This is a genomic window from Pseudoxanthobacter soli DSM 19599 (genome assembly GCF_900148505.1).
GTDB lineage: Bacteria > Pseudomonadota > Alphaproteobacteria > Rhizobiales > Segnochrobactraceae > Pseudoxanthobacter > Pseudoxanthobacter soli.
This window is the reverse complement of the sequence record NZ_FRXO01000001.1, coordinates 286,551-342,784: the sequence shown is the minus strand read 5'-3', so window position 1 is coordinate 342,784 and position 56,234 is coordinate 286,551. Positions and strand designations below refer to the sequence as shown.

At 68.6% G+C, this 56,234-nt stretch carries 54 protein-coding genes (2 of these 54 cut by a window edge); 26 read left to right on the top strand and 28 right to left on the bottom strand.

The genetic code is table 11. The annotated features are described in order from the left end of the window. Window positions 1–285: the beginning of an ABC transporter permease subunit gene (locus BUF17_RS01460; protein ID WP_073625428.1), read on the bottom strand. 639 nt of this gene lie to the left of the window's left edge; 285 of the gene's 924 nt are visible here — the first part of the coding sequence; its start codon is at window positions 283–285; the stop codon falls past the left edge of the window. A gap of 25 nt (window positions 286–310) precedes the next feature. Further along, entirely contained in the window at window positions 311–463 is a 153-nt protein-coding gene (locus BUF17_RS22815; protein WP_175563583.1) for a hypothetical protein, read from the bottom strand. Window positions 464–952: 489 nt separating this feature from the next. On the opposite strand from BUF17_RS22815, the gene BUF17_RS01455 reads away from it, so the two are divergent. Next, window positions 953–1,843, top strand: coding sequence for an SMP-30/gluconolactonase/LRE family protein (locus BUF17_RS01455; protein WP_073625427.1), 891 nt, complete (start codon window positions 953–955; stop codon window positions 1,841–1,843). A gap of 180 nt (window positions 1,844–2,023) precedes the next feature. Beyond that, window positions 2,024–3,511 (top strand): amino acid permease, encoded by a 1,488-nt coding sequence (locus tag BUF17_RS01450; protein WP_073625426.1) that lies wholly within the window; start codon window positions 2,024–2,026, stop codon window positions 3,509–3,511. 81 nt (window positions 3,512–3,592) lie between these two features. On the opposite strand, the gene BUF17_RS01445 is transcribed toward BUF17_RS01450, so the two are convergent. Next, window positions 3,593–4,870 carry an L-fuconate dehydratase gene (locus tag BUF17_RS01445; protein WP_073625425.1) on the bottom strand — a complete coding sequence of 426 codons (1,278 nt, stop codon included), beginning with the start codon at window positions 4,868–4,870 and terminating at the stop codon, window positions 3,593–3,595. Window positions 4,871–5,106: 236 nt separating this feature from the next. Between BUF17_RS01445 and BUF17_RS01440 the strand changes: the two genes are divergently transcribed. Continuing rightward, entirely contained in the window at window positions 5,107–5,877 is a 771-nt protein-coding gene (locus BUF17_RS01440) for an IclR family transcriptional regulator (protein ID WP_073625424.1), read from the top strand. A gap of 11 nt (window positions 5,878–5,888) precedes the next feature. Here BUF17_RS01440 and BUF17_RS01435 read toward each other — a convergent pair whose 3' ends face one another. Beyond that, on the bottom strand, window positions 5,889–7,001 hold the full coding sequence (locus BUF17_RS01435; RefSeq protein ID WP_073625423.1) for a PLP-dependent cysteine synthase family protein: 1,113 nt from the start codon (window positions 6,999–7,001) through the stop codon (window positions 5,889–5,891). Window positions 7,002–7,191: 190 nt separating this feature from the next. On the opposite strand from BUF17_RS01435, the gene BUF17_RS01430 reads away from it, so the two are divergent. Then, window positions 7,192–7,518, top strand: coding sequence for a DMT family transporter (locus BUF17_RS01430; RefSeq protein WP_073625422.1), 327 nt, complete (start codon window positions 7,192–7,194; stop codon window positions 7,516–7,518). A gap of 190 nt (window positions 7,519–7,708) precedes the next feature. Here BUF17_RS01430 and BUF17_RS01425 read toward each other — a convergent pair whose 3' ends face one another. The 9 genes from BUF17_RS01425 to BUF17_RS01385 form a co-directional block, all read right to left on the bottom strand. After that, entirely contained in the window at window positions 7,709–9,046 is a 1,338-nt protein-coding gene (locus BUF17_RS01425) for a S41 family peptidase (protein ID WP_073625421.1), read from the bottom strand. Beyond that, window positions 9,043–10,476, bottom strand: a complete 1,434-nt coding sequence (locus tag BUF17_RS01420; protein WP_244530727.1) for a murein hydrolase activator EnvC family protein — start codon at window positions 10,474–10,476, stop codon at window positions 9,043–9,045. Before BUF17_RS01420 ends, BUF17_RS01425 begins: the two co-directional genes overlap by 4 nt. A gap of 243 nt (window positions 10,477–10,719) precedes the next feature. Then, window positions 10,720–11,205 carry a 23S rRNA (pseudouridine(1915)-N(3))-methyltransferase RlmH gene (gene rlmH, locus BUF17_RS01415; RefSeq protein ID WP_073625420.1) on the bottom strand — a complete coding sequence of 162 codons (486 nt, stop codon included), beginning with the start codon at window positions 11,203–11,205 and terminating at the stop codon, window positions 10,720–10,722. A gap of 24 nt (window positions 11,206–11,229) precedes the next feature. After that, a complete protein-coding gene (gene rsfS / locus BUF17_RS01410) occupies window positions 11,230–11,640 on the bottom strand; it encodes a ribosome silencing factor (protein WP_342185476.1) in 411 nt (136 codons plus the stop codon). A 330-nt stretch (window positions 11,641–11,970) separates the two neighbouring features. Further along, window positions 11,971–12,711 (bottom strand): (5-formylfuran-3-yl)methyl phosphate synthase, encoded by a 741-nt coding sequence (locus BUF17_RS01405; RefSeq protein ID WP_073625419.1) that lies wholly within the window; start codon window positions 12,709–12,711, stop codon window positions 11,971–11,973. Between the two features lie 261 nt (window positions 12,712–12,972). Continuing rightward, window positions 12,973–13,446 (bottom strand): 2-amino-4-hydroxy-6-hydroxymethyldihydropteridine diphosphokinase, encoded by a 474-nt coding sequence (gene folK / locus BUF17_RS01400; protein ID WP_073625418.1) that lies wholly within the window; start codon window positions 13,444–13,446, stop codon window positions 12,973–12,975. Between the two features lie 31 nt (window positions 13,447–13,477). Next, entirely contained in the window at window positions 13,478–13,843 is a 366-nt protein-coding gene (gene folB, locus BUF17_RS01395; protein WP_073625417.1) for a dihydroneopterin aldolase, read from the bottom strand. Beyond that, entirely contained in the window at window positions 13,836–14,681 is an 846-nt protein-coding gene (gene folP, locus BUF17_RS01390) for a dihydropteroate synthase (RefSeq protein ID WP_073625416.1), read from the bottom strand. Before folP ends, folB begins: the two co-directional genes overlap by 8 nt. A gap of 175 nt (window positions 14,682–14,856) precedes the next feature. After that, window positions 14,857–15,237 carry a 4a-hydroxytetrahydrobiopterin dehydratase gene (locus BUF17_RS01385; protein WP_073625415.1) on the bottom strand — a complete coding sequence of 127 codons (381 nt, stop codon included), beginning with the start codon at window positions 15,235–15,237 and terminating at the stop codon, window positions 14,857–14,859. A 246-nt stretch (window positions 15,238–15,483) separates the two neighbouring features. Between BUF17_RS01385 and BUF17_RS01380 the strand changes: the two genes are divergently transcribed. Continuing rightward, entirely contained in the window at window positions 15,484–16,326 is an 843-nt protein-coding gene (locus BUF17_RS01380; protein WP_073625414.1) for a triphosphoribosyl-dephospho-CoA synthase, read from the top strand. 189 nt (window positions 16,327–16,515) lie between these two features. Then, window positions 16,516–16,965 (top strand): VOC family protein, encoded by a 450-nt coding sequence (locus tag BUF17_RS01375; RefSeq protein WP_084563763.1) that lies wholly within the window; start codon window positions 16,516–16,518, stop codon window positions 16,963–16,965. A 44-nt stretch (window positions 16,966–17,009) separates the two neighbouring features. Here BUF17_RS01375 and BUF17_RS01370 read toward each other — a convergent pair whose 3' ends face one another. From BUF17_RS01370 to BUF17_RS01360, 3 genes are all read right to left on the bottom strand, one after another. Further along, window positions 17,010–17,711, bottom strand: a complete 702-nt coding sequence (locus BUF17_RS01370) for a VIT1/CCC1 transporter family protein (RefSeq protein ID WP_073625413.1) — start codon at window positions 17,709–17,711, stop codon at window positions 17,010–17,012. Further along, complete coding sequence (locus BUF17_RS01365; RefSeq protein ID WP_073625412.1) at window positions 17,708–19,630, bottom strand: heavy metal translocating P-type ATPase; 1,923 nt, start codon at window positions 19,628–19,630, stop codon at window positions 17,708–17,710. The genes BUF17_RS01370 and BUF17_RS01365 overlap by 4 nt, the downstream gene beginning before the upstream one ends. Before the next feature lie 82 nt (window positions 19,631–19,712). Further along, complete coding sequence (locus BUF17_RS01360; protein WP_073625411.1) at window positions 19,713–20,588, bottom strand: LysR family transcriptional regulator; 876 nt, start codon at window positions 20,586–20,588, stop codon at window positions 19,713–19,715. 384 nt (window positions 20,589–20,972) lie between these two features. Between BUF17_RS01360 and BUF17_RS01355 the strand changes: the two genes are divergently transcribed. The 3 genes from BUF17_RS01355 to BUF17_RS01345 all read left to right on the top strand — a co-directional run bounded on the left by BUF17_RS01355 (window position 20,973) and on the right by BUF17_RS01345 (window position 23,767). Next, window positions 20,973–21,809, top strand: coding sequence for an alpha/beta fold hydrolase (locus BUF17_RS01355; protein ID WP_342185765.1), 837 nt, complete (start codon window positions 20,973–20,975; stop codon window positions 21,807–21,809). Window positions 21,810–22,071: 262 nt separating this feature from the next. Continuing rightward, the gene (locus tag BUF17_RS01350; protein WP_073625410.1) at window positions 22,072–22,935 is read left to right on the top strand and encodes an alpha/beta fold hydrolase; all 864 of its coding nucleotides are present in this window, start codon (window positions 22,072–22,074) and stop codon (window positions 22,933–22,935) included. A 127-nt stretch (window positions 22,936–23,062) separates the two neighbouring features. Then, window positions 23,063–23,767, top strand: coding sequence for an alpha/beta fold hydrolase (locus tag BUF17_RS01345; protein ID WP_084563762.1), 705 nt, complete (start codon window positions 23,063–23,065; stop codon window positions 23,765–23,767). A 47-nt stretch (window positions 23,768–23,814) separates the two neighbouring features. Here the strand turns inward: BUF17_RS01345 and BUF17_RS01340 are convergent, their stop codons facing one another. Then, a complete protein-coding gene (locus BUF17_RS01340; RefSeq protein ID WP_073625408.1) occupies window positions 23,815–24,447 on the bottom strand; it encodes a LysE/ArgO family amino acid transporter in 633 nt (210 codons plus the stop codon). A gap of 73 nt (window positions 24,448–24,520) precedes the next feature. Between BUF17_RS01340 and BUF17_RS01335 the strand changes: the two genes are divergently transcribed. From BUF17_RS01335 to BUF17_RS01320, 4 genes are all read left to right on the top strand, one after another. Next, entirely contained in the window at window positions 24,521–25,420 is a 900-nt protein-coding gene (locus tag BUF17_RS01335; RefSeq protein WP_073625407.1) for a LysR family transcriptional regulator ArgP, read from the top strand. Window positions 25,421–25,608: 188 nt separating this feature from the next. After that, window positions 25,609–26,286, top strand: a complete 678-nt coding sequence (locus BUF17_RS01330; protein WP_073625406.1) for a dienelactone hydrolase family protein — start codon at window positions 25,609–25,611, stop codon at window positions 26,284–26,286. A gap of 271 nt (window positions 26,287–26,557) precedes the next feature. After that, on the top strand, window positions 26,558–27,817 hold the full coding sequence (locus BUF17_RS01325; protein ID WP_073625405.1) for an MFS transporter: 1,260 nt from the start codon (window positions 26,558–26,560) through the stop codon (window positions 27,815–27,817). A gap of 63 nt (window positions 27,818–27,880) precedes the next feature. Next, a complete protein-coding gene (locus BUF17_RS01320) occupies window positions 27,881–28,489 on the top strand; it encodes an SCO family protein (RefSeq protein WP_073625404.1) in 609 nt (202 codons plus the stop codon). 28 nt (window positions 28,490–28,517) lie between these two features. Here BUF17_RS01320 and aroC read toward each other — a convergent pair whose 3' ends face one another. After that, window positions 28,518–29,603 carry a chorismate synthase gene (gene aroC / locus BUF17_RS01315; RefSeq protein ID WP_073625403.1) on the bottom strand — a complete coding sequence of 362 codons (1,086 nt, stop codon included), beginning with the start codon at window positions 29,601–29,603 and terminating at the stop codon, window positions 28,518–28,520. Between the two features lie 380 nt (window positions 29,604–29,983). Here aroC and BUF17_RS01310 point away from each other — a divergent pair, with 380 nt between their 5' ends. Then, window positions 29,984–30,805, top strand: a complete 822-nt coding sequence (locus tag BUF17_RS01310; protein ID WP_073625402.1) for a dienelactone hydrolase family protein — start codon at window positions 29,984–29,986, stop codon at window positions 30,803–30,805. A gap of 148 nt (window positions 30,806–30,953) precedes the next feature. Here the strand turns inward: BUF17_RS01310 and BUF17_RS01305 are convergent, their stop codons facing one another. Beyond that, window positions 30,954–31,706: an alpha/beta fold hydrolase gene (locus BUF17_RS01305; RefSeq protein ID WP_084563760.1), complete on the bottom strand. Its 753-nt coding sequence runs from the start codon at window positions 31,704–31,706 to the stop codon at window positions 30,954–30,956. Between the two features lie 159 nt (window positions 31,707–31,865). Beyond that, window positions 31,866–33,371, bottom strand: a complete 1,506-nt coding sequence (locus BUF17_RS01300; protein ID WP_073625400.1) for an MFS transporter — start codon at window positions 33,369–33,371, stop codon at window positions 31,866–31,868. 322 nt (window positions 33,372–33,693) lie between these two features. On the opposite strand from BUF17_RS01300, the gene BUF17_RS01295 reads away from it, so the two are divergent. The 4 genes from BUF17_RS01295 to gpt all read left to right on the top strand — a co-directional run bounded on the left by BUF17_RS01295 (window position 33,694) and on the right by gpt (window position 36,569). Further along, window positions 33,694–33,942: a zinc-finger domain-containing protein gene (locus BUF17_RS01295; protein WP_073625399.1), complete on the top strand. Its 249-nt coding sequence runs from the start codon at window positions 33,694–33,696 to the stop codon at window positions 33,940–33,942. 9 nt (window positions 33,943–33,951) lie between these two features. Further along, entirely contained in the window at window positions 33,952–35,178 is a 1,227-nt protein-coding gene (locus BUF17_RS01290) for an FAD-dependent monooxygenase (protein WP_073625398.1), read from the top strand. A gap of 101 nt (window positions 35,179–35,279) precedes the next feature. Next, window positions 35,280–36,041, top strand: a complete 762-nt coding sequence (locus BUF17_RS01285) for a competence/damage-inducible protein A (RefSeq protein ID WP_073625397.1) — start codon at window positions 35,280–35,282, stop codon at window positions 36,039–36,041. 21 nt (window positions 36,042–36,062) lie between these two features. Beyond that, window positions 36,063–36,569, top strand: a complete 507-nt coding sequence (gene gpt / locus BUF17_RS01280; protein ID WP_073625396.1) for a xanthine phosphoribosyltransferase — start codon at window positions 36,063–36,065, stop codon at window positions 36,567–36,569. Window positions 36,570–36,661: 92 nt separating this feature from the next. On the opposite strand, the gene BUF17_RS01275 is transcribed toward gpt, so the two are convergent. Beyond that, a complete protein-coding gene (locus tag BUF17_RS01275; protein ID WP_342185461.1) occupies window positions 36,662–37,627 on the bottom strand; it encodes a DMT family transporter in 966 nt (321 codons plus the stop codon). 371 nt (window positions 37,628–37,998) lie between these two features. Here BUF17_RS01275 and BUF17_RS01270 point away from each other — a divergent pair, with 371 nt between their 5' ends. From BUF17_RS01270 to BUF17_RS01255, 3 genes are all read left to right on the top strand, one after another. Then, on the top strand, window positions 37,999–40,239 hold the full coding sequence (locus BUF17_RS01270; RefSeq protein ID WP_073625395.1) for a fibronectin type III domain-containing protein: 2,241 nt from the start codon (window positions 37,999–38,001) through the stop codon (window positions 40,237–40,239). A 436-nt stretch (window positions 40,240–40,675) separates the two neighbouring features. Continuing rightward, the gene (locus BUF17_RS01260; protein ID WP_073625393.1) at window positions 40,676–42,382 is read left to right on the top strand and encodes a type I secretion system permease/ATPase; all 1,707 of its coding nucleotides are present in this window, start codon (window positions 40,676–40,678) and stop codon (window positions 42,380–42,382) included. Continuing rightward, window positions 42,379–44,079 carry an HlyD family type I secretion periplasmic adaptor subunit gene (locus BUF17_RS01255; protein ID WP_084563758.1) on the top strand — a complete coding sequence of 567 codons (1,701 nt, stop codon included), beginning with the start codon at window positions 42,379–42,381 and terminating at the stop codon, window positions 44,077–44,079. The genes BUF17_RS01260 and BUF17_RS01255 overlap by 4 nt, the downstream gene beginning before the upstream one ends. A 91-nt stretch (window positions 44,080–44,170) precedes the next feature. Here the strand turns inward: BUF17_RS01255 and argC are convergent, their stop codons facing one another. Together argC and speB are read right to left on the bottom strand one after the other, a co-directional pair. Further along, entirely contained in the window at window positions 44,171–45,223 is a 1,053-nt protein-coding gene (argC, locus tag BUF17_RS01250) for an N-acetyl-gamma-glutamyl-phosphate reductase (protein WP_073625392.1), read from the bottom strand. A gap of 183 nt (window positions 45,224–45,406) precedes the next feature. Then, on the bottom strand, window positions 45,407–46,360 hold the full coding sequence (gene speB, locus BUF17_RS01245; protein WP_073625391.1) for an agmatinase: 954 nt from the start codon (window positions 46,358–46,360) through the stop codon (window positions 45,407–45,409). A 271-nt stretch (window positions 46,361–46,631) separates the two neighbouring features. Between speB and BUF17_RS01240 the strand changes: the two genes are divergently transcribed. Beyond that, window positions 46,632–48,023 carry an ethanolamine ammonia-lyase subunit EutB gene (locus BUF17_RS01240; protein ID WP_073625390.1) on the top strand — a complete coding sequence of 464 codons (1,392 nt, stop codon included), beginning with the start codon at window positions 46,632–46,634 and terminating at the stop codon, window positions 48,021–48,023. A gap of 8 nt (window positions 48,024–48,031) precedes the next feature. Then, the gene (eutC, locus tag BUF17_RS01235) at window positions 48,032–48,871 is read left to right on the top strand and encodes an ethanolamine ammonia-lyase subunit EutC (protein ID WP_084563756.1); all 840 of its coding nucleotides are present in this window, start codon (window positions 48,032–48,034) and stop codon (window positions 48,869–48,871) included. Window positions 48,872–48,884: 13 nt separating this feature from the next. Here eutC and BUF17_RS01230 read toward each other — a convergent pair whose 3' ends face one another. Next, on the bottom strand, window positions 48,885–49,883 hold the full coding sequence (locus BUF17_RS01230) for a hypothetical protein (protein ID WP_073625389.1): 999 nt from the start codon (window positions 49,881–49,883) through the stop codon (window positions 48,885–48,887). Between the two features lie 429 nt (window positions 49,884–50,312). Here BUF17_RS01230 and fumC point away from each other — a divergent pair, with 429 nt between their 5' ends. From fumC to BUF17_RS21985, 3 genes are all read left to right on the top strand, one after another. Then, window positions 50,313–51,728: a class II fumarate hydratase gene (gene fumC / locus BUF17_RS01225; protein ID WP_073625388.1), complete on the top strand. Its 1,416-nt coding sequence runs from the start codon at window positions 50,313–50,315 to the stop codon at window positions 51,726–51,728. A 156-nt stretch (window positions 51,729–51,884) separates the two neighbouring features. Further along, on the top strand, window positions 51,885–52,751 hold the full coding sequence (locus BUF17_RS01220) for an aldo/keto reductase (protein ID WP_139282364.1): 867 nt from the start codon (window positions 51,885–51,887) through the stop codon (window positions 52,749–52,751). Window positions 52,752–52,764: 13 nt separating this feature from the next. Further along, the gene (locus tag BUF17_RS21985) at window positions 52,765–53,310 is read left to right on the top strand and encodes a hypothetical protein (RefSeq protein ID WP_084563754.1); all 546 of its coding nucleotides are present in this window, start codon (window positions 52,765–52,767) and stop codon (window positions 53,308–53,310) included. Between the two features lie 50 nt (window positions 53,311–53,360). Here BUF17_RS21985 and BUF17_RS01210 read toward each other — a convergent pair whose 3' ends face one another. From BUF17_RS01210 to plsX, 4 genes are all read right to left on the bottom strand, one after another. Continuing rightward, the gene (locus tag BUF17_RS01210) at window positions 53,361–54,059 is read right to left on the bottom strand and encodes a MerR family transcriptional regulator (protein ID WP_073625387.1); all 699 of its coding nucleotides are present in this window, start codon (window positions 54,057–54,059) and stop codon (window positions 53,361–53,363) included. Window positions 54,060–54,238: 179 nt separating this feature from the next. Beyond that, complete coding sequence (locus tag BUF17_RS01205) at window positions 54,239–54,547, bottom strand: integration host factor subunit alpha (RefSeq protein WP_073625386.1); 309 nt, start codon at window positions 54,545–54,547, stop codon at window positions 54,239–54,241. Between the two features lie 182 nt (window positions 54,548–54,729). Further along, window positions 54,730–55,707: a beta-ketoacyl-ACP synthase III gene (locus tag BUF17_RS01200; protein ID WP_073625385.1), complete on the bottom strand. Its 978-nt coding sequence runs from the start codon at window positions 55,705–55,707 to the stop codon at window positions 54,730–54,732. After that, window positions 55,704–56,234: the final stretch of a phosphate acyltransferase PlsX gene (gene plsX / locus BUF17_RS01195; protein WP_073625384.1), read on the bottom strand. 549 nt of this gene lie beyond the right edge of the window; only the last 531 of its 1,080 coding nucleotides appear in the window; its start codon lies off the right edge, out of view — the gene reads right to left on this strand; its stop codon occupies window positions 55,704–55,706. Before plsX ends, BUF17_RS01200 begins: the two co-directional genes overlap by 4 nt.

Below are 56,234 nucleotides of genomic sequence, written 5' to 3'. Positions count from 1 at the left end.
GTAGGCGATGCGCTCAACCGTCCAGCCCCAGACCGAGGTCAACACCATCGCGATCACCAGGACCAGCGCCAGTGCCAGCACGAGCACGCCGATACCGCTCGCGGCGGTCAGCCCCAGACCGACGATGATAATCAGAGCGATGAACGAACCGACCATGAAAATATCGCCATGCGCGAAGTTGATCATGCCGATGATGCCATAGACCATCGTATAACCAATGGCGATCAGACCATAAATCGATCCGAGAGCAACGCCGTTGATGAGCTGCTGCAGGAAATAATCCATGAGAAACTGCTAACCTCTGGAGGCGTCAGGGCAGACAGCCCTGCGGCTGGTTGAGCATTTCGTTGTTTGTCTTCGTATAGACATATTCGGCGAAACCGCAACTCCCAAGAGTGGAGGTGGCCGTGGATGAAACCGTCCCCATCCGCAACGCCACCGGCCGCCGGTCGGCCATCGCCATGCAAATCCCCTGCCGGAACCGGCTGGGACCGCCGCGACGCAGGACACGCCCATCTCGGACCGGGCGTCGGAAGGCCTCGGCCAGCCACGATACTGGAAAAGGGAGGAGCGAAGCGGTGACGACTGCGGCCCCGCCGGGGACAACCGGCGAGTTGGGAAGCATATGGAGGGGGAAGGCGCTTCCCGGCAAACGGGTCTCCGCTGCAATCGTCTGTCGCCACGCAGGAATGCGAGGTCGCCTGTTCGCAATCGAACGATCAGCCCAAATCCTCCCCCCGTCGGCGTCGTTCGTCAACGGCGTCAGCGACACTCTTTTGCCAAAATGCGACAACCGTGGATCACGAGTGCCACAATCCGCCCATGCTGGCGCCGTCATCGCCCTCTTGACCTCGCCACCGGCTCAGCCCACCGTCTGACCGCGATGCGGGCATTTAAGTCCCATAAAACAGAGGCTTCCGGGCCAGGCGGCCACGGTGAGAAGGAACACAGGATGGCGATCGACAAATCCGTGGTCTGCGTTGTGCCGACGGGCGACCGCTGCGGAGAGGGGGCCGTCTGGTCCGCCGACGAGCGGGCGCTCTACTGGACGGACATCAACCGCTTCCTCATCCACCGGCTGAGGCCTGCGGACAACTCCGTTCACACCTGGATGTTCGACGAGCCGGTGGTGGCCCTCGCGCTCACCTCGCAGCCGGGCACGATGCTGGTGGCGCTCGGCTCCCGAATCATTCTCTGGCGGCCGGCAGGCGATGAACGCCGCGATCACGGCTTTACCCTGCCCGGCAGCCCTGCGGTGCGGCTCAACGACGGCCGTCCCGATCCCGCCGGCCTATTCTGGGTCGGCTCCATGCGCAACAATGTCGGACCGAATGGCGAGGACCTGCCCGCCGGCGGCACGGACGGGGTGCTCTACCGCATCGCGCGCAACGGCGAGGCGACGGTATGGCGGCGCGACCTCGGCATCGCCAACACTCTGTGCTGGAGCCCGGATCGGCGCACCTTCTATTTCGCAGACACCCTCGCCAACGAAATCCGCGCCTACGACTACGACCCGGACTCCTCCGAGATCGCCAACGAGCGCCCGTTCTTTTCCGGCTTCGAGCGCGGTTCCCCCGATGGCTCGGCCATCGACTCGCGCGGCTATGTCTGGAACTGCCGCTATGGCGGGCAGTGCATCGTGCGGATCGCGCCTGACGGGCAGATCGACCGCATCATCGAGATGCCGGTGCGCAACATCACCACCTGCACGTTCGGCGGGCCGGACCTGAAGACACTCTACATCACGACCGCGTCGGATCCCGGCGACCGGCTCGGCGGCAGCCTTTTCTCGCTCGCCGTCGACGTACCGGGCCTGCCGGAGCACCGCGTCCTTCTCGGCTGATCCCGGGCGATTTCATTTGCACACGAGTGGCCCACCGATTGCATGGCTCACCTTGCCGTGATCGGGAGGGCTGCTTCGCTCCCCTCGCGGTGACCGGATATCGGCTCGTGGCCGCGACGGCAGGCGTGTTCTTCGCTGCGCACCGTCCGCCGCCGCATTTTCTCAGGGGACGTGGGCAAGATGGATACACAACCGACGGGCATCACCTATGAACGGGTGGATGTCGCCTATTTCGAGAAGCGGGGGCTGAAGCGCTACGCCGGGGTGGCATCGCTTTGGGCGCTCGGGGTGGGCGCCGTGATCTCGGGCCACTTCTCGGGCTGGAACCTGGGCCTCGCGTCCGGCGGCTGGGGAGGCATGTTCATCGCCGCGGTCCTGATCGCGGTCATGTATCTCGGCCTCACCTTCTCGATCGCCGAAATGTCGCCCGCCCTGCCCCACACCGGGGCGGCCTATTCGTTCGCCCGCACCGCCATGGGCCCCTGGGGCGGCTTCATCACCGGTCTCTGCGAGAACGTCGAATATGTCATCACCCCGGCCGTGGTGGTGTTCTTCATCGGCTCCTATCTCGGCTCGATCTTCGAGACCCCGGTCGAGTTCCAGCCGGTCTACTGGATCTTCGGCTATGTCGTGTTCGTCGGCCTCAACGTCGTCGGCGTGGAGCTGTCGTTCAAGGTCACGCTGGTCGTCACCTTGCTTGCGCTCGCCTGCCTCGTTGCCTTCTGGGTCAGTGCCTTTCCTGTGGTCGATTTCTCCCGCTGGGCGCTCAACGTGGCGGCTGACGGCACGGAGCTGCCGAACGGTGGGGGACCGTTCCTGCCTCACGGCATCGGCGGCGCGCTCGCGGCGATGCCGTTCGCGGTGTGGCTCTTCCTCGCCATCGAGCAGCTTCCGCTCGCCGCCGAGGAATCCGTCGATCCCAAGCGCGACATGCCGCGCGGCATCATCCTCGGCATCCTGACGCTGATCATCTCGGCTTTCATGATCCTGTGGCTGAATTCCTCGGTGCCGAACGGTACGTTCGCGCTCGCCACCTCCGGCGAACCGCTACTCGACGGCTTCCGTGCCATCTACGGCGACGGCCTCGCCAAGGTGCTGGCGCTCGTCGCCGTCATCGGCCTCATCGCCAGCTTCCACACCATCATCTATGCCCAGGGCCGGCAGATCTATTCGCTGTCGCGCGCGGGCTACTTCCCGCGCTGGCTCTCCATCACCCACGGCACGCGCAAGACGCCGCATGTGGCGATGCTCGCCGGCGCACTGGTCGCGCTGGTTCTGATGTTCGCGGTGTGGTTCTCGGTCGGCGCGGCGGAAGGCTCCGCCATCATCGGCGGCACGCTCCTCAACATGGCGGTGTTCGGCGCCATGCTGTCCTACATCATGCAGGCGCTGTCCTACATCATCCTGAAGCGCACGCATCCCCACATCGAGCGGCCCTACAAGAGCCCGTTCGGCGTGGTGGGCGCCGGGCTGACGATCATCATCGCCATCGTCACCCTCGGCTTCCAACTCTCCGATCCGACGTATCGGGCCGGCGTCATCGGCGTCGCCATCTGGTTCGCGCTCGGCATCGTCTATTTCGCCATTGCCGGCCGCCACAAGCTGGTGCTGTCGCCGGAGGAAGAGTTCGCGCTCTCCAAGGGCGAGGCGGAATACAAGACCTATTGACGAAAACGGCGCCGGACGGGTTCCGTCCGGCGCCACCAACATTTGTTCCGGGCCGCCGCGCGGCCGGAGTCGCGCTGAAGCTCAGCCCGCGAAGACGTGCTTGAGGATCGAGGCCGGCTTCATCTCGATGGAGAAGCCCGGCCGCTTCGGCGGCATGTAGGCCGCATTTTCGATCACGCACGGCTCGACGAAGTGCTCGTGCAGATGGTCGACGAACTCGATCACCCGGCCTTCCTTGGTGCCCGAGACGCACAGATAATCGATCATCGACAGGTGCTGCACATATTCGCACAGGCCGACGCCGCCGGCGTGCGGCCACACCGGCAGCCCGTGCTTGGCCGCCATCAGCAGCACCGCGAACACCTCGTTCAGCCCGCCCAGCCGGCAGGAATCGATCTGAACGACGTCGATCGCCCCTTCCATGATGAACTGCTTGAACATGATGCGGTTCTGGCACATCTCGCCGGTCGCCACCTTCACCGGCGAAACGGCCTGGCGGATGCGGCGATGGCCGGCGACATCGTCGGGGCTCGTCGGCTCCTCGATGAAGAACGGCTTGGCGAAGGCCAGATCGGCCATCCAGTCGATCGCCTGGCCGACTTCCCAGACCTGGTTGGCATCGATCATCAGGTAGCGGTCGGGACCCAACACCTCGCGGGCGATGGCAAGGCGGCGGATATCGTCGGCCCGGTCGCGGCCGACCTTGAGCTTGATGTGATCGAAGCCGGCATCCACCGCCTCCTGCGCGAGCCGGCGCAGCTTCTCGTCGGAATAGCCGAGCCAGCCGGCCGAGGTGGTGTAGCAGGGATAGCCCTCGGCCTTGAGCGTCGCGATCCGTTCTGCCTTGCCGGCGTGCCGGGCGCGCAGAAGCTCCAGCGCCTCGTCGGGCGTGATGCAGTCGGTGATGTAGCGGAAGTCGACGATCTTGACGAGCTGCTCGGGCTCCATGTCGGCCACAAACTGCCACACCGGCTTGCCGGCCCGCTTCGCCATCAGGTCCCAGACGGCATTGACGACGGCACCGGTCGCAAGGTGGATGGCACCCTTGTCGGGGCCGATCCAGCGCAGCTGGCTGTCGCTCGTCACATGCCGCCAGAACCGGCCGGGATCCGCCTCGACCCAGTCGAGATCGAGGCCCACGACGAGATGGCGCATCGCGCGGATGGCATCGCAGCAGATGTCATTGCCCCGGCCGATGGTGAAGGTCAGGCCGTGGCCTTCCAGCCCGTCTTCGCCCGTCGAGAGCACGACATAGGCGGCCGAATAGTCCGGATCGGGGTTCATCGCGTCCGAGCCGTCGAGCGACAGCGAGGTCGGGAAGCGCAGGTCGAACACCCGCATGTCTTTGATGACGGTCATGGGTCTTCCTTCGAACGGCCGCCGCGCGGCCTTGCGGGGTTGTCCGGACCGACGTCGCCGGCCGGTCCGACGTTCATGAGCGCGCGACGATGGATCGCCGCCGCAGACAGGGCCGCGGAACCGCTTGCGGCATCGTCTCATATTTGAAACTATTATTCGCAGGTAATCCGATCCGTCGGCGACGGTCAACGCCGCAGGAGGTGTGTCGCGATGTTTTTTTCCTGTAAAGGCCCGACATGAGCGGTGAGGAGGCGGAACGCTACCGCGCGCCGGCGCTCGACAAGGGGCTGGACATCCTGGAACTGCTCGCGGGGACCGAGGAGGGGCTGACCCAGGCGGAAATCGCCAAGGCTCTCGGCCGCACGCCGAACGAGATCTACCGCATGCTCGACCGGCTGGTGCGGCGCGGCTATGTCTCCCGCTCCTCCGGCGACCTCTATGAGCTGAGCCTCAAGCTGTTCGCCCTCGCCCACCGGCACGAGCCGATGCGTCGGCTGGTCTCCCATGCCATGCCGGTGATGCGCCGCTTCGCCCGCGAGGCCGGGCAGGCCTGCCATCTCGCGGTCTATGACCGTGGCGCGGTCATCGTCGTCGCGCAGGTGGATTCACCGGAATACTGGAGCCTCGGCGTTCGGGTCGGCGCCCATCTCGGCCTGCTCGGCACCGGCTCAGGCCAGGCGCTCCTCGCCTTTTCGACGCCACGCGAACGGGCTTTCATGCTCGAGGAATACGAGCGCCTGCCGCACGACCATGCGCCGGTGGATCTTGACCGTCGCCTCGACGCCTTGCGCCGCGACGGCTACGCCGCCACCGACAGCCAGCAGATCGAGGGCGTGCGCAATCTCTCGATCCCGATCCTCGGTCCGCAGGGCACGGCCATCGCGGCCCTCACCTGCCCTTATCTGAGGCGCATCGACGTCGCCGGCGAGGCGGATCGCGACCGCGTGCTGAAGCTGCTCGCGGAAACGGGACGGGAGATCGCCCGCTCCGCCGGCACCGCATCGTGATCGGCGCCGTCTTACTCGGACAGCGGCACGCCCTTCAGCAGGAAATCGTCGATCTCGGCTCTGGCCGCCGCTAGATCGAGGCCCTGCGTGGCGATCCAGGTCTCGTCATAATAGGTCGAGCGGTAGCGGTCGCCGGAATCGCACAGGAGCGTCACCACCGAGCCGGTCTCGCCCCGCGCCATCATCCGCGAGATGATGCGCGCGGTCGCCCAGATGTTGGTCCCGGTCGAGCCGCCGCACGGCTTGCGGATGACGTCGCTGATGGCGCGCATCGCGGCAAGGCTCGCGGCATTCGGCACCGCGATCATGCAGTCCACCAGTTCCGGCAGGAACGAGGGTTCCACGCGCGGACGGCCGATCCCCTCGATGCCCGGCCCCGGACAATCGAGTTCCATCACCGAGGGATCGACGAAGTGGCGGTGAAACACCGAGCTTTCGGGATCGGCGACACAGAGCCGCGTGTCGAAGCGGCGATAGCGGATATAGCGGCCGAGGGTGGCCGAGGTGCCCCCCGTGCCGGCGCTGCAGACGAGCCAGCTCGGCACAGGCGCGGGTTCGGCCGACATCTGGCGGAACAGCGATTCGGCGATGTTGTTGTTGCCGCGCCAGTCCGTCGCCCGCTCGGCGAACGTGAACTGGTCGAGATAGTAGCCGCCGGTCTCGGCGGCGAGCCGCTCCGCCGCGCCGTAGACCTCCTTGGGGCCGTCGACGAAGAACACCTCGCCGCCCTGGTCCTCGATCATCCGCACCTTTTCCGACGATGTCGAGCGCGGCACCACGGCGATGAACCGGCTGCCGATCAGCCGGGCGAAATAGGCCTCCGACACCGCCGTCGAACCGCTGGAAGCTTCGATCAGCGTGGTGCGCGGGCCGACGCGGCCGTTGCAGAGCGCATAGAGCATCAGCGAGCGCGCGAGCCGATGCTTCAGCGAGCCGGTGGGATGGCTCGACTCATCCTTGAGATAGAGGTGGATGCCGGGGATCGGCAGGTCGACCTTGATGAGATGGGTATCCGCCGAGCGGTTGTAGTCGGCCTCGATGCGGGCGATCGCCTGATGGATCCAGGCCCGATCGGCATCCCGCACGTCGGCGTTTTCGGAACCGGAAGGCGCCAGGAAACACATCAAACACACTCCGAAAACCATCACGCCCGGTCGAACCGGGATGGGATTCCCAAATAGCGTGCTTTCGGGGACTTGTCGTCCGGCGATCGCCATCGGTGGGGACTCTTCGCTCCCTGCTTGGGCTTTCACGCCGCCGTGAAGCAGGCCACACTCTCCGGCCTCGCCTCAAGCCGGTTCCAGGAACAGTCCCATGCCCTATGTCTATCTCGGAATTGCCATCGTCGCCGAGGTGATCGCAACAAGCGCGCTGAAGGCCTCGGAGGAGTTCACCCGGCTCTGGCCGTCGCTTTTGGTGGTCGCGGGCTACGGCATCGCCTTCTACATGCTGACGCTGTCGCTGCGCACCATCCCTGTCGGCGTCGCCTATGCGATGTGGTCCGGACTCGGCATCGTCCTCGTGGCCGGTGTCGGCGTCATCCTCTACGGCCAGAAGCTCGATCTTGCGGCCGTTGCCGGCTTCGCGCTGATCGTCGCCGGCTGCCTCGTGCTCAACCTCCTGTCGAATGTCGGCCACTGATCCGGATTGCTTAGAGTGCTTTCCGATCTGATGGAATCATCAGATCGACAAGAAATCGCTCCAGATTTATAAGCTTGAGCACATCCTGATCGTTCAGATCGGCTCGATTTGAACGGGATATGCCCCGGCCGGAAACGCAAACGGCCGCGGGACTGCCCCGCGGCCGCGCATCCTTTCTCGGAAAGCCGGTTCAGTTCGGAACCGGCGTCTCCGGATTCGGCGGGAAGTTCTTGTTGGCCTGCACGCCGCGCAGAAGGTCGAGCGCGGTGTTGAGCTGCTTGTCCTTCTTCGGGTCCTCCGGCACGTAGGCCTGAGAGGGCGAGAGCGTTTCCTTGCCGTCCTCGGCCTGAAGATGGCCCGGCCGGGTGGCCTCGCCCTTGACCTCGACCTTGTCCTTCAGCTCGTCCGGAACGTCCTGCAGCACCTCGATGTCGGGCTCGATGCCCTTCGCCTGGATCGAGCGGCCCGAGGGCGTGTAGTAGCGCGCGGTCGTCAGGCGGATCGCGCCGTTCGAGCCGAGCGGGATGATGGTCTGCACAGAGCCCTTGCCGAACGAGCGGGTGCCGAGGATCGTCGCGCGGCGGTGATCCTGCAGCGCACCGGCCACGATCTCGGACGCCGAGGCCGAGCCGCCGTTGACGAGCACGATCACCGGCTTGCCGCTGGCGAGGTCGCCCGGACGCGCATTGAAGCGCTGGGTGTTCTCGGCGCCGCGGCCGCGCGTGGAGACGATCTCGCCCTTGTCGAGGAAGTCGTCGGCCACCGTGATGGACTGCGTCAGCAGGCCGCCGGGATTGTTGCGCAGGTCGACGATGTAGCCCTTCAGCTTGTCGGCCGGGATCTTCTTGTTGATGTCGGCGATGGCCTTCTCCAGGCCGTCGCCGGTGTTCTCGGTGAACTCGTTGATCTTGATGTAGCCGACGTCGTCCTCGGTCCGCCAGTGCACCGACGGAATCACGATCCGGTCGCGCACGATCTTGAACTCGAGCGGCTTCTCCTGGTTGGTTCGCTTGATCTCAAGCGTCACCGGCGTCTTCACCGGTCCGCGCAGCTTGTCCACCGCCTCGTCCAGGGTCACGCCCTCGAGCGACTTGCCGTCGACGGAGAGAATCACGTCGCCGGAGAGCACGCCGGCCTTCTGCGCCGGGGTGCCCTCGATCGGAGACACGACCTTCACCTCACCGTTCTCCATCAGCACCTGGATGCCGAGGCCGCCGAACTCGCCGCTGGTCTTGACATTCATGTCCCGCTGCTTGTCCGGCGGCAGGTACTCGGAATGCGGATCGAGGGACGTGAGCATCGCCTTGATGGCCGCCTCGACCAGCTTGGCGTCATCGGGCTCCTCGACATAATCGGCGCGAATCCGCTCGAACACGTCACCGAACAGGTTGAGCTGCCGGTAGACATCCGAGGACGATGAGGCCGCATACGCGATACCGGCCGGCTGGAAACGCGGCACCGTCGCCACCAGCGTCAGTCCCGCGCCGAGCACGATGCCCGCGCCGATGAGAGTGAGCCTGCCAGTCATCCGCGTACCTCTTGCTCGCCCGCCGCCGCCCACCAGGGGGCGGGATCGATCGGAGCGCTGTCCTTCCGAAGCTCGACATATAGTGACGATTGCGGCTGAGCCTTGGCCGCCGCAGCCGCGTTCGCGAAAATCTGACCGGCCACGGTCCCGACCGGCTCGCCCGCGAGCACGAACTGGCCAAGGTCCACGTCGATGCGGTCCATCCCCGCCAACAGCATATGATATCCGTCGCCAAGGTTCAGGATCAAGATCTTGCCGTAGGAACGGAAGGGTCCGGCATAGACGACCCATCCGTCGGCCGGCGCGGAGACCTGCGCGCCCGGTGCGGCGCCGATGACGATGCCCTGACGCTGGCCGCCATAGCCGTCGTCATCGCCGAATTTCGACTCGATGGGGCCCGCCGCCGGATAGGGCAGGTGACCGCGCGTCGAGGCAAAGGCGACCGCGGGTGCAAGCCGCGAGGGATCGCCCGCGCTCGGCCGCGCGCCCGACGAGGCGGCGCGGGCATCGTCGGCCGCCTTGCGAGCCGTCGAGAGGTCGCGCTCCAGCGTGCCGATCAGGCCTTGCAGCGACGTCGCCCTGGAGGCGAGTTCCTCAGCGGCGGCCCGCTCGGCGTTCAGTTGCTCCGCGGACGTGTCGCGTGCCTTGCGCTTCTCCTCGACGAGCAGGCTCAGGCGTTCCCGCTCCTCGGCGAGCTTCTCGGCATCCTTGGCAAGGCGCGCGCGCTCGGTGCGCGCATCGCGGCCGAGGCGGGCGATCTCCTGGAGATCGGCGGCGAGGCCGTCGGCCTGGATGCGGATTTCCGGCAGCACCGCACCGAGCAGCATGGCGCTGCGCACCGCGCTGCGGGCGTCGGCCGCATCGACGGCGATCGCCGGCGGCGGCTGCCGGCCGATGCGCTCCAGCGTGGCGATGATCTCGGCCAGCGTCGCCCGGCGGGCATTGAACGACGCGCGCACGCTGTCGGCCTGCGTTTCGATCTCGGCGATGCGCGATTCGGTCGCCGCCATGGTCTTCTCGAGTTTCGAGCGCCGCTCGCCGACATCGAGAATCGCCTGGTTGAGACGCGTCCGGTCCTGGTCGAGAGCGGCGATCTCGTGGGCGAGTTCGGCCTGCCGTTCGGCATTGACGCGAATGGTCTGGTTGAGCGCCGACAGTTCGCGAACGCGCTTCTGGCGCTCCTGCACCGGATCGAGCGGCGCGGCGGGCTGTGACGCAGCGCCCGCGCTTGCCGCCGGGGCGTCGGTCGGGTTCGCCGCGGTCGGCGGGATCGCCGGATCCTCTTCCGTCGCCCACCCCGGATGCAGCGGCGCCAGCACACAAAGACAGAAGGCGCCGACGGCGACGATGCTCCGTCGGGCGGTCCGGAGCTCCCTGCCCGCCCGCTTCGGCAGCCGATCGATCGCTTGGACGGCAGCCTCTGGGATCAAGACATGCTTTCCATCTTCAGGAGCGCCGCCTGGGGTTGAGCGGCGATCGACGGGAAGATCCGCGGGATACAAAACCCTGAAATCTGCGTCGCGTCCGGCTGCCCTGGGGTGGGCCTGCCCGGCAGCATCCGGACGGGGCGCGCCGGAAGACCCGTCGGGCATCCATCGCGATCTCTCTCGTCGATACGACCGCCACGGTAAACGGTTCGTTACCGCCGCGCGAAACCGCCGGGGAATAGGCCCTCAACCGCCGCGATGATAGGGATGGCCGGAAATCAGCGTCACGGCGCGGTAGAGCTGTTCGGCCGCCATGATGCGCACGAGCTGATGCGGCCAGGTCATCGCGCCGAAGGCGAGCAGCAGGTCGGCTCGCTTGCGCAGCGCCTCGCCATGGCCGTCGGGTCCACCGATGATCAGCGCCAGGGTTCCGCGACCGCCGTCGCGAAATTTCGCGACGCGCTCCGCGAAGGCTTCGCTTGCAAGCGTCCCGCCCCGTTCGTCCAGCACCACCACGGCGGCACCGGCCGGCAGATGGCCGGCAAGCGCGGCCGCCTCTTCGTCGCGCCGGGCATCGGCCCGCGCGGCGCGGCTTTCCGCAAGCTCGATCACGTCGAACCCGGTCAGGCCGATCGCCGGCCCGGCCTTGGCGGCACGGTCGAGATAGCGCTCTGCAAGATCGCGCTCGGGGCCGGCCTTAAGCCGGCCGACCACGCACAACAGCACCCGCACGGAAGCCGCCTGCCCGAACCGGCGTCAGCCGGTGACCCGCGGAGCAGCGGGAGCGTCGGCCGACCACATCTTTTCGATGTTGTAGAACTGGCGCACCTCGGGGCGGAAGACGTGGATGATCACGTCGCCGGCATCGAGCAGCACCCAGTCGCACTGCGGCAGGCCCTCGACCCGCGGGGAGCCGAAACCGGCTTCCTTGAGATCCTTGATGATGTGGTCGGCGATGGCGCCGACATGACGATGGGACCGGCCCGACGCCACCACCATGTGGTCGGCAAGCGAGGTCTTTCCGGCGATGTCGATGGAGACCACGTCTTCCGCCTTGGAATCGTCGAGGCTCGCAAGGACGGCTTCGATCGAGGTCGTCGCATCGGCGAGGCTGCGTGTGGTCGCCTTGCCGGCGGACAGCGGATCGAGCGTTTCGGAAACGCTCACGTCTTCGGCGTTGAATGCCATATTCAGCGGACTAGTCCTTTTGCCCGAATCCAACCGGGATTTCCTCCACGTTCCTCGCGAGCGCGACATGGCGCCGGCGATGGATGGCGCCGGTCGGCACCGGCGATGCCCGGGTCTCAACCCGGACTGCCTTCCGCGGGCGGAACAGACACCGCACGGGCGGAAGTGTCTTACCCTGCCGGTCGATGCCGCTTCGGCGCCGACCATTCTGATACACCAGTTGCAACATAGGGTGCCGACCGTGTCGCTTTCAAGACTTAAGGTCGGCATATTCCGCTTTGCAGGTCGGGTTTGCGCGGCCGGAACACATCAGGCCACGTTCCCACGCATCGCCGCGGCCCTGTCGATGACGGTTCTGAGGTCGTGGATGCGCGTTGCCGATAGCCGGCCGTTTCGGGTCGGCCCCTCGCAAGCCGCGCCGCGGAAGCCGAGCAGGCTGACGCCGGCGTGCACGAGCGACGGGATATCGGTCAGCCGGAGCGAACCGCCGACGCCGAGGAAAAGGCCGTTCCGCCGGCAGGCTTCGGCGAGGGCCGCGAGCCTCTCCGCCGAGGCATGGTCGAGAAGTCGCCCGCTCCCATGCTCCGACACTTCGAGCATGACGCCGGCAAAGCCGGCGGAGGCAAGAACAGGCAGCAGCCCGGCCTCCGCATCGCCTTCGGCGAACAGCACCGCAACCGGATGTGCTCCCCCGAGCGGAGCGGTGCCGATGGCCGCGATCACCGCTTCCAGTTCCATCCGCGGGGCCGATGCCGGCAGCCGGACCCGCACGTGATTGGCCCCGGCGGAGGCGAGCGCCGTTGCCGACAGGGCGAAGGCCGCGGCGTCCGTCGTCGGCAGATCGGCGACGGACGCGCTGACGATGCGGCGGCCCACCAGGAGGTGTGCGACATCGGTGACGAACGAGAGGTCGACGTCCCCCGCCCGGCCGGTCGAGGACCTTTCGAGGTTGATGATGTCAGCGCCCGAGGACAGGGCGAGCCTCGCCTCGGCGACGTCTCGAACGCTGACGAGCAACCCCGAACGCGCGGGAAAGATCGGTTCCGTCATGGTCGCCTCCCAGGTCCCTCCAACTCAACCACACCGTCGATCGGCCCGGCAGAAGCGGTGCCTGCGACGGAAGCGGACACGCGGCACGGCGCGCGCCGTCCAGGACCTTGCGCCACATGCACCTTGCACGACATGCACCGGCACGGCTTGCACCTGCACGGCAGAATTAAGACATAGATCGTCCAGCCTTACTCAAGCTTTGATTGGGCGCTCTTATCCCGCTGCGGCAGCATGCGATCACGACGGACGCGGCGTCGATTTTCACAATCTCGTGATGGTATCTGCCTCAACGCGTTCCAGCGCGGCAGCCACCGTGTCGCCGCCGATCGTAAGATCGGGCGCGATTTCCGCAAGCGGCACGAGCACGAAGGCGCGCTCCAGCATGTGCGGATGCGGCACGGAAAGACCCGGCTCGTCGATCGTCAGCCCGCCGTAGCTGAGGAGATCGAGATCGATGATGCGCGGCCCCCAGCGCACGTCCCTGCGCCGGCCGAGGGCGTGCTCTATTTCCAGGCAGCGGTCGAGCAGCGCGCGTGGCGCGAGCGCGGTCTCCAGAAGCACGCAGGCGTTCACGAACCAGTCCTGTTCGGCGAAGCCCCACGGCGCCGTCCGATAGTCGCCGGAGCGGGCGACGACGCGCAGGCCCGGGGTCCGCGCCAGCAGATCGATCGCGGCGGCGATATGGCCGCGCTTGTCGCCGATATTGCTGCCGAGGCTCACCGCCGCGATTTCCATCCCCGCCGCCGCTGGTCCGGACGGAAGCATGTCAGCCGCGCCGCCGCGTGACGGACACCTGCACATGGTCGAAATGTCCCGGAATCGGTGCGTTCGGCTTGCGCACGGTCACCGTCGCGGCCTGGATGCCGGGAAACTCGGCGAGCACGGCCGACGCGGCGCGTTCGGCGAGCGCTTCGATCAGGTGGGCGCGGCGTCCCGTCATCACGGCTTCGACAGCCCGGTAGAGCTTGGCGTAGCAGACCGTCTGGCGATAGTCGTCCGCCCGCGCCGCCGGACCGAGATCGGTCTCCACCACGATATCGGCGAAGAAGCGCTGACCAAGCTTCGCTTCCTCGTCCAGCACGCCGTGGTGGGCATAGAAATCCATGTTGGTGATGGTGATGGTGTCAGCCATGGCTTCCTCCGCGTCCGCCCCGGCGCACGATCGCGTCGGCCAGGCGGACGGCTTGAAGATGTTCGCGCACGTCGTGGACGCGTAGAATGTCGGCACCGCCCGCGACCGACAGCACGTGGGCGGCGATGGTTCCGGGCAGGCGCTCGCCCACCGGCGCACCCGAGAGATGGCCGATCAGCGACTTGCGCGAGGCGCCGACCAGAATCGGCAACCCGAGGACGCGCAGGGCCGGCAGTTCGGCGATGGCTCGCACGTTCTGGTCCGGCGTCTTGCCGAAGCCGATGCCGGGATCGAGAACGATCCGCGAGCGGGCGATGCCGGCTTCGTCGGCGATGGCGAGGGTCCGCTCGAAGAACGCCAGCATGTCGGCGACGATGTCGACGGCGGGGTCGACGGCGGCGCGGTTGTGCATCGCCACCAGGCCCGCGCCATGGCGCGCGACCACGGCCGCCATCCCGGCGTCCCGCTGCAGGCCCCAGATGTCATTGATGATCGCCGCACCAAGACCGAGCGCGCGCTCTGCGGTCGCCGCTTTGTAGGTGTCGACGGAGATCGGCACGCTCAGCCGGCCGGAGAGCCGGGTCAGCACCGGCTGCAGCCGCGCCCATTCCTCCTCGGCGGAGACGGCGACATGGCCCGGGCGGGTGGATTCACCACCGATATCGATGAAGTCGGCGCCCTCCGCTTCCATCTCCAGCGCGTGGGCCACCGCTGCGTCCAGGCTGTCGTACCGGCCGCCATCGGAAAAGGAATCCGGCGTGACGTTGAGGATGCCCATCAGGAGCGTGCGCTCGCCGGCGACATGGGCGACGCCGTCCAGATCGAGAACGCGCTTCATCGGGATGCCCGCCCTTCCCTTCTCGTGCCGGTGATCCGCATCGACAGGCTGCGCCGATAACGGATCGGCCGGTCGGCGGAGGGCGGGACAATACGCTTTCCCTGCGTCTCGGCAACTGCTGCGGCGACGCATGGGGTATGCAGGAAGCGAGGCGGACATCCGCCCCGCGCGCGGGTTAGATCGCGCCGTCGTCGTAGCGGATGTAGCTGCCGGCGGGCGGACCTTCGAGCGGCCCTCCCTCGCGGGCGGGCTGCCAGCCGATCACGTCCTCGATCCGCGCGGCGAGCGCGATGTCCTTGGCCGTGACACCGCCGGCGGAGTGCGTCGAGAGCCTTACCTCGACGGCGGCGAAGGAGACGGAGAGATCGGGATGATGCCAGGCAGCCTCGGCAAGGTGTGCGACAGCGTTCACGACTAGGATCGTGCCCTGCCATCCGGCGGTCCGGAACGTGCGGCGGATCGTGCCGTCCTCATGCCGCCACCGTGGCAGCCTGCGGGCGATCAGGCGGACGATTTCGGCCTCGTCCAGGAGGGTATCATGAGGCTCTGCAGGCATGACGGCACCTTTCTGCAACGGGCGTCGACGGAAACAGGAGCGTCACCCCCTATAATCCCGCTCGGGCTTCAATGCGGCAGTGGATCTCTCTCGCATGATGGTAAATGATTTCTCATGCCTTCCGCGAGATTCGCAGCCGCCTCAGCATCCCCCCGCGGAAGGATGCGTTGAATCCTCGATTTTGACGACCGTCCAGCTTTCCGCCGCGTCCGATTTTAATACCTTTCAATGCGATTGAATGCTGTCATGAATACAGACGTCGTTGCGAATGCGTTGCTCTCCGCTTACCGGGACGAACTTGCCGCCGTCACGCCCGGGACGGCGCGCCGTTCCGCTGACGGCCGCAGCATGACGCCGGCCGATTTCGTGTCGAGTGCGGAGGCGGCTGTCCCCGCACTCACCGAGACGGGCGCGCCGGTCGGCCGGCGCATCCTGAACGCCGTCGAGGCTTCGAGGGCAGGCATCGGGGCGATCACCGGCCTCGGCATCCTGCTGCTGTGCGCCCCACTCGCGGCCGCCTGCGAGCAGCCGGGTCCCGCACCGCTGCGCGAACGCATCTCCACGGTCCTGACGCACCTCGACAGGACCGACGCGGAAGACACCTGCCGCGCGTTGACGCTGGCGGAACCGAGCCGCAGCGCCGTCGTCCAGGGCCGCTTCACCCTGAAGCAAGCGATGCTGGCTGAAGCCGGCCGCGATCGCATCGCCCTGCAATATGCCTCGAACTACACCGACCTGTTCGTGTTCGGCCTTCCGGCCCTGGTGCGCGGGCTGAAGCGTGCGGCGCGCAGTGCTGAAACCGCCGCCGACGCCTTCCCGCTCGCCACCACGAGCCTTTTTCTCGGCTTCATGTCGGCCTTTCCGGACAGCCACATCGTCCGCACCCACGGGCCCGAGGCGGCGCGCAGCGTGATGGCCGATGCACGCCGGCTGCTCGGTGCCGGCGCCGCATTCGATCCCACGCGCCACCGCGAGGCGTTGCTTGCCTTCGATGCGGATCTGAGAGCCCGCGATCTCGATCCAATCACCACCGCCGACCTGACGGTGGCGACGCTGTTTCTCGCCCGCCTCGGTGCGGGGGCCGCCTGAGGCGGCATTCTCCGGAGCCTCATGCCGGACACTCCGCGCCGCCGGTCCGCGAGATCGGTCATGCTCGCGTCGATCTTCGCTCATGATCGACCGCGCTCTTGTCGATCACTCCCTTGCGCCCATGCACGCCACCGGTCACCCATAAGATATGGCCGGCCGAGAAGGAGCCGGCCACGAAGGGAGTCGACGATGTCCGAGGACGCAACGCGCACCGTTTCGACGGGCGGCGCTACCGGCAGGCTTGGCCCGCGCCGCGCGGTCGAGATCATCCCCTATCTGTTCTGTCGCGATGTCGAGGCCGAGGTGGAGTGGCTCGTGAAGGCCTTCGGCTTCGAGCGGCGCCTGCTGCTGCAGGCGCCCTCGGGCGGCACCCATGCCGAGATCGCCCTCGAAGGCCAGGTCGTGATGCTCGGCACCGCACTTGCCGAATTCGGCCTCGCCTCCCCGGCGGAGACGGGCCGGCGCCACTCCGGCGTGTTCGTCTATCTCGACGACGTCGACGCCCACGCCGCGAGGGCAAAGGCGATGAAAGCCGACATCGTCCGCGATCTCGAGGACGCACCCTACGGACGAACCTACTGGGCCCGCGACCCGGAGGGGCACGACTGGTTCTTCACGACGCCACCCGATGGGCAGTGAGAAAGCGGGCCACAGCGGCGATCCGCACCGGCCCCTTCCGGCCGCTATCCCGCGTGGACCCCGAAGATCGTGCCGACGATGGCCGTCGCGCCCATGGCGAGTGCGCCCCAGAAGGTGACGCGGACCGCCCCGCGCACCATGCCCGCCCCGCCCGCCGCCGCGCCGAGGCCGCCGAGAACGGCGAGCACGATCAGGGTGGCGATGGCGACGAACAGGCTCGTGCGCTCCGCCGGCGAGACCAGTGCCACCAGAACCGGCACGATCGCGCCCGCCGCGAACGTCAGCGCGGAGACGACGGCCGCCTGCACCGGGCGCGCGGCGACGGCGTCGGAAATGCCGAGTTCGTCGCGGGCGTGCGCGCCGAGCGCGTCCCTCTCAGTCAGTTGCACCGCGACGCGCTCGGCGAGGTCCCGATCGAGCCCGCGCGCGACATAGATGCCGGTCAGCTCTTCGAGTTCCGCCTCCGGGCTCGCGGCGAGTTCGCTGCGCTCCCGGCCGAGGTCCGCCTTCTCGGCGTCGGCCTGCGAGCTCACGGAGACATATTCCCCCGCCGCCATCGACATCGCCCCGGCGACGAGCCCGGCGAAACCGGCGACGAGGATCTGCGCGGATCCCGATCCGGCCGCCGCCACTCCGACCACGAGGCTCGATGTGGAGAGGATCCCGTCGTTCGCGCCGAGCACGGCGGCGCGCAGCCAGCCGATGCGGTGAACCATGTGGACTTCGGGATGCGTGAGGCGGCTCATGCCTGGGTTCCTTGCGAGAGGCCGGTTGGAAAGGGGCCGCCGTCCGCGGGCCCATTGTCCCGGGGCCCGGCGGCGGAAATGTCTTCGGGAACGAGGCGCAGCGCCCTCAGCGCATTCAGGATCACGGCGACGTCGATCGCCTCCTGGATGAGCGCGCCCTTAACGGGGGTGAGATAGCCGAGCGCGGCGGCGACCATGCCGAGCACCGAGAGGCCGATGCCGGCGACCACGCTTTCGAGCGCGATGCGCCGCGCGCCGCGGGCGATCGCAAGCCCGAGCCCGAGCCGGTCGATGCGGTCGACGAGCAGAACGACGTCCGCCGCCTCGGCCGAGGCAGCCGCCCCGCGGGCCCCCATCGCCACGCCGATATCGGCTGCGGCCAGCGCGGGGGCGTCGTTCACGCCGTCGCCCACCATCATCACCGGTCCGCGCTTGTGCTCGGTCAGCACCAGAAGCACCTTCTGGTCCGGCGTCAGCCCGGCGCGGATGCCGTCGAGCCCGAGGCCCTCCGTCACCCGTTCCGCGACCTCGCGGCGATCGCCGGTCGCGAGCAGGATTCGCTCGATGCCCTGTCGGCGCAGTCCCGCGATGACGCCGCCGATGCCGGGCCGAAGCGGATCGGCCATCACCAGGTGGCCGGCCAGCCGTCCGTCCACGGCGAGCGCCACCAGCACCGCCCCGGGCGCGAGAGCGGGCGGCGGCGTTCCGCCGGCACCGATGCGGCCGCAGACGAAATCGTGCCCGCCGACCACGACCGCGCGGCCCTCGATCTCGCCTTCAAGCCCCTCGCCGGGATGCTCCGTGACGTGCCGCGGAACCGGCAGCGAAAGGCCGCGCGCCCGCGCCGCCGCGACGATGGCGGTCGCGACGGGGTGCTTGGTGCCCTGGTCGAGCGCCGCCGCGAGCCGCAGGATATCGTTCGCTTCCATGCCATGGTCGCTGTGGATCGCCACGATCCCCGGGCGCCCGTCGGTCAGCGTTCCGGTCTTGTCGAGGATCAGCGTCCGCGTGCGGGCCATCGCCTCGAGCGGGCCGGATCCCTTGACGAGCACGCCGGAACGGGCGGCCCGCGACACACCGGCCACCAGCGCCACCGGGACCGCGAGGATCAGCGGGCACGGCGTGGCGATCACGAGCACCGCCACCGCGCGGATCGGATCGCCCGTGAACCACCACGCGGCAGTGGCGAGCGCGACCGTGACGGCGAGAAAGCCGAGCGACCACCGGTCCGCCAGCCGCGCCATCGGCGCCCGCGATCTCTGAGCTTCCTCCACCAGCCGGACGATGCCGGCATAGGTGCTGTCCTTCGCCGGATGCGTGGCGATCACGTCGAACACCGCACCGGCATTGGTGGCGCCGCTCATGACGTCGCTGCCGCTTTCGATCCGCACCGGCAGCGACTCGCCCGTGAGCGCGGAAAGGTCCAGAAAGGCCGCCGTCGAAACGAGCGTGGAATCGACCGGCACGACATCGCCCTGGCGGATGAGAAGGCGGTCGCCTGGCGTGATGTCATCGAGCGGAACGTCCTCGAGGCCGCCGTCGCGGTGCCGGGTCGCAGTACGGGGAACGCGCGCGAGCAGGTCGCGCATCTCCCTGCGCGCCCTGCCCTCGGCGAAGCTTTCGAGGAACGTACCGCCGGAATACATCAATGCCACGACAGCCGCCGCGAGCGTCTCGCCGAAGATCATCGCGGCCGACATGGAAAGTGCAGCGACGATGTCGAGCCCGACTTCGCCGCGGCGCAGGCTGACGAGAATTTCGACGACGAGCGCGACGAGCACCGGCACCGCGCCGCAGAGCCAGACCGCCTGCGCGAATGCGGGCAGGCCGGCGACATGAAGCACGATCCCGCCCGGCAGCGCGACGAGCGCGATGAGCAGCAATCCGGTCTTCAGCCGGTCCCGGCCCGAACGATCCATCTTCCCCTGCCTCCTACGCCGCCTTGCGACGGATCCGCGATCGCAGTCGCGACCATACGCCACCTGTGGTCGCAGCGCGCGGTCAGGCTGCCAGCCGGGCGGCCAGTGCGTCGATGAAGAGGCGCACCTTCACCGGGACCATCCGGCTGCTGGGATAGACGGCCCAGACGTCGAGGGGCTCGGGCACGGCATCGGCCAGTTCGATCACCTTCAACCGCCCAGCGGCGATCTCGTCCCGCACGAACCACGCCGACAGATTCGCGATGCCGAGGCCGGCGACGCAGGCCTGCAGCAGGCCCTCGATCGAATTGGCCGAGAAGCGCCCGCCGATCTTCGCCGACAGAGGTTGCCCGGACGCGCGAAAGGCCCAGCGCGCCGTGCGGCTGATAGGCAGGCAATCGTGCGCTTCCAGATCGGCGAGGGTGCGCGGTGCACCGTGCCGTTCCAGATAGTCGGGCGAAGCGAGCAGCAGGCGCGGATTGCCGGCGAGACGCCGCGCGACGAGGCTGCTGTCGGTCAGGTTGGCGATCCGGATGGCGAGGTCGAGCCCTTCGTTGACGAGGTCGACGAGGTCGTCCGTCATCGTCAGGTCGACCTTCACCGCCGGGTTGGCGCTCATGAAGTCGGCGATCATCGGCACCATGACCTTGCGTGAGAACGCCACCGAGGCGGTCAGCCTCAAAAGGCCGAACGCGCCCTCGGTGACCGGTCTCACGCTCGCGTAGGCGGCGGACCGCTCGTCGAGCAGCGCCTGCGCATGGGGAAGGAAGGCCTGCCCCTCCGCCGTCAGGGCGATGGCGCGCGTCGTCCGATGCACCAGCCGCACGCCGACGTCCTGTTCCAGCGCGGAAAGCTGGCGCGTCGCCGCCATCGGACTGATGCGAAGGGTGCGCGCCGCGCCGGACAGGCTGCTGCCCGCCGCGACCTCCGTCAGAATGGAGAGCGCCAGAAAATTCATTGTAACGTCCCCGGATATAATCCTTATCGCCGCACCGTATCACGGTCAGGCCGGGAAACGGCTAGCCTTCGCGCGTAACCTGCATTTCCCCGGGGGCGCGGCTCATGTCCCCTTTCGCGCGAGACGATGGCTGACGGCGTTCCCAGGCTTCGCGGGTCTCAGGGGCATTTCCCGGGCGTGCGAAGGGGTGGGCGCCGCACCGGCATGGAGCCTTCGATGCCGACACATTCATCCGACCGGACTTCGGCATGGGGCGCGCTGCCGTCGCGGCGGACCGTCCTCGAGATCGGAACGGCCGGTCTCGTGGCCGCCGCGCTCGGGCCCGCCGCCCTGTCGTTCGCCGCGACCGCGCCCACATCCGTCACACCCAATGGAGCACCTGAAATGGCCACCGTAACCACCAGCGACGGCGTGGAAATCTTCTACAAGGACTGGGGTCCGAAGGACGCGCAGCCGATCGTCTTCCATCACGGCTGGCCGCTCTCGTCGGACGACTGGGACACGCAGATGCTGTTCTTCGTCCTCAACGGCTACCGCGTCGTCGCCCATGATCGCCGCGGCCACGGCCGCTCGGCCCAGGTTTCCGACGGCCACGACATGGACCACTACGCCGCCGACGCTTTCGCTGTCGTCGAGGCGCTGGACCTGAAGAACGCCGTTCACATTGGCCATTCCACCGGCGGCGGCGAGGTTGCGCGGTATGTGGCGAAGTTCGGCCAGCCGTCGGGCCGCGTCGCCAAGGCCGTTCTGGTGTCCGCCGTGCCGCCGCTGATGCTCAAGACCGAGAGCAATCCGGAAGGCCTGCCGATGGAGGTGTTCGACGGCTTCCGCAAGGGCGTCGCCGACAACCGCGCCCAGCTCTATCTCGATGTCGCCGCCGGGCCGTTCTACGGCTTCAACCGTGAGGGCGCGACGGTCTATCCCGGCGTGGTGCAGAACTGGTGGCGCCAGGGCATGATGGGCGCCGCCAAGGCCCACTATGACGGCATCAAGGCCTTCTCCGAGACCGACCAGACCGCCGACCTGGAAGCGATCACGGTGCCGACGCTGGTGCTTCACGGCGACGACGACCAGATCGTGCCGATCGCCGATTCAGCGCTGAAGTCGGTCAAGCTGCTGAAGAACGGCACGCTCAAGGTCTACAAGGGCTATCCCCACGGCATGCTCACCACCCATGCCGACGTGATCAACCCGGACCTGCTCGCCTTCGTGAAGGCGTAGAGCGCTTTCCGATCTGGTGAACTCATCAGATCGACAAGAAATCGCTGCAGATTCAAAAGCTTGAGCATATGCTTGTCCTTCAGATCGGGGCTATCTGAACGGGTTATGCTCTAAGCCTCCAGGCCGCGCCGCTGGCGGCTCGAAGCCGCCAGCGACCGGCATCCGCAGCCCTTTGGGCACGATACAGACCGGGCACGATGCCGGGAACGGGCGCACCGCATTGCGGGCGCCCGGCGCGTTTCCTTTGCCGAAAGCGGGACAGATGACAGAGATCCGCCACCACACCGTGCGCGCCAACGGCATCCGCCAGCACTATCTGGAGGCGGGCTCGGGTCCGCCGGTGGTGCTGCTGCATGGCTTTCCCGAGACCAGCTATGCCTGGCGGCACCAGATCCCCGTGCTGGCCGAGCGCTATCGCGTCATCGCGCCCGACCTGCGCGGCTACGGCGAGACCGACAAGCCGGCCACCGGCTACGACAAGCGCAATATGGCGCTCGACCTCGTCGAACTCCTGAAGACGCTCGATATCGGCCGGATCGCGCTCGTCGGCCATGACCGCGGTGCCCGCGTCGCCACGCGCTTCGCGAAAGACCATCCGGGCCTGCTGGACCGCCTCGTCGTCATGGACAATGTGCCGACCCGGATCGTCGCGCGCAGCATGAACGCGCAGATTGCCCGCGCCTACTGGTTCTTCATGTTCCATCTCGTGCCGGATCTGCCGGAGGCGCTGATCTATGGTCGCGAGGACATCTGGCTCCGGCATTTCTTCTCAGACTGGTGCTTCAACCCGCACGCCATCTCGGGCGCGGATTTCGATGCCTATGTCGCGGCCTATCGCGCACCCGGCGCCGTTCGGGGCGCCATGGCCGACTATCGCGCCAACGCGGAAGATAACGCGCAGGATCTCGTCGATGCCGACGTCAAGATCGGCTGTCCCGTGCTCTCGCTGTGGGGGGCGGATTTCGGGGCCGTCGGCAAGACGTTCGATATGGCGCAGGTCTGGGCGGAGATGGCCGACGATCTCATCGCCGTGCCTGTCGAGCGCTGCGGCCACCTCCCGCATGAGGAACGGCCGGACGTCGTCAACCCGCTCCTGCTCGACTTTCTCGAAAGCTGGCGCGGCTAGGACACCTTGCGATCAGATGGGATCATTTGATCCACATGAATCTCGTCAATGACCTGGTGCGTACGGCTCCCGCCTCCCCGGCGGCAGCCCGCACCAGATTGCGTCACGTAAAGGGGGACAGAAGGCCATGACGACCACGGACAAGCCCGCAACCGTCGTTCTCGTTCACGGCGCATGGGCCGACGCATCGAGCTGGCGCGCCGTCATTCCGCTGCTGCAGCGCGATGGCGTCGAGGTGATTGCCGTGCAGAACCCGACGACCTCGCTTGCAGAAGATGTTGCCGCCACACGCCGAACGCTCGACAGCATCGAGGGGCCGGTCGTGCTGGTCGGCCATAGCTGGGGCGGCACGGTCATCACCGAGGCAGGCAACGACCCGAAGGTGAAGGCCCTCGTCTATGTCGCGGCGTTCGCTCCCGATGCCGGCCAGTCGACCGGCGATCAGGTCGGCGCCCATCCGGCCCCGCCCGGGCTCGGCGGCGTCGTTCCGTTCGGCGACGGCTACCTCAAGATGAGCACCGAAAGCTGGATCGCCAACGTCGCCCAGGACCTGCCCGAGGCGGACGCGCGGGTGTTGTCTGTCGTGCAGACTCCCCTGTCGCTGGTCACGTTCAACGACAAGATCGGCACCGCTGTATGGAGCAGCAGGCCGTGCTGGTACGTCGTTTCGGCCAACGACCGGGCCGTCAGCGTCGACCTGCAGCGCGAGCTCGCGACGCGGCTGAAGGCCACCACCGTCGAACTCGCCGCGAGCCACATGTCGCTGCTGTCGCAGCCGCAGGCCGTGGCCTACGTCATCCTCGACGCCGTGCACCACGTCGATCACGGCTGAAGCGGCAGGCACGGCGCAGCGGCGCCCGGAAGCACCGGGCGCTGCGATCACGCCGTCGCGGAGAAGGCGCGCACCACCAGCGAGGCGGCGAGCGCCAGCATCACGACGCCGACGAAGGCGTCAAGCGCGCGCCATGCCGCCGGCCGCGCGAACACCGGGCGCAACAACCCCGCGCCGTAGCCGAGCGCCGTGAACCACAGAAGGCTCGCGGTCGCGGCGCCGGCCACGAAAAGCGGCCTGAGCGCGGCCGGCTGGGCCGATCCCGCCGCGCCCATCAAAAGCACGGTGTCGAGATAGACGTGGGGGTTGAGCAGCGTGAACCCGGCGGTCGCCGCCAGCGCCCGCGACAGCGTAACCCCTGCGGCGTCTGCGATCACCATCGCTTCCGAAACGGTCGCCGCGCGCCTGAGCGCGGTGATGCCGTGCCAGCCGAGAAAGGCCGCGCCGCCGAGCGCGAGGAGCGCCGTCAGCTTCGGGATCGCCGCCAGGAACGCCCCCATTCCGGCGACGCCCGCCGTGATCAGCAAGGCGTCGGCGGCACCGCAGAACAGCACGATCGCGCCGACATGCTCGCGCCGCAGCCCCTGCCGCAGCACGAACAGGTTCTGCGCCCCGATCGCCATGATCAGCGCTGCGGAAAGAAGAAAGCCGGTGATGAACGGAAGAGCGAACGGTGCCATGGCGGCTTCGTGCGCCGGAACCCGTGCGAAGTGAAACTTGTTTTTCTAAGCCTGATGAAGCACAGCTTCATTCATGCTGGATTATCCCTCCCTCGCCGCCGTCGCGGCCGTCGTGCGTGAAGGCTCGTTCGAACGCGCCGCCGCCGTGCTCGGCATCACGCCCTCCGCGGTTTCGCAGCGGGTGCGGGGGCTGGAGGAACGCCTCGGCGCGGTGCTGGTGGTGCGCGGGCAGCCCTGCGAGGCGACGGACCTCGGCCGCACGCTCTGTGCCCATCTCGACCGCGTCCGGCTCTTGGAGCACGACATCGCGCCCGCGCTCGGCGGAGGCGTGCTTGCCGCGCGCGAGCGGGTCACGCTGCGGATCGCGGTCAATGCCGACAGCCTCGCGACATGGTTTCCGGCCGCGGCCGCGAGGTTCGGCGCGGCGACGGACGTGTCGCTCGACATCACCCTCGACGACGAGGCCCACACCGCCGCGAGGCTGCGCGCCGGTGATGTTCTCGCCGCGGTCACGGCCGAGCGGGAGCCGGTGCAGGGCTGCCGGACGCTGGCGCTCGGCGCGCTGCGCTACGTGGCGTGCGCGAGCCCGGCCTTCGCGCGACGCCATTTCGCCTCCGGCATCACGGCGCAAACCCTTGGCGCGGCACCCTATCTGCGGTTCGACCGGCGGGATTTCCTGCAGGCCCGCTGGGCGCGCGAGGCGCACGGCATCGAACTCGCCGGCCCCGTGCACTGGGTACCCTCGACCCACGGCTTCCTCGACATGACGCTGGTCGGCCTCGGCTGGGGCATTCATCCCCGGGTGATGGTCGAGCCCCATCTCGCCGCCGGCCGACTGATCGAACTCGCGCCCGGTCACCGGGTCGACGTCGCGCTCTACTGGACGGTCACCCGCCTCCACGCCGCCGCGCTGCGCCGCCTGACCGACGCCGTCCGGGCGGCGGCCGGCGAAGGCCTCGTAAGCGCGGTCTGACGGCGCACCCCGCCCGCACTCGCCCCATGAATTGAGCCGCGTGTTCGTAAGCCGATGCAGGTCGATCGCTTTCCGCATTCCGCCGCGCCGGGCACGGCGGTAGGTTCTGCGCCGTTGCCGACCTCGCCCCGACGCTGCCCGACCAGCATCAGAGCGGCCGCGTTTTGTTAAAATTCGTGAGCGAATCCATGGCTGAAAGCATCGTCCTTGAAACCGCCGCCGGAAGAAGCGTGTCGGCCTATCTCGCGCGCGCCGCAGAACCTGACGCGCCCGGCATCGTCGTCATCCAGGAATGGTGGGGCGTGCAGGCCCAGATCAGGGGCGTCTGCGACCGCTACGCCGCCGCCGGCTTCACCGCGATCGCGCCCGATCTCTATGACGGCAAGGTCATCCCCTATCACGACCGCGAGGGCGCGGGTCAGGCGATGAACGCGCTCGATTTCCTCGCCGCGACCGACGAGGTGGCGGGCGCCGCGGCGCGTTTCCTCAAGGCCGAGGGACGCCGCGTCGGCCTGACCGGCTTCTGCCTCGGCGGCGTGGTATCGATCCTCGGTGCGATCCGCCTCGCGGATATCGATGCCGCATCGGCCTATTACGGCGCTCCCGACGATGCGCTCGACGATGCCGCGCGGGTGCGTGTCCCCGTGCAGGCCCACTTCGCCGACCGCGACCACTGGTGCACGCCCGCCGACGCAGACCGGATGGAACGCCGGTTCGCGGCGAGCGGCCAGCCCTTCAGCGTGTTCCGCTATGCCTGCGACCACGGCTTCGCCAACGAGGATGAGCCCCGCTTCGACCGCGCGGCGGCCGACCTCGCCTGGCAGCGCGACATGGCATGGTGGGGCGAGCATCTCGCCGCGCGGTGACACGTACCGGCCGTTGCCAGCCCCTTGCGCGCCCCGTGCGTCGGTCCGCGCGCCCGATGAGCGCCTGACGCGCGCGATTGCCCGCCCGAATCCCCGTGCATAACCGGATCGTCGGTGTACATTCGGGCGGACGCGCCGGACGATCACGCTTTCGCCATGCGAGGCGGTGAAGACGGGGCCTTCGCCCGTTTCGCCGACGGCACGCGGTCGCGCGCGATCGGCGCGTGCCATCCACCGTGCCGCCCGGTCGCATCATGAGCCCGACGTCCCGATGACCTCCACGCTCCGCCCGGTCCTCTCGCTCCTTCTCGGCACGACCTTGCTGCTGGTCGGCAACGGACTTCAGTTCACGCTTCTGCCCCTCAGCGGCGCCGCCTATCACTTCAGCGCGACGCTGCTCGGCCTGATGGGCTCGGCCTATTATGTCGGCTTCGTCGCCGGGTGCCTGATCGCGCCGTTCCTGGTGCAGCGCGCCGGCCATATCCGCGCCTTCACCGCCATGGTCGGCACGGCGGCGGCGACCGTTCTCGGCCACGCGCTGGTGATCGATCCGATCGCCTGGATCGTGCTGCGCGCCATCACGGGCTTTTGTCTCGCCGGGCTCTACCTGATCATCGAGAGTTGGCTGAACGACCGGGCGACGAACGAGAACCGCGGCCTGATCATGTCCGCCTATATCGTCGTGAACTTCGGTGCCATCACCGGCGGTCAGATGCTGGTGACCCTCAACCCCATCACCACCTTCAATTCCTTTGCCATCGCCTCCATCCTCTGCTCGCTCGCCGTGATCCCGGTCGCTCTGACGCGCTCCGCGCAGCCCGCCCCCATCGCCAAGGTGAAGTTCGATCCGCTGCCGCTCTACCGCGCCGCGCCGGTCGGCATCGTCGGCGTGTTCATGATCGGCGTCGCCAACGGCGCGTTCTGGAGCCTGGGGCCGGTGTTCGCCACCGGCAACGGGCTCGACGTCAACGATTCCGCGACGCTGATGAGCGTCGCCGTGGTCGCCGGCGCGCTGTCGCAGTGGCCTGTCGGGCAACTCTCCGACCGCTTCGACCGACGAAAGGTGCTGGCGGCGCTGCTCACCTGCGCGGCGCTGTCCGGCATCGCGCTGTGGCGGGCGCCGTCGGACGTGACGATGCTGATGATCTTCGGCGCCCTGTTCGGCGCGCTGACGCTGCCCGGCTATTCGCTCGCGGCCGCCCACGCCTACGACAAGACGCCGCCCGGCGGCTATGTCCAGACCGCGACGACCGTGCTGCTGGCCAACGGCGCGGGCTCGATCTTCGGCCCGGCGCTCGCCTCGCTCATGATGGCGCGGCTCGGGCCGTCGTCGCTGTTCCTGTTCACGGCGTCGATGCAGACGCTGCTGCTGATCTTCGTGCTGATCCGCATCCGGGTGCGTCAGCCGACGTCCGCGGAGGCCAAGGCCGCGTTCGACGTGCCGGCGACGGCCCCCGTCGCGGGCCCGATCACGCCTTCCAAGGCCGACGCCGCCGATATCGCTGCGTCCCCGCAGCAACCCGCCGCCTGACGCCCCGGCGGCAGGCCACTTCCGGGCCATGGAGCCCGGTCACGACAGGAGTTCGACTGACCGATGCGTCCAGGAAAATCGCCCCGCTTCACGCTGTGGACCCTCGCCGTGGTGGCCGTGCTCGGCGTCGGAATCGCCGTCGCGGGCTGGGCCGGCTCGCGCATGTTTGGCGGGAGTTCTTCCGCCGTCACCATCGGCGGGCCGTTCACGCTCACCGGCACCGACGGCCAGCAGGTCACGGAGAAGAATTTCGAGGGCAAGGCCCGGGCGATGTTCTTCGGCTTCACCTACTGCCCGGACGTGTGCCCGACCACGCTCGCGGACGCCGGCAACTGGCTGAACGCGCTCGGCGACAAGGCCAAGGACATCACGTTCGTGTTCGTGTCCGTCGATCCCGAGCGCGACACGCCGAGCCAGATGAAGGACTATCTCTCCGCGTTCGATCCGCGCATCGTCGGGCTGACGGGCTCGATGGACGAGATCAAGAAGATCGAACGGAACTATCGCGTCTATGCGCGCAAGGTGAAGACCGGCGAGGGCGCGGACGACTACACCATGGACCACTCAGCCTCGGTGCTGCTGTTCGACCGGAACGGCAATTTCGCCGGCACCGTCGACTATACCGAGCCCGAGGCGGAGACGATCGAGAAGCTGAAGAAGCTGGTCGGCTGATCGGCTCGCCGCGACCTGCGGACCGCGATCAGCCGATCTGGCCGCGGTTGCGCAGGAAATGGTCGGCGAGGACGATGGCGAGCATCGCCTCGCCCACCGGAACGGCGCGGATGCCGACGCAGGGGTCGTGACGGCCGCGGGTCATCACGTCGATTTCCTCGCCCGAGGCGGTGATGCTGCGCCGGGGCGTGAGGATGGACGAGGTCGGCTTCACCGCGAAGCGGGCGACGATCGGCTGGCCCGAGGAGATGCCGCCCAGAATGCCGCCGGCATGATTGGAGAGAAAGACGGGCTTGCCGTCCTCGCCGATGCGCATCTCGTCGGCGTTCTCCTCGCCGGAAAGCGCCGCGGCGGCGAAGCCCTCGCCGATCTCCACGCCCTTGACCGCGTTGATCGACATCAGCGCCGAAGCGATATCCTGATCGAGCTTGCCGTAGAGCGGGGCGCCGAGACCCACCGGTACGCCCTCCGCCACCACTTCGATCACAGCGCCCGTCGACGAGCCTTCCTTGCGCACGCCGTCGAGGAAGATCTCCCACTCGGCGGCGGCTACGGGGTCCGGGCAGAAGAAGGGGTTGTTGCCGACCTCGTCCCAGTCCCAGCGGGCGCGGTCGATGACGTGCGGCCCCATCTGCACCAGCGCGCCGCGGATGGTCACGCCCGGCAGCACCTTGCGGGCCACCGCGCCGGCGGCAACCCGCATCGCGGTTTCGCGCGCCGACGAACGCCCGCCGCCGCGCGGATCGCGCAGGCCGTACTTGGCGTCGTAGGTGAAATCGGCATGGCCCGGCCGATAACGGTCGGCGATGTTGGAATAGTCCTTCGAACGCTGGTCGACGTTCTGGATCTCGAGCGCGATCGGCGTGCCGGTGGTGCGCAGGTTGCCGTCGGCATCGGTGACGACGCCCGACAGGATGCGCACCTCGTCCGGCTCCCGGCGCTGGGTGGTGAAACGCGACTGGCCGGGACGGCGGCGGTCGAGGAACGCCTGAATCTCCGCCTCGCTGATGACGAGGCCGGGCGGGCAGCCGTCGACAACGCAGCCGATGGCGGGACCGTGGCTTTCGCCCCAGGTCGTGACGCGGAACAGGTGACCGAAGGTGTTGTGCGACATGGGACCGGGCCGGCTGGGCTGAGGAAAGGCCGGATGCCGGTCTTGCGACCGCCAGGGCGTCCGGCGTCGTGCGCTTCTTAAGCGCGCCGGCCACCCCGGTCAAACGCCGCAGGCGCACGGCCGCCATGCCGCCATGGCGCGGGCCGGAACGCGCGGCTTCGGGCAGGACGCGCCTTTGCCGACGGAACCTGCGAAGGGCATGGTGGAGGCTGTCATGGACAGCGGCTAAGCTCACACGGGGACAGGCGCGGCACGGCTTCGACTTCCGACGCCAAACTCTTGGTTCGAGACCAAAATTCGTCGGAGCCGGCCCCTGTTCATCGCCCCCGACTGTCTCTAGGTTGGGCCAGCTTGCGCATAGTGAGGGAGAACGGAAGCAGATGTGTACGCTCGACGGATGCGGCGAATCCGCAAAGATGCCTCCCCTGGTGATCACGCCGACCGACCGGCGCGCCTTTCTCGCGGGGCTCGCGGCGCTTCCGCTCGCGGCCGTGCTGTCCGATTCCGCCCTCGCCCAGGCCGCGGCCGCCAAGGCCGAGCCGTTCACGTTCCAGACCATGGGCAACCGCAAGGCCTCGGGCGTGATCGCCAAGCCGGCGCAGTGGCCGGCGCCGGCGGTCGTGCTGGTCCATGAGTGGTGGGGCCTCAACGACCAGATCAAGGCCGTGGCGGTCGAGCTCGCCAATCAGGGCTATGTCGCGATCGCCATCGACCTCTACGGCAAGCCGGCCACCACCGATCCGGCCGTCGCCAAGCAGATGATGTCGTCGCTCGACACCGAAGCCGCGCTCGACGTGATGGCCTCGACCATCTACTGGGCGCGCGATCAGACATTCGTGAACGGCAAGGTCGGCACGGTCGGCTGGTGCTTCGGCGGCGCCTGGTCGCTTAACGCCTCGATGGCCGCGCCGGTCGATGCGACCGTCATCTATTACGGCAATGTCGAGCGCTCGGTGAACCAGCTCCGCTCGCTGATGGGGCCGGTGATCGGCCACTTCGGCACCAAGGACACGTCGATCCCGGAATCGATGGTGAAGCAATTCGCCGAGAACATGCAGGCCGCGGACAAGTCGCTCACGGTCTACTGGTACGATGCCGACCACGCCTTCGCGAACCCGACCGGCGCGCGCTACGACGCGGCGGACGCCGCGCAGGCCTGGGAACGCACGCTCGCCTTCTTCCAGGCGAATCTGACGACCTGATCGTATCCTACGGATCTGAAAGAGAGACACGGCCGTCGCCACCCCGCGACGGCCTTTTTCGTTGGCGGAGAGCACGACCCGCTGCCGTTCGGCGATCGGGGGCGCTTCCCTGCCCCCGGTTGGATGGCCGTGGCCGAAACGAACGGCCTCAGGGACGCTCGGCCAGGAAGGCGAGCACGCCCGCCTTGTAGACCTTGTCGCCGACCGCGAGCATGTGGTCGCGATCGGGAATCGGCAGCGCGCGGCCGTTCGGCAGCAGGGCGGCCAAGCCTTCGGGCTCTCCCGCGATCACATCCCGCGTGCCGACGGCGACGAGCGCCGGGGCGGTGATGTGGCCGACCTGTTCGGCCGTGAGCGGTTCGCGGCTGGCGCGCATGCAGGCGGCGAGCGCGGCGAGGTCGCCGCCGGTCTGTTCGGCGAAGCGGCGGAACATCAGCCCGGTCTTGTGCTGGATGTCGGCGGCGGACGGCGCTTCCAGCGCCTCGACGATCGGCTCCCACGGCCCGGTGCCGTCGACGAGGCCCATGCCGAGCCCGCCGAACACCACGCTGCGGACCCGTTCGCCGTGGGCGAGCGCCAGAAAGGCGGAAATCCGCGCGCCCATCGAATAGCCCATGACATCCGCCCGCGGCAGGCCGAGGTGATCGAGCAGCCGCCGGGCGTCCTCCGCCATCAGCGCGACGCGATAGCGGGCGGCGTCGTGGGGCTTGTCGCTTTCGCCGTGCCCGCGATTGTCGACGGCGATGACGCGCCGCCCCGACCGCACCAAGGTGTCGATCCAGCCGGTGTTGCGCCAGTTGACGTCGCGGCTGGAGGCGAAACCGTGGATGAGCAGGATCGGTTCGCCCTCGCCCTCATCGGAATAGGCGATGGTGAGGCCGTCGGACTGGAAGGTCGGCATGGTGTCATCCTCGGAAACCGGCGGGCGCCAGAGCGCTTTCCAATCTGATGGAATCATTCGACGGACAAGGAAACGTCCCCGACCGCTCGGCTGCCCTGACGCTCCTGCATGGCGGCAGCGCCGCCGAATGCTTCGGCGCGGCGTGGGAGCCGGGGCCGGTCAGCGCTTGCGGGCGGCGACGCTGCGGTCCGGGTCGGGCTCGAGTTCGACCACGCTGCCTTCGATGGCGTTGAGGGAGGGCGCCACCGGCGCGGCCGGCCGCTTCTTCGGCCCGCCCGGCAGATAGTTCTCGCCGGCCGATTTCGGCAGCGCGGCGAACGAGAACACCGAGCCCATCGACAGGAAGCCGACCACGACCAGCGCGAAGGCGAAGGCCATCGGCGTCGGCAGGCCGGTGCCCGGCTGCTGGAAGCCAAGCCCTGCGAACACGTGCACGATGACCGTTCCCACCGCCACGCCCGCGGCAAGCGAAAGCTGCTGCGCCACGCTGGCGAAGCTCGTCGCCTGGCTGGTGTGGGCCTCGTCGACATCGGCGTAGGTGAGCGTCTGCATCGCGGTGAACAGCACCGACCGGGTGACGCCGCTGATCAGGAGCAGGACGACGATGCCGAGCGGAAACAGATCCGGCCGCGAGAAACCCATCGGCATGATCGAGAGCCCGGTCGCGACGGAGAACACGACGAGCGTGCGCCGAAAGCCCCATTTGCGCACGATACCCTTCACCGCCGATTTCGCGCCCATCGCCCCGAGCGCGGCGGAGATGCTGAGCACGCCCGCGGTGAGCGGCGAGAAGCCGTAGCCGACCTGCAGCATCAGCGGCGTCAGCACCGCCAGCGAGCCGATGCCGCACCGGCTGAGGAAGCCGCCGAGCACGGTGGAGGAGAAGGTGGGCACGGCCAGCAGCTTGAGATCGAGCACCGGCGTCGCCGTGCGTCGGGCATGGCCGATATAGAGCCACAGCAGCACGCCGCCGCCGATCAGCATTCCCACCGTGACATACCAGCCGACGACGCCCTTGCCGGCGGTATCGAGCCCCGCCATCAGCAGCCACAGGCCGAGCGCCATGAAGGCGAAGCCGGCGACATCGAACTTCGTGGGCGTGCGCTCGTCGTCGCGCGGCAGGATCCAGGCCCCGAGCGCGAGCCCGAGAATGCCGATCGGCACGTTGATGCCGAAGATCCAGCGCCAATTGAAGTGCTCGACGATGAAGCCGCCGAGCGGCGGGCCGACCAGCGGCCCGACGAGGGCCGGAACCGCGACGAGGGCCATGGCATCGACCAGCCGGTCCTTGGGCACCGTGCGCACCAGCACGAGGCGGCCGACGGGCGTCGTCATCGAGCCGCCGATGCCCTGGACGATGCGCGCGAGCACGAGTTCCCACACCGAATCGGAGAACGCGCAACCGATGGAGCCGGCCAGGAACAGCAGGATCGCCACCTGGAACACGTTGCGCGCGCCGAACTTGTCGGCGACCCAGCCGGAGATCGGAATGAACACCGCGAGGCTGAGCATGTAGGAGGTGACGGCCACGGCGAGCGTCAGCGGGTGCACGCCGAAATCGGCGGCGATGGCCGGCAGGGCCGTCGCGATTACGGTGGCGTCGATCATCTCCATGCCGATCGCGCAGGCGACGAGCAGCGGAATGACGCGCGAACGATCGACCATCGAAGCACTCCGGGAAGGCACGCGGCCGCGACGGCCACGGCCGGACGACAGGCACCGGACGACACGGGCCGGCTGGAAGGGAGGACCGAAGCGCCGCCCGCGACCGCCGCGGACCGCGCTTCTTCGCCACACTAATCCGGACCGGGCCCTCGACGATAGGACCTGATCGCAGGACCTGATCGCCCGCGCCGCCTCCGGCCGCCGGCGTGACGCGAGGGCCGGGCCGACGGGCGACGCGACCGCGCGGGTCTGTCATCTATCTTTTCCCGGTTCCGGCGGCTATCTTCCCAGCCTTCGGATCAACCATTCGGATCGGGTAGACATGTCGGACTCGGGCGTCCCCCATTTCCAGAACGACCTGGGTGTCGAGAGCGTGCGCATCGGCTCCAAAATCTTCATGTGCATCGGGGCGAAGCCGCCGTTCGACCATCCCCACGTCTTCCTCGACATGGGCGACGAGGTCGAGAAAATCTGCCCGTATTGCTCGACGCTCTACCGCTACGATCCCGTGCTCGCCCACGGCGAGGCCGATCCGGCGGCGTGCGTCTGGCACGAACTCGCCCACGCCTGATCCGCCTTCATGGTTCCCCAGCGCAATGCGTCCGCGACGCAGGACCGACCGACACCGGCCTGGACGCCGGGCGGGCCGGTCGTCATCGCGGGCGGCGGCATCGCGGGCCTGACGGCGGCGCTCGCGCTTGCCCGGCGCGGCATAAGCTCGGTGCTCCATGAGCGGGCGGAGGCCTTCACCGAAGTCGGCGCCGGCCTGCAGATTTCCCCGAACGCGTTCCGCGCGCTCGATGCGCTGGGTCTCGGTGCGGCCATCACCGCAAAGGGCACGGCACCCGAGGCGGTCGACCTCCACGGGCTCGACGGCCGCGTGCTCGCCAGCATTCCGCTTGGCGAGGCGGCGGTGACGCGCTGGGGTGCGCCCTATTTCGTGCTGCACCGCGCCGACCTGATCGCGATCCTCGCCGAGGCCGCTGAGGCCGAGCCGGCGATCACGCTGGTGCGCGGCGTCGCGGTCGAGGACTTCGCCGAGGCGCCCGGCGGCGTGACGGTCTCGACCACCGCCGGCACGGTCGAGGGCGAGGCGCTGATCGCGGCGGACGGCGTGTGGTCCAGGCTTCGCCCGCGGATGCCCGGTCCGCGCAGCACGGCGCGGCCGACCGGCAAGCTCGCCTACCGCACCCTCATCCCCGCCGACGCGGTGGCGCCGCCGATGCGCGGCGACAGGGTGCACGCCCACCTCGCCCCCGGCGCCCATGTGGTGCGCTATCCCGTCCTCGGCGGGCGGTTCATGAACGTGGTCGCGGTCGCCGCGAGCGCCTGGTTCGTGGAGGACTGGGCCTCGCCGGCCGGCGTGTCCGAGATCGAGGCGCTTTCGAAGGATTTCGACAAGCCGCTGCGCGACCTTTTGCTGAGCGCGCCGAAATGGACGCGCTGGCCGCTTTCCACCGTCGACGCCTCCGGGTCCTGGACCGCCGGGCGCGTGGCGCTGATCGGCGACGCCGCCCACGCGAGCCTGCCGTTCGCCGCCCAGGGCGCCGCGCTCGCCATCGAGGACGCCACGGTGCTCGCGGCACGGCTCGCGGGCGGGCCGACGGTCGCCAAGGCGCTGGCCGCCTACGAGGAGGAGCGGCGGCATCGCGCCGTCGCGGTGCAGAAGGTGTCCGTCCGCAACGGCGAGATCTACCATCTCTCCGGCATCGCCGCGAAGACGCGCAACCTGACGCTTTCGATGCTGCCGCGCGGCGCGTTGATGGAACAGCTCGACTGGATCTACGAATGGCGTCTCCCGGCGTGAGCACACGCCCCGCTTGAGAACGCCCGGTCCGTGGAGTAGACGAACCAGGCAATACGTCTCCAGACACTACGTCCGACGCGCTCCCAACCACGGAACAGGCGATGACCTCCACCAGCGATCCGGCGGCCTCCCCGGCAATCGTCACCGCCGCCGTGCTCGTCATCGGCGACGAGATCCTGTCCGGGCGCACCAAGGACCAGAATATCGGCTTCATCGCCGACTATCTCACCGCCGTCGGCATCGACCTCACGGAGGTGCGGATCGTGCCGGACGTGGAAGACCGCATCGTCGAGGCGGTGAACGCGCTGCGCGGCCGCTACGACTATGTCTTCACCACCGGCGGCATCGGCCCGACCCACGACGACATCACCGCGGACGCCATCGCCAAGGCGTTCGGCGTTTCGATCGACGTCGATCCACGCGCGGTGGAGCTGATGCTGGCGCGCTATCAGGCGACCGACCTGACGCCCGCGCGGCTCAGGATGGCGCGCATTCCCGCCGGGGCCGATCTCATTCCCAACGCGGTCTCGGCGGCGCCGGGCTTCCGCATCGGCAACGTCCACGTCATGGCGGGCGTGCCGAAGATCATGCAGTCGATGATGGACGCCATCGGGCCGACGCTCGCCCACGGCCGGCCGCTCCTGTCGGAAACCATCGAGGCCGGCACCGGCGAAGGCGCCATCGCCGAGCCGTTCGGTGCCATCGCCGCCGCCAATCCCGACGCGATCCTCGGCTCCTATCCCTATTTCGACGGAACGCGGTATGGCACGCGCCTCGTGGTGCGCGCCCGCGATCCCGAGCGCCTCAAGGCCGTCGCGGCGGAAGTCGCCGCCATGGTCGCCGCCCTTCACGCCCGCGCCTGACAGCTTCGGAGAACGCAACGCATGTCCCATCCCGGCCCGGAAAAGGTCTTTCCCGTTTCTTGGGATCAGTTCCACCGCGACGCCCGCGCGCTGTCCTGGCGCCTCGCCGGGCAGGGGGAATGGAAGGCGATCGTGTGCATCACCCGTGGCGGCTTGGTGCCGGCGGCGATCCTGTCGCGCGAGCTCGGCATCCGGGTCATCGAGACGGTGTGCATCGCCTCCTACGACTACAAGGACCAGGGCGACCTCGCGGTGCTGAAGCACGTCAGCGAGAAGCTGATCGCGGAGACGGGCGGCGACGGCAGCGGCATCCTTGTGGTGGACGATCTGGTCGACACCGGCAAGACCGCGCAGGAGGTCCGCCGCCTCTTGCCGAAGTGCCATCTCGCCACCGTCTATGCCAAGCCCATGGGCCGGCCGCTGGTCGACACCTTCGTGACCGAGGTGTCGCAGGACACCTGGATCTATTTCCCGTGGGACATGGGCCTGACGTTCCAGCCGCCGATCGGCAAGGGCGTGGCCGGCTGAGCCTGCACGCGGGGCTATCCGACGCGGGTCCGCCGCACCGGACCCGCCGAGTCTGACCAGGAGGCCCGGACCTTTCCGGACCGGCCGTCAGGCTACGCGCGCCCGCCGGCGCCGCGCGTCGGCCGGGTCACGAGGCGGATGCCGATGGCGATCGGCACGATGCCGAGAAGGTCCGCCGCCGCCACCGGCTCGCCGAGCAGCAGCCAGCCGAACATCAGGCCGAGCGGCGGCATCAGGAAGTGGAGCGAGGCGGCCGCGGTCGCGCTCGATTTCGACAGCAGATAGAACCACAGCCAATAGGCCCCGATCGAGACCGCGACCACCATGTAGGCAAACGACCAGACGAGGTTCGCCGTGAGGTGAATGTCGGCGGGGCTGGCGGTCATCAGCGCCACGGGGGCGAGCAGCACCCCGCCGGCGAGGCACTGGACGGCGTTGCCGGTCCAGAGATCGACCCGCGGCACGAACCGCTTGAAGACGATGGTGCCGGCGACGAGCGAGAGCAGCGCGGCACAGACGAGCGCGGTTCCGAACAACTCCTCCCCGCCCGCGATCCGCGACCGCACAACGATCGCCACGCCGGCGAGGCCGAGCGCCAGCCCGGCGAGCTTCGCCACTCCGAGCCGCTCCCCCAGCACCGGCGCCGCGATCAACGCCGTCAGCAGCGGGTTGGCGCTGATGATGACGGCGGCGACCCCGGACGACACCGTCTCCATTCCGACCCAGCTCAGCCCGAGATAGACCGCGTTGTTGAGCGCGCCGAGCGCCACGAGCAGCACGAGGTCCCGCCGGCGGGGCAAGGCCCGCAGCGCGCCGGTCGCCACCGCGAGCGCGATCATGATGACACCCGCGGCAAGGAAGCGCGCGGACAACAGGATCAGCGGCGGGCAATCCACGATCCCGATCTTCGCCGCCGCGAAGGCAGAACTCCACAACACGCAGAACACCGCGACGAGAGCGAGATTGAGCATCGCGCGGCGATCGCCGAATCGTGCGGCGATGCTCCGGTCCGCATCCGCCCCGCCGGGTATGCCCTGCTTCATCTGCGCCGATCTCATGTCACCCTCCGCCACGGACGCGCCCGACTGCCGGATGCCTCCGGTCACGGCCGTCGGTCGCAGACGTCTGCGCGGTCACCGCGCCGCTGTCGTTTCGTAGGGCGACGGCTGACGAAAGGGAAATGGGTTCTCTGAATGAGATCCATTCGCCAGCCAAATATCACGTTCTCAAAAACTGCGGAGGATCCTGAATACATCCGCTATGTGTCAGGATGATCAATGTTGTGTGTTACCAATAATATAGGTGACATCCACGCCCGCATTTTGCCAGAATTGCCCCGGGCCTACCACATTCGACCTCGCTGGGGGCAGCGAGAGGTTGCGCCTTACTACGCTGCATTTTCTACGTTGCATTTTGGGGATGTACACATATGACCGCCACAACGACCACGATCACATGGGCCTGGAATACGGCGAAGGTGATCCAGTTCGATCCGACGACCGACACGCTCGATTTCGGCTGGTTCTCGGCCGACAATTTCACGATCTCGGAAGTGAACGGCTCCGTCGTCATCTCGATTCCGTCCAATCAGCAGACCTATACGCTGGCGGGCGTAACGCTCGAGGAGATGTCGGCGGCCAATATCGTCGCGAAAGACTCCAGCGCTGTGGCGAAGTGGCAGGATGCGCTGTCGCACGGCAGCAGCGGCGGCGAGACCGATCCGGGTACCGACCCGGGGACGGATCCGGGAACCGATCCTGGCACCGGGACCGGCGGGGACAACGGTTCCGGCGGCACCGATCCGGGCACCGGCGGCGGTTCGGGCGGCGATGGGGAAGCCGACTACGCCCCGGTCTGGTCCGCGACGGGCGTCTATACCGGCGGCAGCCGCGTCAGCGTGGGCAACGCGGTCTATGAGGCCAACTGGTGGACCCAGGGCGATGACCCGGCAACCCACAGCGGCGCCCTCGGCAGCGGCAAGGTCTGGACCTTCGTCGGCTTCATGGACGACACGCCGGTCGTTCCAGACGCGCCCGACGATCTCTATGCCGCCAGCACCTCCCAGACGACCACCGTGCTCATCTGGGACGCCGCCACGGTCAACGGCGTCGGCACGGTCAGCGAATATCTCGTCTACAAGGACGGCGATCTGATCGGCAGCTCCACGAGCCCCTATTTCAAGGTCACGGGCCTCGAAGCCGGCACCACCTACACGTTCACCGTCGTCGCGGTGGACGAAGCCGGTCAGTCGGAGGCCGCCGACCCCGTCAGCGTCACCACCAAGCTCGAAGGCACCGAGACGTCGGACAAGACGTTCTCGCCCTATATCGACATGTCGCTGACGACGAGCCAGGACCTCGTCGGGATCGTGACGGCGGCGGGCGTCAGCGCCGTCACCCTGGCATTCGTGCTCTCGTCCGGCACCAACACCATCGGCTGGGGCGGCATCGGCACCATCGCCAACGACACCCTGCCGAACGGCAGCACGATCCACGACCAGATCGCGGCGGTGCAGCAGCTCGGCGTCGACGTCACGATCTCGTTCGGCGGCGCCAACGGCCAGGAACCCGCCCTCACCTTCTCCAGCGCCTCGGCGCTGACGGCGGCCTACCAGTCGGTGATCGACACCTACCACGTCAACAAGATCGACTTCGACGTCGAGGGCGCGGCCATCGCCAACACGGCGGCGAACACGCTGCGCAACGAGGCGCTGGTCGCGCTGCAGCACGCGAACCCGGATCTCGAGGTGTCGTTCACGCTGCCGGTGCTCACCACCGGCCTCACCCAGGACGGGCTGAACCTGCTGTCCGCGGCGATGCACGCCGGCGTCGAGATCGACACCGTCAACATCATGGCCATGGACTACGGTGCCTATTACGACACCGGCGACATGGGCAACGACGCGATTTCCGCGGCGACCGCCACCCTCGCGCAGTTGCACTCCATCGGCCTCGACGCGCAGATCGTCATCACCCCGATGATCGGCATCAACGACGTGACGAGCGAGGTGTTCACGCTCGAGGACGCCTACCAGCTCGTCGACTTCGTGCAGTCGAACGACGCGATCGCCGGCATCTCGATGTGGTCGCTCGGCCGCGACAACGGCAGCACTGTCGGCACGGTCTCGCCCGTCGGTAGCGGCGTCGTCCAGGACAAGTACGACTTCAGCTCGATCTTCAAGACCGTCGGCTCCGGCTCGTCCGAAGGCGGCAACACCGGCGGCGGAACCGGCACCGGCGAGAACCCGGGTACCGGCACCGGCGGCGGCACGACCGACCCGGGCACCGATCCCGGCACCGATCCGGGAACGGGAACGGGGACCGATCCCGGCCACGGCTCCGGCCATGATGCGACGACGACGACGATCACCTGGGCCTGGGGCACGCACCAGACCATCGACTTCGACCCGGCGAAGGACACGCTCGATTTCGGCTGGTTCTCCGCCGACAATTTCGACGTGTCCGAGCACGACGGCTCGGTGGTGATCTCGATCCCCTCGAACCAGCAGACCTACACGCTCGCGGGCGTGACGCTGGCGGAAATGTCGATCGACGACATCGCCGCCAAGGATGCCTCCGCGCTTGCGGAGTGGAAGGCGGTTCTCGACGCGGCCGATGCCGCGGCGGACGTGACCAACCCGCTCCATGCCGCCGACGGCCTGACGGTCTGACGGTCTGACGGGCGCGCGACGGCCGCCGGCCGGATGACGCCATCCGGCCGGCGGGCACTCGGCCCGACGGCGCGGCCGCTGGAGCGAAGTCTTGTCGATCGGATGCATCCATCCGATCGGAAAGCGCTCCAGGGCTGCGCCGCTTTCGGCGATGCGGGGACCGCAAATCGACGAGCCGGCCGATCCGGTCGACGAACGGCGGTTCAAAACCGCGCCGATTCCGCCCACCTTCTGGCCGCGAGGCAACGCCGGACGAACGGCGCGAAACCGTCGGCCATGATGCGGGACGGCGGGGCGGATCATGCGAACGACGGTTGATACGAACACGGAGGCGGCCATGCGGGGGCCCGACCAATCGAGAGCCGGCAGGGCGCCGTCGGGGGCAGCGCCCCGGGGCGGTGGCGCCGCGGCGAACGCGGCCGGCGATGGAGGCTCTGTGCTGGCGGCGCTCGCGCGCAGCCGCCGGGGCTTCTGGGGCGTGGCGCTGTTCAGCGGCGTCGCCAACGTGCTGATGCTCACCGGCCCCCTGTTCATGCTCCAGGTCTACGACCGCGTGCTGTCGAGCCGCTCGATGCCGACGCTTGCCGCCATCGGCCTGCTGGCGACCGCGCTCTATCTCGCCTATGCCCTGATCGACTTCGCCCGTGGACGGGTGCTGTCGCGGGTGGCGGACGGGCTGGAAGACGATCTCGCGCCGGTGGCGTTCCGCATGGAGATCGCCGATTCCTTCTCCGGCACGCGCACTGCGGCGGACGGCAAGCCGCTGGCCGATCTCGGCACCGTGCGCCGGTTCCTTGCGGGACCCGCGCCGCTGGCGATGTTCGACATTCCCTGGGTGCCGCTCTATCTCGGCGTGCTCGCGATGCTGCACTGGTCGCTCGGTCTCGTCGGCGTCGTCGGCGCGCTGGTGGTGATCGTGCTCGCGATCCTGACCGACAAGCTGACCTCGCGGCCCATGCTGACGGCCGCCCGTCATGGCGGCGCGGCGGTGGCGGTGCTGGACGGTGCCCGCCGGTCCGCCGAGGCGATCACCGCGCTCGGCATGGTGCCGTCGGTGGTGAACCTGTGGGGTTCGGAGCGGCGGGCCGCCATCGAGGCCGAGCGCGCCTCGGGCGATGCGGGCGCGCGCATCGCCTCCGCCTCGCGCGCCTTCCGCCTGTTCCTGCAATCGGCGGCCCTCGCCCTCGGCGCCGTGCTCGTCATCAAGCACGAGGCGACCGGCGGCGTGATGATCGCCTCCTCGATCACGCTCGGCCGCGCCCTCGCCCCGATCGACCAGATCGTGGCGCAGTGGAAGGCCGTGGCCGCGGCGCGCAACGCCTGGCGTCGGCTCGATGCGCGCCTCAGCCAGAACGCGGCCGAACCGCCCCGCGTCACCCTGCCGAAGCCGCAGGGCCACCTCTCGCTCGCCGGCGTCGTCGCCGCGCCGCCGGGGGTCTCCAGGCCGGTGCTGCAGGGCATCAACTTCTCGCTCGCCCCCGGCGACGGGCTCGGCATCCTCGGCCCCAGCGCCTCGGGCAAGTCCACCCTCGCCCGGCTGATGGTCGGCCTGTGGCGGCCGCTCGCCGGCACCGTGCGGCTCGACGGCGCCACCCTCGACCAGTGGAACCCGGACCTGCTCGGCCGCCATATCGGCTACCTGCCGCAGGACGTGGAGCTGATCGGCGGCACGGTGCGCGACTGCATCTCCCGCCACGCACCGGACGCGACCGATGCCAAGGTGATCGAGGCGGCCCAGGCGGCCGGCGCCCACGACCTGATCCTGCGCCTGCCGAACGGCTACATGACGCGGCTCGGCCTCGGCGGCGCCGCACTTTCGGGCGGACAGCGCCAGCGCATCGCCCTCGCCCGCGCGCTCTACGACAATCCGCCTCTGATCGTGCTCGACGAACCCAACGCCAACCTCGACCAGGACGGCGACGCCGCGCTGACCGAGGCGATCCAGAAGGCCCGCCAGCGCGGCTCGGCGGTGGTCGTGATCACCCACCGGCCGAGCGCCATCGCGGCCGTTGACCGGGTGCTGATCGTGAAGGACGGGCGGCAGGTCGCCTGCGGCCCTAAGGAGACCGTGATGCGCGACATGATGCAGAGCAACGCAACGCCGCCGAAGCCCGGCGTCCATGCCCTGGAGCAACGCGCATGAGCGGCCCGCAGAACGACGCCACGAAGGACGACGCCACGAAGGGAACCCGACCGGCGCCGGAGGCGGCGAACGCAGGCGCCGCGGCCTCGACGGAAGCCACCCGCGACGCCGCCGCGACCTCGGCGGATGAGGCGGGCGTGGACCGCGAAGCCAGCAGCGACAGCGCCACACAGAGCCCCGTGCGCGGCTTCGCGGCGGTCATCGCCGCGACCCGGCGCGGCTCGGCCTCCGCCCGCGGCCTCGTCGCGCATTTCGGCCCGCGCCTGCCGCAGCGTGGAGGCAGCGGAGGCCGCGAGCCGGCGCTCTATGACGGGCCGCTGCGCTTCGGCCTCTGGGTCTGCGCCATCGTGGTGTTCGGGTTCGGCGGCTGGTCGGCGTTCGCCTCCATCAGCGGCGCGGTGGTCGCCGCCGGAGTGGTGGCGACCGAGGGCCAGAGCCGGGCGGTGCAGCATCTCGACGGCGGCATCATCGACGAGATCCTCGTCAAGGACGGCCAGGCGGTGGAAGCCGGCGACGTGCTGGTGCGGCTCGACGCCACCGACCTGCGCACCCAGCTCGCGATCATCGAGAACCGGCTCTACGAGGCGCTGGCCCGCAAGGCCCGGCTCGAAGCCGAGCGCGACGACGCGCCGAAGATGATGCGGCCGGCGATGCTCGACGCCATGGTGGCGAGCGACCGGCGCTGGAAGAGCCTGATGGCGACCGCCGGCAGCGATCCGAAGCTCGCCTCCGCGCTGACGAGCCACGCCCGCAGCGACGTGCCGGCCGACGCCACGCTGGAGACCGGCGCCGAGATCGCCGACCGCGTGTTCTCCGGTCAGGTGCGGCTGTTCGAGGCGCGGCGCGACACGCTGAAGGCGCAGGTCGACCGGCTGGAGGCCTCGATCGCCCAGAGCCAGGAGCAGATCAAGGGCATCTCGTCCCAGCGCGCCTCGCAGGAGCGCCAGCGCGACCTGATCCTGAAGGAACTCGAGGGTTCCCGCGCACTCTACGAGAAGGGGCTGATGCCGCTGCCCCGCGTGCTCGCGCTGGAGCGCCAGGAGGCGGAACTCGAAGGCAACATCGCCGGCCACGGCTCCGAGATCGCGGCGGTGGAGCAGTCCATCGGCGAACTTCAGCTCCAGATTCTCGAGCTGAAGCGCGATGCCCGCGAGAAGCAGCTGACGGAATTGCGCGAGGCGGAATCGAACGTGCAGGACCTGACCGAGCAGCGCGTCGCCGCCATCGACAAGCTCGACCGCATCGACATCCGCGCCCCGGTCAGCGGCACGGTCAACAACCTCGCCTTCCACACCATCGGCGGCGTGGTGAAGCCGGCGGACGTGGTGATGAACATCGTGCCGGACAAGGAGGCGATGATCGTTGAGGCGCGCGTCGAGCCCACCTTCGTCGACCAGCTCCATGCCGGGCAGGCCGCGCGCATCCGCCTCTCGGCGTTCGACCAGCGCACCACGCCGGAGATTGACGGCGCGCTTCTGACGATCTCGGCCGACCGCCTGACCGATCCGGTCAACGGCCAGCCCTATTACGCGGTGAAGGTCTCGATCCCCGAGAGCGAACTCGCCCGGCTCGACGGCAAGCGGCTAATGCCGGGCATGCCGGCGGAGGTGTTCGTGGTGTCCGCCGACCGCACGCCGCTCAGCTACCTGACGAAGCCGCTGACGGACCAGCTCGCCCGCTCGATGCGCGAGGAATGACCGGGCGGACGGCGAAAAGGGTCGCGGCGCCGGTTCGGGGAGAACCGGCGCCGCGCGCCCGGATCAGGAAAGCAAGGTCAGGAGGCGACGATCAGGGGAACAGCGCGACCTGATCGATGCCGGTGCCTTCGGCGAGACCGCAGACCACGTTCATGTTCTGGATCGCCTGCCCGGACGCGCCCTTGACGAGGTTGTCGAGCGTGGAGATCACGATGGCGCGGCCGGGGATCCGGTCCGGCACCACGCCGATCTGGACGTGGTTCGAGCCCTTGACGTGGCGCGACTGCGGCACCTGCCCGAGCGGCAGCACCGTGACGAACGGCTCGGCCTTGTAGCGCTCGGCGAGGATGGTGTGCAGGTCCGCCGCATCGTGGCCCGGCGTCGTGCGCACATAGATCGTGGCGTAGATGCCGCGGATCATCGGCGTAAGGTGGGGCGTGAAGGTCGGCTTCACCGGCCGGCCGGCGGCGAGGCTGTATTCCTGATCGAGCTCGGCCGTGTGGCGATGGTTGGCGACGCCATAGGCGTGCAGACCCTCGGCGACCTCGGAGAACAGCATCGCCTCCTTCGCCGCCCGGCCCGCGCCGGACATGCCGGTCTTGGCGTCGACCACGATCTCGTCGGGATCGATCGCGCCGGCCGTGAGCAGCGGCAGCACCGGCAGCAGCGAGCAGGTGGTGAAGCAGCCGGGATTGGCGACGAGCCGCGCCCTCGAAATGGCCGCGCGGTGGATCTCGGTGAGCCCGTAGACCGCTTCGGCCTGAAGCTCCAGCGCCTGGTGGGCGTGGCCGTACCACGTCTCGTAGGCGGCGGGATCGGCGAGCCGGAAATCGGCCGAGAGGTCGATCACCTTGAGGTCCGGCTTGGCGGCGATGACGCCCTTCAGCACCACCTGCGTGGTGGCGTGGGGCAGCGCGCAGAACACCACGTCGACGAGGCCGAGATCGATCTCGTCGATCTTCACGAGCCGCGGCAGCGCGAAGGGGGCGAACTGGGGGAAAACGTCCGCCATCGTCTTGCCGGCCTTGGAATCGGCGGACAGGGCGACGATCTCCACCGCCGGATGGCGCAGGAGCATCCGGACGAGTTCGGAGCCGGTATAGCCGGAGGCGCCGAGAACGGCGACGTTGAGTTTCTTGGACATGGATCTGATCCCGTGGATCGGGGCCTTGAAGCGCTCCGCGCCGGCGGGGCCTCCGATACCGGATTGGCCTCCGCAGCGAACGCGGGCGTGACGACTATGCGGTCATGACGGCACGAAGCCGAGACGGCACAAAACCGAGACGGTATGGGCGCCGCGCGAAACGGCGCGGCTTGCGGCGTCCTTTCAGACGCCCGCGCGTCGTCGTTCCGCAACCAGTCCCAGAACCATCGTCGCCACCGTAGCGCCCGCGATCGCCGTGATGTCGGCGTGGTCGTAGGCGGGCGCGACTTCGACCACGTCGCTGCCGACGATGTCGAGCGCGCCGAGACCGCGCAGCGTCATCATCGCCTCGCGGCTGGTGAGGCCGCCCGCGACCGGCGTGCCCGTGCCGGGCGCGAACGCCGGATCGAGGCAGTCGATGTCGAACGTCAGGTAGGTCTTGGCGGTGCCCACCCGCGAGGTGATGCACTCGACGAGACCGGCGACGCCCAGTGTCTCCACCTCGTGGCCCCACACGATCTCGATGCCGCAATCCTGCGGCGCATGGGTACGGATGCCGACCTGGATGGAATGCTCGACATCGATCAGCCCTTCCTTCACCGCCCGGGCGACGAAGCTGCCGTGATCGATGCGGTTGCCGTCGTCGTCCCACGTGTCCTGATGGGCGTCGAACTGCACCAGCGCCAGCGGGCCGTGCCGGGCGACATGGGCCTGCAGCAGCGGCCAGGTGACGAAATGATCGCCGCCGAGGGTGTAGAGGAACGCGCCGGATGCGAGGATCTTCTCCGCCTCGGCGCGCACGGTCGCGGCCATCTCCATCGGGAAACCGGGATCGAAGGCGCAATCGCCCCAGTCGATCACCGCGAGTTCCTCGAACATGTCGAAGCCGAACGGATATTGCGGATCGCCCGACGGAATCGCCGAGGCGCGCCGGATCGCCTGCGGGCCGAACCGCGCGCCGGGCCGGTTGGTCACCGAGGCGTCGAACGGAATGCCCCACACCACGGCATCGATGCCGGTGAGGTCGCGCGAATAGCGCCGCCGCATGAAGGACAGTGCGCCAGCAAAGGTCGATTCTTCCGACGCCTTCCTGATCGGACCGAGAAAGGCATTGTCGGTCGGGCGAGCGGGCGACATCGAAACCCTCCAGGGCCGGGCCGGACGGCCGGGCGGCGAGAACACAAAAGCGGCGCGACGAGGCGGACGAACGGACGCGGCACACCGGTCCGCCGCCTGTTTAGCAAGGCCGGCGCGCCGGGTCACGCGGCGAATAGAGATCGGAAAGGTGACAATCCGACGACAGCCGCGGCGGGCGCCCGCGAATGTCCACCCGCAAGGCAGCGGCAAGGCAGCGTTTGCATAAAAATCATCCTTGCTGCGGACGGAGGCAGCCCATACGCTCGCGGTCATGGGCAAGTACAGCGTGCTGCTCGGCGGGCAGCGACACAGCTTTTCGGACCTCAAGACCGTGCTGGCGTGCGCATCGCCCCAGCGCTCGGGGGATTCGCTTGCCGGCCTCGCGGCCGAGAGCAACGAACAGCGCGTCGCCGCGCGCTACGTGCTGGCCGACATCCCGCTCAAGACCTTCCTGAACGAGGCCATCGTTCCCTACGAGGACGACGAGGTCACCCGGCTCATCGTCGACAGCCACGACGCGGAGGCGTTCGGACCTGTGAGCCACATGACGGTCGGCCAGTTCCGCGACTGGCTGCTGTCCTACGACGCCACCACGGAACGGCTGATCCGCCTCGCCCCCGGCCTCACGCCGGAGATGGTCGCGGCCGTCTCCAAGATCATGCGCAACCACGACCTGATCGCGGTCGCGGCCAAGTGCCGGGTGGTGACGGCGTTCCGCTCGACCATCGGCCTTCCCGGCCGCCTCGCCAGCCGGCTGCAGCCGAACCACCCGACGGACGACCCGGCGGGCATCGCCGGCTCCACGCTGGACGGCCTGATGTTCGGCATGGGCGACGCCGTGATCGGCATCAATCCGGCGACCGACAACGTGCAGGCCTGCGTCACCCTGATCGACATGCTGGACCGGCTGCGCCAGCGGTTCGACATCCCGACCCAGTCGTGCGTGCTGTCCCACGTCACCACCTCGATCGCGGCGATCGAGCGCGGCGCGCCGCTCGACCTCGTGTTCCAGTCGATCGCCGGCACGGAAGCGGCGAACCGGGGCTTCGGCATCGATCTCGCGGTGCTCGCGGAGGCGCAGGAGGCCGCGCTGTCGCTGAAGCGCGGCACCGTCGGCGACAACGTGATGTATTTCGAAACCGGACAGGGCGCGGCGCTCTCGGCCGGCGCCCATCGCGGCGTCGACCAGCAGACGGTGGAGACCCGCGCCTACGCGGTCGCCCGCGCGTTCAAGCCGCTTCTGGTCAACACCGTCGTCGGCTTCATCGGGCCAGAATATCTCTACGATTCCAAGCAGATCATCCGCGCGGGCCTCGAAGACCACTTCTGCGCCAAGCTGCTCGGCGTGCCGATGGGCGTCGATGTCTGCTACACCAACCACGCCGAGGCCGATCAGGACGACATGGACACGCTGATGTTCCTGCTCGTCTCCGCCGGCACCAACTTCCTCATCACCGTTCCGGGCTCCGACGACGTGATGCTCAACTACCAGAGCCTCGCCTACCACGACGTCGTCAGCCTGCGGCACCTGTTCAACAAGCCGCCCGCGCCGGAGTTCGAGGCGTGGCTCGGCCGCATGGGAATGCTCGACGAAGCCGGCCACCTGCCGCCGCCGGATGCCGCCGCTCCCGCCGCGCGGCGCTTCCTCGAATACCAGGATTGAGCACGCACATGACCGGCGAGAGCGATCCGACCGACGTGCCCGTTCCGGCCGCGCACATCGCCGAGCCGGCAAGCGACGGCACCGCGAGAACCGGCTCTTATCCGGCTAACGATCCCTGGTCACGGTTCCGCTCCGCCACCCGCGCGCGCATCGGCCTGCCGCGCACGGGCGACAGCCTCGCCACCCGCGATGTGCTGGAATTGCAGCTTGCCCACGCCCGCGCCCGCGACGCCGTCCACGGCCGGGTCGATTTCGACGCCATCGCCGCCGCCCTCGCCCCGCTGCCGACGCTCAGGGTGCATTCCGCCGCGCCCGAGCGCGTGACCTATCTCAGCCGCCCCGATCTCGGCCGGAAGCTCTCGGCCGAAAGCGCTGGGGCGCTGGAGCGGGGGGACTGGGACGTGGTGTTCATCGTGGCCGACGGCCTGTCCGCCGCCGCGGTCGAGAAGAACGCAGTGCCGACGGTGAAGGCCGCGATGCGGCGGCTCGGCGACCTTTCCATCGCCCCCGTGGTGCTGGCGGAACAATCCCGCGTCGCGCTCGGCGACGATATCGGCGAGCGGATCGGCGCGCGTCTGGCCGTCATCATCGTCGGGGAACGGCCCGGCCTCAGCGTGCCCGACAGCCTCGGCGCCTATCTCACCTTCGGTCCGAAGGTCGGACGGCTCGATTCGGAACGCAACTGCATTTCCAACATCCACCCGGACGGTCTGTCCTACGAGGCCGCCGCCGACAAGATCGCGTGGCTCGCCCGCGAGGCGCTGCGCCTTGGCCTCACCGGCGTCGACCTGAAGGAAGACGCCGAGGCGCTGGCTGGCCCGTCCGGCACGCCGCTGCCGTCGGCGTGACCGCGCCGCTGCATCATCTGCCCGGCTTCGCCTTCAGCCACGGCGACTCCGCGCTCCAGAAGATGACGTCGGCACCGAGATAGCCCGAGGCGAAATCGACGAACTCTTCCCGGGTGAAGCGCTTGCCGGTCTTCGGATTGCGGTAGGTCAGCGTCGGTTCCTGCACGGCCATCGCGACGAGATCGAGCTTGCCCTTGTAGCGGTTGAAGAACGGATAGGCGTTCTTCATCTGCCCCTTGCGGTAGGGAATGACGTCCGGACCGCCGAGCCCGATGCCGTTGCCGGCGGCGAAGGCGAACATGCGGCCCATATAATCGTGGTCGTTGTCCCACTCGCATGGCCAGAAATTGACGTACTGCACCACATGCGACCGTGTGAACGCCGCGCGGGCGGCCTTCAGGTTCTCCATCTCGCCGGCAAAGTAGCCCTCGCAGGTGAAGCCGCTCTTGTCGTGCTTCATGTCGATGTCGGCGGATGTCTCCGGCAGGTTGATGCCATACACGCGGCCGTCGAACGCCGCCGCCAGCGCCTTCAGAAGCGCCTGGTAGCGCTCGCGCACGGCCGGGTTCCACTGCATCGCCACCCACCCGCTCGCGGGTGCCAGCCCCTCGCCCGGATTGTCGCTCTGGGGCGCAAGCCCGCCGCCATAAGCGGGATCGGTCAGGAGATAATCCGGCACGTTGCGGGCGTCCGGCGAGAAGAAGCGATCCTGGATCTGGATGAAGAGCTTCTTGCCGAGCGCGTCCGTCACCGCGAGATCGTCGCGGATGGCGGAGAAGTCGTAGCGGCCCTTCTCGGGCTCGAGCGCCTTCCAGTTATAGACCACCTGGACGCCGCCGATGTCCGGCCGTTCCAGCACGCCGCGCAACGCCTCCACCTCTCCCGAGCCGGTATAGAGGAAGTTCACCGGGGCTTTCTGCTCCATGGCGAGTGCCGATTGGGCGAGCGCGGGGTGGGAGAGCCCCACGACGAGCGCCGCAAGCGGCGCGTGGAACAGGCGGGTGAGGCGCATTCGATCCTCCTCGGCGGCCGCGGGAATGGCCACCGTCGCAGGGGGTCGGCCAGACGACACGGAGCATGAGATGTCATCTGCAAGTCATTGGATTCAAATAGACCTGCCTGCGAACGACTTCTGCCCGCGGACGGCCGATCTAGCCGGCCAAGGCGACGCAAATGTGTCGGCGTATGAACGTGGCCGGTGCGGGCGTCGCCTTCCGCGAGGGCTGTCGCTTTTGGGTCTGTTGCAACACGCTCGCAGATGCGGCTTTCCAACCGCGAAGAAACGGGGATAGTCTCCGCCCGTGCCGGGCTTCGCCGGCGGACCGCCGGATTTGCCGTCGCCCGCGGGCACGAGGGTGTGGTCTAACAAGGGTGAACCGCCTTTCCGTGGCCGCCTTCCGGCAGCGCCGCCCCGCATCAGGACCGAATGAGGAAGACTGAGATGACCGAATCCAAAGCCGGCTTCCGAATCGAGGAAGATGCCCTCGGGGACGTCGAGGTTCCGAGCGATCACCTGTGGGGCGCCCAGACCGAGCGCTCCGTCCATAATTTCCCGATCGGCGTCGACCGCTTCCGCTGGGGGCGCCCGGTCATCCGCGCGCTCGGCGTGCTGAAGAAGGGCGCGGCGCTGGCGAACGGCGAGCTCGGCCAGCTTTCGGCCGACAAGGTCGCGCTGATCACCGCCGCCGCCCAGGACGTGATCGACGGCAAGCTCGACCACGAATTCCCGCTGGTGGTGTTCCAGACCGGTTCCGGCACCCAGACCAACATGAACGCCAACGAGGTGATCGCCAACCGCGCGATCCAGCTCGCCGGCGGCGAGATCGGCTCCAAGAAGCCGATCCACCCCAACGACGACGTCAATCACAGCCAGTCCTCGAACGACACCTTCCCGACCGCGATGCACATCGCCGCGGTGGAAGAGATCGACAACCGCCTGCTGCCGGCGGTGCGCAAGCTGCGCAACACCTTCGGCGCCAAGGAAGAGGCGTTCCAGTCGATCGTGATGGTCGGCCGCACCCACCTGCAGGACGCGACGCCCGTCACCCTCGGGCAGGTGTTCTCCGGCTGGGTCGCCCAGCTCGACGACGCCATGGCCACCATCGAGCGCGCCCTGCCCGGCATCTGCGAACTCGCCATCGGCGGCACGGCGGTCGGCACCGGCCTCAACGCCGATCCGAAGTTCGGCGAGACCGCCGCCGCCCGCATCGCGGAGGAGACCGGCAAGCCGTTCGTCTCGGCGCCGAACAAATTCGCCGCGCTTTCCGCGCACGATGCCCTCGTCAACGCCAGCGCGGCGCTGCGCACGCTGGCCGGCGCGCTGATGAAGATCGCCAACGACATCCGCTGGTACGGCTGCGGCCCGCGCGCGGGCTTCAACGAGCTGCACCTGCCGGAGAACGAGCCGGGCTCGTCGATCATGCCGGGCAAGATCAACCCGACCCAGTGCGAGGCCATGACCATGGTGTGCGTGCAGGTGTTCGGCAACGACCATGCCGTCGCCTTCGCCGGCAGCCAGGGCAACTTCCAGCTCAACGTCTACAAGCCGGTGATGGTGCACAACGTGCTCGAATCCGCCGGCCTGCTGGCCGATGCCTGCCTCGCCTTCGACGAGCACTGCGCCGCCGGGCTGGAGCCGAACGAGAAGCGCATCAAGGAGCATCTCGAGAATTCGCTGATGCTGGTCACCGCGCTCAACCCGCATATCGGCTACGAGAAGGCGGCGAAGATCTCGCTCACCGCCTATCGCGAGGATCTGAGCCTGAAGGACGCGGCGCTGAAGCTCGGCTTCGTCACCGAGGCGGAGTTCGCCGCCTGGGTGAAGCCGGAAGACATGACCCATCCTCTGGTGAAGTAAGCCGCGCGGGCGGCCCGCGGGTTTCGCCCCGCGGGCCGCCCGCCGGATTGCCGCGGCAGCGGCATTGGTTCAAACTCCGGCCGATCCCAAGGCTGCGAGCGGCGCCCGTCCAATGCGCGCCCTGAGGCGCAGCCGGCCGCGAAGAGGACACCCGCGATGGCCGCCGAGACCCTGCCGCACCTCGCCCCGCTTCCGACCGTCGCCCTGCCGGGCGGCGAGACCGTTCCGGCCCTCGGCCAGGGAACGTGGGCGATGGCGGAAGACCCCGCGCGCCGGGCGAGCGAGATCGCGGCGCTTCAGCGCGGCATCGACCTCGGCATGACGCTGATCGACACGGCGGAGATGTATGCCAACGGCGGCGCCGAGCATCTCGTCGGCGAGGCGGTGGCCGGGCGGCGCGACGACGTGTTCATCGTCTCCAAGGTGATCCCGACCCACGCCAGCCGCCGCGGCACGGTGCTCGCCTGCGAACGCAGCCTGAAGCGGCTCAACACCGACGTGATCGACCTCTATCTGCTGCACTGGGTCGGTGGCGAGCCGGTGGAGGACACCGTCGAGGCGTTCGAGGCGCTCGTGGAGGATGGCAAGATCCGGCACTGGGGCGTCAGCAATTTCGACGTTTCGGACTGCTCGGCCCTGGTCTCGCTCGAACGCGGCGAGGCCGTCGCGACCAATCAGGTGCTCTACAATCCGGCGCGGCGCGGCATCGAGTTCGACCTCATTCCGTGGTGCCGCGAGCACGGCATACCGATGATGGCCTATTCGCCGATCGAGCAGGGCCGCATCCTGCGCCATCCCGCGCTCTCCGCCGTCGCCGCCCGGTACGGCGCCACGCCCGCGCAGGTCTCTCTCGCCTGGGTGCTGCGCCAGCCGGGCATGATCGCGATCCCCAAGGCCTCCACCCCCGCACACGTCGAGGCGAACCGCGCCGCCGCGGCCCTCAATCTCGACGCCGAGGACCTGGCCATCATCGACCGCGCCTTCCCCCCGCCGACCCGCGCGCGGGCGCTGGAGATGCTGTGAGACCGGCCGGACGATGACGCTCACCAGGACGATGGTCCCGAACGGCACAAGCGCCGGAACGCGCTCGCCGCACCGGCGCGCAGGTGCCGCAGCGATTGGCTTTGGTGCCGCGGCGCTTGGCTTTCGTGCCGCGGCGCTTGGCTTTCGTGTCGCGGCGCTTGGCTTCGCCGTGGGGATCGCGGCCTTCGCGACGACAACGCTCCCGGCCGCGGCTCAGGCCGACGGCACGGCCCAAAGCCCGGCGCCGTCGGCCCCGCAACTCTCCCGCCTCGATCAGATCGGGCCGGCGATCCTCGGATGCTGGCGGCCGCCGGCGGGGGCGGAGGGGTCTCAGGCGACGGTGATGTTCTCGCTGAACCGGTCCGGGGCGGTGATCGGCAAGCCGAAGCTGACATTCGTCAAGCTCGTGGGCGATGAGGGCACGCAGCAGCGCTTCGCGGCGTCCGTGACGCAGGCCATGGCCAACTGCACGCCGCTCGCCCTCAGCCCCGGCCTCGGCGCGGCCATCGCCGGGGAGGTGTTCACGCTGCGCTTCGTGCTCGAAAACCGCGGCGCGTAGGTGGCCGCGCCGTCCGGCATCGATCGCTCGGGCGCGGGATCAGGCGCCGTTCAGCGGGCCTGATCGAGCAGGCGCTTGCATTCCAGGAGTTCGAACAGCGTCGATTGCAGGCGGCGGACGTCCTCGCGCGTCAGACCGCCATCGCCGCCCTTGCCCTCGCCGCCGCGCAGGCGGTCGAAGAAGCGGAACGCGCCGCCGCGATGCTCGTCCTCGGAGCCGACGCGAATGTCGCGTGGGACCGGTCCGTCCACATCCATGCCAAGCAATCCCGGATCGCCGCCGACGGTCCGGCGGTCGTCGGCCGAGATCAGCGGTTCGTTCTCGTCCATGCCGTCCTCGTCGATCGCCCGCGCGGCCTGCACGGCCAGCGACGGAGCGGGGCGTTCGGTCTCGCCACCCTCGAACGGGAAGCTCGGCTCGTCGTGATCGTCCGAAGGCTCGCGCGGCACGGCGGCAAGCGCCGCCACGGCCTCCGGCCCGCCGCGCCCGATCGCGGCGACGTGGCGCACGCCATGGCCGCTCAGGATGCGCTGCACGCCCCGGATCGTATAGCCTTCGTTATAGAGCAGATGGCGGATGCCGCGCAGCAGGTCCACATCTTCCGGGCGGTAATAGCGCCGCCCTCCGGCCCGCTTCAGCGGCTTGATCTGCGTGAAGCGGGTTTCCCAGAACCGCAGCACATGCTGCGGCAGGTCGAGATCCGTCCCAACTTCGCTGATGGTGCGGAACGCTTCCGGGCTTTTCTCCACGACGACGCTCGCTTCCTGTCGTTTCCATCCTGCGCGTGTGCGACGGCCGGCATGGGTGGCCGTCCCCTTCCATCATGCGCCTTGCTGGAATCCGATCAAGACGGTTTCGAAACCGCCGTCAAGGCCTTGAAATCGCGGCTATCCTGAACCGCCCATCCGGCGCGGGGCAGCCGCGGACGTCACGATGAAGCGGAAAGCGATTCGTTGATGCGCTGCTTCAGGACGTTCGACGGCTTGAACACCATCACGCGGCGGGGCTCGATCGGAACCTCTTCGCCGGTCTTGGGGTTGCGGCCCATCCGCTGGCCCTTCGCGCGTACCACGAACGAGCCGAACGAAGACAGCTTCACCGACTCGCCCCTGGCGAGGCAGTCGGAGATTTCCCTCAGCACCATCTCCACCAGCTCGGACGATTCCGAGCGCGAAAGACCCACTTTCTGATACACGGCCTCGCAGAGGTCGGCGCGCGTAACGGTCCTTCCGGCCATGGCCTGCTGTCTCCCGATGGGTTGGTGAATCTGGACTGGCTGTCGACGAACGCGTGAGATCGGTGGCGCCGGCAACCGGAAGGCACCCAGCTCCCGGTTTTGCTCCCGGACGGTATTGCGTGGTCACCCGCCGGTCAACAGACCGGCGCACTTTGTTTCGCGACGAACGCAGCCGGAACCGCTCACCAGCGGATCAGGCTCGCGCCCCAGGTGAAGCCGCCACCCATCGCCTCGATCAGCACGAGGTCGCCGCGCTTGATTCGTCCGTCGCAGACGGCGACGTCGAGCGCGAGCGGGATCGAGGCGGCGGAGGTGTTGCCGTGGCGGTCGACCGTCACCACCACCTTTTCCGGGTCGATGCCGAGCTTCCTGGCGCTGGCGTCGATGATGCGGCGGTTGGCCTGGTGGGGCACGAACCAGTCGATGTCGTCGGCCGTGTAGCCCGTCGCCGCGAACACGTCCTCGATCACGTCCGTGACCATGCCGACGGCGTGCTTGAACACCTCGCGCCCCTCCATGCGGAGGTGGCCGACGGTGCCGGTCGTCGAGGGTCCGCCGTCGACGAAGAGCTTCGAGCGATGCCGCCCGTCCGCCCGCAGCCGGCTCGCGATGACGCCGCGCCCCGTCTTGATGTCTCCGGCCGGCTGCGCCTCCAGCACGACGGCGCCGGCGCCGTCGGCGAACAGCACGCAGGTGGTGCGGTCTTCCCAGTCGATGATGCGGGAGAACGTCTCCGCACCGATGACGAGCGCCCGGGTGGCCTGACCGGTCTGGAGCAGCGCATCCGCAGTGGTGACCGCGTAGACGAAGCCGGAGCAAACCGCCTGCAGGTCGAAGGCGAATCCGCGCTCGATGCCGAGCTCCGCCTGGATGATGACCGCGGTCGCGGGAAAGGTGCTGTCCGGCGTGGAGGTCGCGACCAGCACGAGGTCGATATCGGCGGCCGAGATACCGGCGGCGGCCATCGCCCTGCGCGCCGCGGCGATGCCGAGCGTCGAGGTGGTCTCGTCGGCGGCCGCGATCCGGCGCTCGCGAATGCCGGTACGCTGCTGAATCCATTCGTCGGAGGTATCGACCCGCAGGGCGAGGTCGTCATTGGTCACGACATTCTGCGGCAGGTAGCTGCCGCAGCCGAGTACGACTGAACGCGTCACGCTCAAGGTGCCTCCACCGCCGGCTCGGACACGGCGTGCGCCACCGGCGCCTGCTCCTCGCCCAGCCGATACGCGGCCATGTCCTGGCCGATCTTGCTCAAAAGGTCGTTCCGAACCATGTCGAAACCAAGCTCGACGGCGCTGGCGAAGCCTTCGGCATCGGTGCCGCCGTGGCTTTTGATCACCAGCCCGTTGAGGCCGAGAAACACGCCGCCGTTGGACTTGCGCGGATCGAGCTTCTCTCGCAGGGCGTCGAAAGCCGGCTTCGCCAGCAGATATCCGATGCGCGTGCGCCAGCTCCGGCCGATCGCGCTGCGCAGGAAGGAGGCCACCTGCTTGGCGGTTCCTTCGGCGGTCTTGAGCGCGATGTTGCCGGCGAAGCCTTCGGTCACCACGACATCCACCGTTCCGGCGCCGACATCGTCGCCCTCGACGAAGCCGTGATAGCGGAAGGAGGGCAGCCGGCTTTCGCGCAGAAGCCGTCCGGCGGCACGAATCTCCTCGATGCCCTTCACCTCCTCGACGCCCACATT

Coding starts and splice junctions, on each gene's coding strand:
- speB (WP_073625391.1), bottom strand. CDS start 46,360: ATGTCGCCCGCTCGCCCGACCGACAATGCCTTTCTCGGTCCGATCAGG.
- BUF17_RS01290 (WP_073625398.1), top strand. CDS start 33,952: ATGGTTCCCCAGCGCAATGCGTCCGCGACGCAGGACCGACCGACACCG.
- BUF17_RS01240 (WP_073625390.1), top strand. CDS start 46,632: ATGGGCAAGTACAGCGTGCTGCTCGGCGGGCAGCGACACAGCTTTTCG.
- BUF17_RS01440 (WP_073625424.1), top strand. CDS start 5,107: ATGAGCGGTGAGGAGGCGGAACGCTACCGCGCGCCGGCGCTCGACAAG.
- BUF17_RS01300 (WP_073625400.1), bottom strand. CDS start 33,371: ATGGTCGATCGTTCGCGCGTCATTCCGCTGCTCGTCGCCTGCGCGATC.
- BUF17_RS01435 (WP_073625423.1), bottom strand. CDS start 7,001: ATGTGTTTCCTGGCGCCTTCCGGTTCCGAAAACGCCGACGTGCGGGAT.
- argC (WP_073625392.1), bottom strand. CDS start 45,223: ATGTCCAAGAAACTCAACGTCGCCGTTCTCGGCGCCTCCGGCTATACC.
- BUF17_RS01220 (WP_139282364.1), top strand. CDS start 51,885: ATGGCCGCCGAGACCCTGCCGCACCTCGCCCCGCTTCCGACCGTCGCC.
- BUF17_RS01310 (WP_073625402.1), top strand. CDS start 29,984: ATGTGTACGCTCGACGGATGCGGCGAATCCGCAAAGATGCCTCCCCTG.
- BUF17_RS01430 (WP_073625422.1), top strand. CDS start 7,192: ATGCCCTATGTCTATCTCGGAATTGCCATCGTCGCCGAGGTGATCGCA.
- BUF17_RS01320 (WP_073625404.1), top strand. CDS start 27,881: ATGCGTCCAGGAAAATCGCCCCGCTTCACGCTGTGGACCCTCGCCGTG.
- BUF17_RS01275 (WP_342185461.1), bottom strand. CDS start 37,627: ATGAGATCGGCGCAGATGAAGCAGGGCATACCCGGCGGGGCGGATGCG.
- BUF17_RS01360 (WP_073625411.1), bottom strand. CDS start 20,588: ATGAATTTTCTGGCGCTCTCCATTCTGACGGAGGTCGCGGCGGGCAGC.
- BUF17_RS01345 (WP_084563762.1), top strand. CDS start 23,063: ATGACGACCACGGACAAGCCCGCAACCGTCGTTCTCGTTCACGGCGCA.
- BUF17_RS01405 (WP_073625419.1), bottom strand. CDS start 12,711: ATGACGGAACCGATCTTTCCCGCGCGTTCGGGGTTGCTCGTCAGCGTT.
- BUF17_RS01335 (WP_073625407.1), top strand. CDS start 24,521: ATGCTGGATTATCCCTCCCTCGCCGCCGTCGCGGCCGTCGTGCGTGAA.
- BUF17_RS01285 (WP_073625397.1), top strand. CDS start 35,280: ATGACCTCCACCAGCGATCCGGCGGCCTCCCCGGCAATCGTCACCGCC.
- BUF17_RS01305 (WP_084563760.1), bottom strand. CDS start 31,706: ATGCCGACCTTCCAGTCCGACGGCCTCACCATCGCCTATTCCGATGAG.
- BUF17_RS01425 (WP_073625421.1), bottom strand. CDS start 9,046: ATGACTGGCAGGCTCACTCTCATCGGCGCGGGCATCGTGCTCGGCGCG.
- BUF17_RS01455 (WP_073625427.1), top strand. CDS start 953: ATGGCGATCGACAAATCCGTGGTCTGCGTTGTGCCGACGGGCGACCGC.
- BUF17_RS01330 (WP_073625406.1), top strand. CDS start 25,609: ATGGCTGAAAGCATCGTCCTTGAAACCGCCGCCGGAAGAAGCGTGTCG.
- gpt (WP_073625396.1), top strand. CDS start 36,063: ATGTCCCATCCCGGCCCGGAAAAGGTCTTTCCCGTTTCTTGGGATCAG.
- BUF17_RS01385 (WP_073625415.1), bottom strand. CDS start 15,237: ATGCCTGCAGAGCCTCATGATACCCTCCTGGACGAGGCCGAAATCGTC.
- BUF17_RS01295 (WP_073625399.1), top strand. CDS start 33,694: ATGTCGGACTCGGGCGTCCCCCATTTCCAGAACGACCTGGGTGTCGAG.
- eutC (WP_084563756.1), top strand. CDS start 48,032: ATGACCGGCGAGAGCGATCCGACCGACGTGCCCGTTCCGGCCGCGCAC.
- BUF17_RS22815 (WP_175563583.1), bottom strand. CDS start 463: ATGGCGATGGCCGACCGGCGGCCGGTGGCGTTGCGGATGGGGACGGTT.
- BUF17_RS01380 (WP_073625414.1), top strand. CDS start 15,484: ATGAATACAGACGTCGTTGCGAATGCGTTGCTCTCCGCTTACCGGGAC.
- fumC (WP_073625388.1), top strand. CDS start 50,313: ATGACCGAATCCAAAGCCGGCTTCCGAATCGAGGAAGATGCCCTCGGG.
- BUF17_RS01255 (WP_084563758.1), top strand. CDS start 42,379: ATGAGCGGCCCGCAGAACGACGCCACGAAGGACGACGCCACGAAGGGA.
- BUF17_RS01370 (WP_073625413.1), bottom strand. CDS start 17,711: ATGAGCCGCCTCACGCATCCCGAAGTCCACATGGTTCACCGCATCGGC.
- BUF17_RS01365 (WP_073625412.1), bottom strand. CDS start 19,630: ATGGATCGTTCGGGCCGGGACCGGCTGAAGACCGGATTGCTGCTCATC.
- BUF17_RS01350 (WP_073625410.1), top strand. CDS start 22,072: ATGACAGAGATCCGCCACCACACCGTGCGCGCCAACGGCATCCGCCAG.
- BUF17_RS01340 (WP_073625408.1), bottom strand. CDS start 24,447: ATGGCACCGTTCGCTCTTCCGTTCATCACCGGCTTTCTTCTTTCCGCA.
- folB (WP_073625417.1), bottom strand. CDS start 13,843: ATGGCTGACACCATCACCATCACCAACATGGATTTCTATGCCCACCAC.
- BUF17_RS01450 (WP_073625426.1), top strand. CDS start 2,024: ATGGATACACAACCGACGGGCATCACCTATGAACGGGTGGATGTCGCC.
- BUF17_RS01445 (WP_073625425.1), bottom strand. CDS start 4,870: ATGACCGTCATCAAAGACATGCGGGTGTTCGACCTGCGCTTCCCGACC.
- aroC (WP_073625403.1), bottom strand. CDS start 29,603: ATGTCGCACAACACCTTCGGTCACCTGTTCCGCGTCACGACCTGGGGC.
- BUF17_RS01205 (WP_073625386.1), bottom strand. CDS start 54,547: ATGGCCGGAAGGACCGTTACGCGCGCCGACCTCTGCGAGGCCGTGTAT.
- BUF17_RS01375 (WP_084563763.1), top strand. CDS start 16,516: ATGTCCGAGGACGCAACGCGCACCGTTTCGACGGGCGGCGCTACCGGC.
- BUF17_RS01355 (WP_342185765.1), top strand. CDS start 20,973: ATGGCCACCGTAACCACCAGCGACGGCGTGGAAATCTTCTACAAGGAC.
- BUF17_RS01230 (WP_073625389.1), bottom strand. CDS start 49,883: ATGCGCCTCACCCGCCTGTTCCACGCGCCGCTTGCGGCGCTCGTCGTG.
- BUF17_RS01325 (WP_073625405.1), top strand. CDS start 26,558: ATGACCTCCACGCTCCGCCCGGTCCTCTCGCTCCTTCTCGGCACGACC.
- BUF17_RS21985 (WP_084563754.1), top strand. CDS start 52,765: ATGACGCTCACCAGGACGATGGTCCCGAACGGCACAAGCGCCGGAACG.
- folK (WP_073625418.1), bottom strand. CDS start 13,446: ATGGAAATCGCGGCGGTGAGCCTCGGCAGCAATATCGGCGACAAGCGC.
- BUF17_RS01270 (WP_073625395.1), top strand. CDS start 37,999: ATGACCGCCACAACGACCACGATCACATGGGCCTGGAATACGGCGAAG.
- folP (WP_073625416.1), bottom strand. CDS start 14,681: ATGAAGCGCGTTCTCGATCTGGACGGCGTCGCCCATGTCGCCGGCGAG.